We start from the raw sequence: 56,559 nt of genomic DNA, 5'->3' as shown, positions 1-56,559 counted from the left end.
CGAGTCCTAGCTACTTCCCGCCAAAAAACAGCTTGAAGTAGAAGCTCGGCTTGCGCAGCCGCTCGCGCAGGTCCAAATCCATGAACATCATGGACAGGGTTTCGGCGAGCGTGGGGTTGTTCACGGCGCGGTTGGCCACGATGTTGAACAGGCTGGGGAAGTTGAGCAGCCGCTGCATCACACGGCTCAGGCGCAGCTCCTGGCCGAGGCGGTTGTACACGGCCTTGTCGTAGTTTTTTAGGAACTCGGGGCTGAAATCGGCTTTCTTCACCGCCTCCACGGCCCAGATGGCGGCGTGGCGGCCACTTACCATAGCGTGCGAAATGCCCTCGCCCGAGAATGGGTCGATGAGCGAACCCGCATCGCCGAGCAGGAAATACCCGGCGCCCGACAGCGCCCGCCGCTTCGAGCCCAGCGGCAGGCCGAAGCCCTTCACCGGCCCCAGCCGCGTGGCCCCGGCGAAGCGCGGGGCAAGGGTGGGATGCGTGGCCAGAATCTCATCAAGGCGCTGGCGCAGGTTCACCTTTTTATCTGCTACGGCTTTGGAGAGCATGCCCACGCCCACGTTGGCCTGGCCGTTGGGCAATGGGAACACCCACAGGTAGCCGGGCAGAAAATCTTTGATGAAGTGCAGCTCGATGAAATTATCGGGGCTGAGGCCGCTCACGCCGTCGTAGTAGGTGCGCAGGCCGGCGCAGTGGTGGTCGGGCTCCAGGGCATGGCCGGCCACTTTGCGGGCAAACTCGGATTGCGCGCCGTTGGCGACGAGGAGCAGGCGGCAGGTGGCGATTTCCTGACCGGCTTTATCGAAAAGCTGCCAGCCGGTGGGTGTACGCTCGGTGCGGGCCACGTCCACGTTTTCGCGAAAGTCAATTTCCGCGCGCTGCCGCACTTCTTCGACCAGGAAATTATCGAAGTCGATGCGCTTGGCGACGTGCCCGGCGGTGTAGTCGGTGGCCTTGTCGAACTTGGGCTTGAAGGGGATGCCGAGCTTGCGGCCGTTGGGCGCGATGAAGTCGATGCCCCAACTCGGAATCTGGATGGGCGAGGCAGCCAGCTTGGCGTGCAGGCCGGGCTCAATGCGCTTCAACTCGTTGATGACCTTGCCGCTGAGGGCATCGCCGCAGGTTTTGTCGCGCGGGAAAGCGGCGCGGTCCAGCAGCAGGCAGCGCTGGCCAGCGTTGGCGAGGTGCAGGGCGGCGGCGGCCCCGCCGGGGCCCGCGCCCAGAATGCAGATGTCGTGGTGGGGCATAATCTGCGGCGAAGTTAGGTTGATGGAGCGCGGACTTTTAGTCCGCGACTCAGAACGGTGTGGGCGCGGACTGAAAGTCCGCGCTACTTACCTTCGCCCCATGACCAACACACTCACCGGAAAAGTGGCCCTCGTGACGGGCGCTTCCAAAGGAATTGGCCGCGCCATCGCGGCGCATTTTGCCCAGCTCGGCGCCGATGTCGCCTTCACGTATTTATCGTCCGTCGAGAAGGGACAGGCCCTCGAAACCGAGCTCTCGGCCAATGGCACGAAGGTAAAAGGCTACCGCTCCGACGCCTCCGACTACGCCCAGGCCGAAAAGCTGATTGAGGACGTGGTGGCTGATTTCGGCAAGCTCGATATCCTCGTCAACAACGCCGGTATCACGCAGGACGGCCTGCTGATGCGCATGTCCGAGCAGCAGTGGGACAACGTGCTGCAAGTCAACCTCAAGTCGGTGTTCAACCTCACCAAAGCCGCCACCAAGCCCATGATGCGCGCCAAATCCGGCTCCATCATCAATATGACCAGCGTGGTGGGCATCAAAGGCAACGCCGGGCAGGCCAACTACGCCGCCAGCAAGGCCGGCATCATCGGCTTCACCAAATCGGTGGCCCTGGAGCTGGGCTCGCGCAACATCCGCTGCAACGCGGTGGCGCCCGGCTTCATCGAAACCGAAATGACCGATGCCCTCGACCCCAAGCAGGTGGACGAGTGGCGCAAGGCCATCCCGCTCAAGCGCGGCGGCCGGCCCGAGGACGTGGCAAAAGCCACCGCCTTCCTGGCATCGGATGATTCGGCCTACATCACCGGCCAGGTGCTGCAGGTGGATGGCGGCATGCTGACGTAGAGAAGCAACAATTCTAAATCGAAAGGACACCGCGCTTTTCTTGCGCGGTGTCCTTTCGATTTAGAATTAGACTTCAATTCCACGCCTTTTCGCCTCTGCATTCATCCTTGCTTGCTCGACAGGGTTACTGATTTTTTGGTTTGCAAAGATTTGAAAAGCTTCGTTTGCTTTGACAAAATCTCCCAACCCCGCATAAGTAAGGGCAACATCATAAGTGCACGTTTGGCCGGGTGGATAAACTTGTTTCTGGGCTTCCAAACAGTCTTTCAATTCGACAATTGAAGCAAACCACTGGATAACAGCATCCACTTCAAATTTGACTATTCCTGCAAGCTCTTTTAAATCAGCGCTTCCATCAACATTATATGCGCGATGATGACCAGTTAAGGCATCCGTTCGAAACCGATACTGGCAATCAGATTCTTTGGGTCGGATAGGAATCGGCCAATTATAGCGCCATCCATATGTCAAAGGGAAATACAAACCGGCGTTTAAATAAAAGCTGGTAGAATAGGAAGTGTTGAATTGGCTATTCTGCACATTAAATATTTTTACAAAACCCTTTTCTTTCTTTCTAAAGGTTTTGCCGTCAATGCGAAATTCTGCAGTTTTGAAAGCAGGCTTCACGACGTTTTTAATTAGCTGACCGACTAATTCTTTTGGTGTCATTTGTTTCTCGTAGTTTGTTTAAGCAAAGGTGAAACTGAAGCTCAATAAACAAATACCCTAAATGAAACGCTGGCTGCTTCTCCTCTCACTGCTTCTGGTTCTGGTTCTGGCAGCCCTCGCCGCCTACCCGCGCTTACACCGCCGCTTGCTCCGCTACCAAAGCCACCGCGCCGCCGAAGCTGCCACCGCCCAAATCGCGCCCCAGCTCCACGACGGCGACCTGATTTTCCACACCTCGCAATCGGCCCAAAGCCGGGCCATTCAACTGGCCACGCACTCGGCCTGGAGCCACTGCGGCATCCTGTACCGGCAGGCCGGCCAGTGGCAAGTGTTCGAAGCCGTGCAGCCGGTGAAGCTCACGCCGCTGGCCGACTGGGTGGCGCGGGGCCAGGGTGGCCACTTCGTGACCAAGCGGCTGCGCGATGCGGAGGCCGTGCTCACTCACGCCGCGCTGGCACGCCTCAAAGCGGCTGGGCAGCCCCTGCTGGGGCACAATTACGACCTTTATTTCGGCTGGTCCGACGACCGGATTTATTGTTCCGAACTCATCTGGAAAGTGTATGAGCGCGGGCTGGGCCGACGGCTGGGCCAGCTCCAGCACCTGCGCGATTTTGACCTAAGCCACCCCGCCGTGCAGGCCAAGCTGCGGGAGCGCTACAGCAACAATCTGCCGCTGAATGAAACGGTGATTTCGCCGGCCAGCATCTTTAATAGCTCCGAACTGGTGACGGTACTGGCTCTCTAAGGCCGCATCAACTTAATTTGAGCGCGCTGGGTCGGGCCTTTCAGCAGCAGGTAATACAGGCCGGAAGCTGTTGTCTCGCGGGAGAAATCAAGCTGCTGATTTGTCCCGGTTAACTGGCCGCTGGCCAGCCTTGCCCCTACTACTGACACCAGCGAGTACGCCACCGGCCCTTGGAAATCATCGGGCAGCAGCACCCACAGCCGGCCGTCCCTGGTCGGGTTGGGGTACACCTGAGGCGTAGCACTACCAGCAGTGCCGTTCAATCGGGCCGCGGCGGGGATGCTGGCTGATGGAGCAGGCTGAGGTATGCCGCTGAAATCAGTTACCAGCGTCGTTCGGGCCGCGCCGGTGTTCTGGCGCCACACTTCGATGCCCGACAGGTTGGCATAGCCGCCGGCGGTGCTCAGCACCAGCGTCCCGTTGCCGGTGACGGTGGCGGGGTATGGCCCCAGTCGGCTCCAGTGCCCGGCCGCGCCGCTGTTGTAGTTGGCCAGCACAACCTGGCCCTGCACGCGCACATCGAAGATTTCCGGGCTGTTGTCTTCCCACACGTAGGCGTACACGGCGTAGGTGCCCGCAGGCACGTTGCGCAGCGTCGCGTCGATGCTGGGGCCGTACACCGACGAGCGAATCATGCTGGCCCGGGGGGCATCGGTGGCCGGGTTCAGGGCAACATTCTGGTTCGCAAACCGCGTCCCCGTTACGGTGAAGTTGGCTGCCCCCGTGGCGGCTTCCCAGTTTTGGCCATCCAACACCAGCGCGTTGCCGTTGATGTTCAGGGCCCGGTAAAACGTTAAGCCAGTGCCGCCAGTGGCCGTGAAGGTGGCCGTGATGTTCTTATTAGTTGTCATCGTCACGGTGAGCGGATTGGTAGTCCCGCTGGCATCGCCGCTCCAGCCGCTGAACTGGTAGCCCGCCGCCGCAGTAGCCGTCAGCGTTACGCTCGCCCCGTTGGCATAGCTGGTCTGGTCCGGATTTTTGGCCACCGTGCCGCTGCCTGAAGCCGTAACGGTCAATGCGTAGGTAGCCGGTGGGGCGGCGGTGAAAGTGGCCGTGACGGTCTTGTTGGCCGTCATCGTCACGGCGAGCGGGTTGGCCGTGCCCGTGGCGTCGCCGCTCCACCCCGTGAAGGTGTAGCCGGCGGCGGGCGTGGCCGTCAGGCTCACCGTCGCGCCGCTGGCATACGTGGCCTGGTCCGGGTTTTTAACAACTGTGCCGCTGCCCGTGGTGGCCGTGGTTAACGTGTACGTGGTCGGGGCCACCGCAGTAAAAGTGGCGGTGATGGTCTTGTTGGCCGTCATCGTCACCGTGAGCGGGTTGGCCGTGCCCGTGGCGCTGCCGCTCCAGCCCGTGAAAGTGAAGCCCGCCGCTGGGGTCGCCGTCAGCGTCACGTTGGTGCCGCTGGGGTAGCTGGTCTGGTCCGGATTTTTGGTCACCGTACCGCTGCCAGCAGTATTAGCGGTGAGTGTATAGCTGGCCGGTGCCACTTGGTTGGTCACCGTGAAGCTGATGTTGAGCGGCGTGCCAGCCGTGCCACCGCCATTGCCCGCGGTGTAAGGGGTAGCCATGAGCGTATAGTTGCCGACGGCCGGCGTCCAGGAATTGAATTTGCCCGAGCCATTATCGCCAAACAGCGCGTAGGGCGCCACCGATTCGGTCTGGCTCCGGGTTTGCGTTCCGCTCAGGGCGAAGACGACGCTGCCCACGGTGGCCGGGTTGGTAGTGGCCCGGATGTTCAGGTGGGTGGTGGGCAAGGTGGCCAGGTTGAGCGTCGCGCCCGTCGAAATCACTTGAATATCCGTGTCGGTATCGGCATTCACCAGCACGCAGCTTACCACGCTTGGGCCGGTAGCTGTGAAGGTGGCCGTGATGTTTTTGTTAGCCGTCATCGTCACCGTGAGCGGGTTGGCCGTGCCCGTCGCGTCGCCGCTCCAGCCGCTGAACTGGTAGCCCGTGCCGGGCGTGGCCGTCAGGCTCACGCTGCTGCCGCTGGCGTAGCTGGCCTGGTTCGGGTTTTTGGTGACGGAGCCCGTGCCCACGGTGCTGGTGGTCAGGGTGTACGAAGCCGGCGGGGCGGCGGTGAAAGTGGCCGTGATGTTTTTGTTCGCCGTCATGGTCACGGTGAGCGGATTGGTGCTGCCCGTGGCGTCGCCGCTCCACCCCGTGAAGGTGTAGCCGACGGCGGGTGTGGCCGTCAGGCTCACCGTCGCGCCGCTGGCATACGTGGCCTGGTCCGGGTTTTTAGTTACCGTGCCGCTGCCCGTGGTGGCCGTGGTTAACGTGTACGTGGGGGAGCTTGTCCCGGCACCTACTTGGTTGTAAGCCACCTGCTGCAAGGCCACGGCATCGGCCGGCGCTATGCCCAGATTGGCGGCGGCGGTTTCGCCGGCCCCCAGGGTGCGCGGGTCAACCCCCGCGATTTGGTAGAACAGCACGCAGGCGCTCAGGTACGAGCCCCATTTGCTGGCGTGGAAATAGCTGGTCCACAGGTCGAGCTGCCCGGCCGTGGGATTGTAAGGGTTGGGCATGGCCACCCCCGTTTGCATGGCCAGCTGCCAGGCATCGCCCACCGGAGCCACCGCTTCAAAATGCCCGTTTTGCGCAAATGCCTGGGCATAGGCGTTGTGCAGGTCCGTGCCCATGGCGGTGATGGGCTGGCCCGAATACGGCTGGCCGGCCGGATACGTGAGGTCAGCACGCGCCCAGGTTTCGTACAGGTAGACTTTGGCGGCGGCGTTCGCCGCATGAACCGCCTGTTCCAGGCGTGTGGAATAAGTAAAAAAGTCGGCCGGATTGCCGCCTTTGTTCACCGGCAACGGGCCGGTGCTTAGCTCCTGCAGCACCACTTTGTCCCAGCCGGCCGGCCGGCCGATAACCGCGAGGGCATTGGTGTAGTGGTAGGTCAGGTCCACCCCGTTGATGGCTTCAATGTGCACTTCATAGGCCAGGCCCGCCTCGTCGGTGAAGCGTTTGAAAATGCCCGGCACGCCGCCCCACGGCCCCGTGTCGTCGCTTTCGTGGCGGGGAGAGCTGGTGGGCAATCCGTAGTTTTCGTCGATGATGGCCGCCGTGTTGTAGTTGAGCACCGGCGCGACGTAGCCGTGCGTGAAACTATTGCCCACAAACAGAATGCGGGTTTGGGCCAGCGCCGGACCGGAACCACCAGCCAGTATGGCCAGGCCCGTGCACAAGGCAGCAATCAGCAATTTCAAATCACGGAAGTGGGCGTAACGAATCAGCATGGCACATAAGGTAAATTAATAAATAATTACATGTTTCTATGTTAAAAAAGACAGGACATGGGTACCCGCCCCTTGACCCATGCATGTGGCTGTGGGCGGGTGGTCGAACTGGTAGGCGGTAGAAAGGGGCAAGCCTGCGGCCGGGACTCAGCTGTGCCTGCCCGCAGGTGGTGCGTTGGTGGGCGTGGCAACGAGTGGGTAGCACCTTCGCCATTTGCACGGGCTATACGACCTCAGACGCCCCGAAGTCGACGCTTAGGCAGACTCCAGCATTGGCTTGAGCTGGATTTTAGCAGCCTCACCCGATGGGCATAAGTCTGTTGCTTCAAAACAAGCATTGACTTTCATTGGGTTACAGCTACATAAGGTTCACTTCTCGGAGCACAAAATATTTTATAACAATATTGTCAGAATATTTAATTATTACAACTAGTATTTAAACATCTTTCGATAGTAAGGAAGACTTCGTGCCGCAACTGCCTGTTAAGGCCAATATGGCTGGCGGCCATTTACCCCGAAAAACTGGGTTTCCAGCCGGCTTCATAGCTGCACACTCTCCACCGGCTTTTGCTACGCCCCACAAGCTCGTTGGGGACGTAGTTTTGTGGGCAAACCGGGGGCCCAGTACCGAACGGCCCGCGGTGCGGAGCCGTTGAAGCAGCGGCCGGCTGCAACTTTAGCGGCGCGGGCCGACCTTTAGCGCTGATTCAATCTGATTTCCGTTTGCTGACCACTCAATATTCTTCCTGGTTTATCCTGCTCTGCCTGGCCGTGGGCGCGGGCTACGCGGCCCTGCAATACTCGGCCCAAGCGCCCTGGGGCAAGCAGCGCAACTACGCGCTGGCAGCTTTGCGCTTTGCGGTGGTGAGCTTCTTGTGCTACCTGCTGCTGGCCCCGGTCATCCGCACCACCACCACGCACACCGAAGCGCCCGCACTGGTGCTGGCCGTCGACAACTCGCAGTCGGTGGAGCTATTCACCCCCAAAAACGTGCTCAGCCAGGCCACTACCGGCCTCGCCCGCCTCGCCGAAACGCTGCGCGGCAAGGGCTTCACCGTCGAAACCCGCACGCTGACGGCCACGCCCGACCGCCCGGCCCGGCCCGATTCGCTCCGTTTCTCGGCCGCTACCACCGACCTCGACCAGCTGCTCGCTGGCACCCGCGACGCCTACGAAGGCCGCAACCTGGCCGGCGTGGTGCTCCTGAGCGACGGCCTCGTGAACCGGGGCCGCAGCCCCGTTTCCTCCGAGTTCAACTTCCCGATTTACACCGTGGCCGTAGGCGACACCATCCCCAAGCGCGACCTGCGCCTGACCGGCCTCACTTACAACCGCGTGGCCTTCAGCGGCAATAAATTCCCCATTGAGGCCGAGCTGGGCTTTGAAGGCTACGCCGGCGGCGCGGCCACCGTGGAATTGCGCGAAGGCAACAAGGTGCTCGATAGCCGCCGCGTGGCCCTGCCCGCTGGCCGGCGGCGGGTGCGGGCCACGTTCCAGCTCACCGCGCCCGCGCCGGGCAAACGCCGCTATGAAGTGCGCGTCGTGCCGCAGGCCGGCGAGTTTACTGAGCTGAACAACGCCCGCACGGCCTTCATTGAAATCGTGAAGGGCAAGCTGCGCGTGCTGCTGGCCGGCGCGGTCCCGCACCCCGACCTCAAGGCCCTGCGCGCCGCCATTCTGGCCAACAACAACTTCGACCTCACGCTGGCCCTGCCCGGCGTGAACCCGCTCAAGGCCGATGCGGATTTTGACGTGGCCATTCTGCACCAGCTGCCGGCGCAGGGCGGGCTCGGCAACGAGATACTGGCCCAGGTGAAGGCCCGGCGCACGCCGGCGTTCTATATCATTGGGGCACAGTCCGATTTGGGAGCGTATAACCAGCTCGGCACGGGCCTCACCATTCAGCCGCGCGGGGCGCAAACGGATGAGGTGACGCCCGTGCCCAATCCCGGCTTCGCCCGGTTTGCGACGGACGAGGAATCGGCCCGCCGCTTCGCGCAGTACCCGCCCGCGCCGGTGCCGTTTGGCGAGTTGCGGCTGGGCGCGGGGGCCGAAGCCGCGCTTTGGCAGCAGGTGGGCCGCGTGGCGACGCAGAAGCCGCTGCTGGTTTTCGGCGGGCCCACCGACCGCCGCCAGGCCACGCTGCTCACCGATGGCAGCTGGCAGTGGCGCCTGAGCGAAGCCGTAGCCCACGACGACAAGCCCGAAGCCTACGACCGCCTCATCATCCGCACGCTCCAGCTCCTTACCCAAAACGCCAACAAAAAACGCCTCGACGTATACCCCACACAGGACGTTTTCGGCACCCAGGACGACGTGACCCTCGGGGCCGAAACCTACAATGCCGTCTTCGAGCGCCTTTATAATCAGAAAATTGACCTTACGCTAACCGACGAGAAAAAGCAAACCCGTCGCTTCTCCTTCGCCAATCCGGAAGACGGCTCGCCACTACACCTCGGGCCGCTGCCGGCCGGCCTCTACCGCATTCAGGCCCGCGCCACGCTGGGCGGCCAGCCCCAGCAGGACGCCGGCGAGCTGCTGGTGCAATCGCAACCGCTCGAAGCCCTGGAATCGAAAGCCGACCACAACCTGCTGGCGCAACTGGCGCGCCGGAGCGGCGCGCGGCTGTATTACCCGGCGCAAATGGATAAGTTGGCCCAGGACATCATCAAGGCCAACTACAAGCCGGTGATTACGGCCGAAGACGACCTGAAGGACTTAATCAATCTGAAGTGGCTATTCTTCGTGATTCTGGCCTTTTTGACGGTGGAATGGGCCGTGCGGAAGTATTCGGGCAGCGTATAGGTAGTGGAACCGGTAGAGATGCGAAGGGCCGCGCCTCTACACCGTTCTTTTGGCTCCTGCGTAAAGTAGAGATGCCTTCCAAGCGTCCTCCCTCCTACTTTACCTCCTCAATATGAAACTACGAGTCATCCTGACCGGGGCCACCGGCATGGTGGGCGAGGGCGTTCTGCTCGAATGCCTGGCAAACCCTACTGTGGAGCACGTGCTGGTGCTCACGCGCAAGCCCACCGGCCGCAGCCACGCCAAAATGCGCGAGCTGCTGGTGCCCGACCTGGCCAACCTGAGCGCCGTGGAAAGTCAGCTCACGGGCTACAATGCCTGCTTTTTCTGCGCGGGCGTGTCGTCGGTGGGCATCTCCAAGGAAGAATACGAGCGCATCACCCACGATATGACGCTGGCCGTGGCCGAAACCCTGGTGCGCCTCAATCCGGAAATGACGTTCACCTACGTGTCCGGCGCGGGCACCGACAGCACCGAAAAAAGCAGTCAGCACTGGGCACGCGTGAAGGGCCGCACCGAAAACGAGCTGCTGGCCCTGCCCTTTCAGGCCGCCTACATGTTCCGGCCAGGCTTTATGAAGATTACGCCCGGCCAGCGCAACGTGCTGAAGTGGTACGGGGCCATTGCCTGGCTCTACCCGGTGGCCCGCAAGCTGGCCCCGAACTTCGTGAGCACCGTGCAGGAAGTGGGCCGGGCCATGATAAACGCCGCCGATTTCGGCTACACCAAGCCCGTGCTCGAAGTGCGTGACATCGTGGCGCTGGCGCACAGCCAGGCCGCTCCGCGTCCCTAACCGAATGCGAAAATTCCTAAAAACCTCCCTAATGGCATCGAGCGGTATTATTGGCGTGGTGTTGCTGGCTGCCATTAGCTTCATTGGCCTCAGCCCGCAGCTGGGCGGCAAGCCCACCAAAGCCGAGCGGCAGACCTACGCGAAGTCAGGCCATTACAACGCAAAGGAGGATGAATTTGCGAACCTGATTCCGACCCGGGAAATTACCGGGAGTAGCATGCCGGCGGTGATGTGGAAATTTCTGTTCCGCAAATCGCCGCAGGCCGCGCCCCCCGGCCCGCTCCCTACCCAGCCGCTCGACTCGCTCGCCATCACTCAAAAAACGCCCGAACTGGTGCGCGTGACGTGGTTCGGCCACTCGGCCAGTCTGCTCGAAATCGCGGGCCAGAACATCCTGCTCGACCCCATGCTGAGCGTGAAAATGGGCCCCGTGAGCTGGGCCGCCCCCAAACGCTACAACCGCAGCCTGGCCATCGCGCCCGAAAAGCTGCCACCCATCGCCGCCGTCCTCATTTCGCACGACCACTACGACCACCTCGACTACGAAACCATCCGGAAAATCAAGGACAAAGTGGGCCGTTTCTACGTGCCGCTCGGCATTGGCCCGCACCTGCGCCGCTGGGGCGTGCCGGCCGCGCGCATCACCGAAATGAACTGGGGCGACAGCGCCAAGTTGCCCGGCCTCACGCTGCGCTGCACGCCCAGCCGGCACTTTTCGGGGCGCGGCCTGGGCAACCGCAATTCCACACTCTGGTGCTCCTGGGTGGTGCAGGCTGCCGTCAAGCGCGTGTTCTACACCGGCGATGGCGGCTACGGCCCGCACTTCGCCGCCATCGGCCGGCAGTACGGGCCGTTCGATTTGGCCTTGGTCGAATGCGGGCAGTACAACGAGAGTTGGGCCGAAATCCACATGAAGCCCGAGCAGAGCGTGCAGGCCGCCCGCGACGTGCGCGCCGCCGTGATGCTGCCCGTGCACTGGGGCGCGTTCACCGAGTCGCTCCACGCCTGGAACGAGCCCGTGACCCGCGCCACCGCCGAGGCCGCCCGCCTGGGCCAGCCCATCACCACACCGCACCTGGGCGAACCGGTAACTTTGGGGGCTAAGTTGCCGCAGCAGCGCTGGTGGGAGTAGCGCGAACTTTTAGTCCGCGACCGCAACAGCTGCATTGCTAGCCTAACCACTCTTGCCGTTCTTACTCGCGGACTAAAAGTCCGCGCTACTATGCGTTACATCCTCCTCAACAAGCCCTACGAAGTCCTCACCCAGTTCACCGACGAGCACGGCCGCGCCACGCTCAAGGATTTCGTGTCCGTGCCCAACGTGTACCCCGTTGGCCGCCTGGATTTTGACAGCGAGGGCCTGCTTCTGCTCACCGATGACAAGCAGCTTCAGCACCGCCTCAGCGACCCCAAATTCAAAGTCCCCAAAACCTACTGGGCCCAGGTTGAAGGCACGGTTTGCGAAGCCGCGTTGCAGCAGTTGCGGCGCGGCGTGCAGATAAAAGAAGGCCTCACCGCTCCCGGCGAAGCCGCCGAACTACCCGAGCCCGAGCTGCTCTGGCCACGCAATCCTCCTATCCGCTACCGCGCCAGCATCCCCACCAGTTGGCTGGAAATCCAGATTTCGCAGGGCATGAACCGCCAGGTGCGCAAGATGTGCGCAGCTGTGGGCCTGCCGTGTTTGCGGCTGGTGCGCGCCGCCATTGGTCCGCTGGAGCTAGGCGAGCTACAGCCCGGCCAGTGGCGCGACCTTACTCCGGAGGAAGTGAATTCGCTACGCAAAATAAGCGGGACTCTGCGGCGTTTCTAAGCCCAAATGAAGGACCGCTCCCGCCGCTGGCTATTTCTCCTGCTTCTCACCGGCTTCGTCGCCATGAACGCCGTGGCCTTCTTCCACGCCTGGCGCTTCACGCATTTCTCCAACGAGCCCGGCCTGCACTCGCCTAACCCTGAGCAGCTCGGCCCCGGCCAGAAACTCTGGCTGCTGCTCACCGGCATCCGCAACCCCAAGCCGCAGAACGGCCCCAAACCTAGCTTCCCGGTTGAAACCGTTACCATCGCCAGCCCCAACGGCCCGCTCGAAGCCTGGCTGGCCCGCCCCGACACCGGCCGAGGGCGCGGCACCGTGGTCCTGTTTCACGGCTACACCAGCAGCAAGTCGCACCTCACCCACGAGGCCGGCTACTTCCGCCACCTCGGCTACAACGTGCTGCTGGTAGACCAGGCCGGCAACGGCAACTCCGCCGGCTTCCGCACCACCGTGGGCTACCGCGAGGCCGACGATGTGGCGGCCGCATTTCATTGGCTTCAGGATTCCACGAATAACTCCTCAAGCTCCCCTCTCCGCGGGAAATGCGACAAAGCATTTTTTGGGGCCGGGGGTGAGGTAATTCTCTACGGCGTGAGCATGGGCGCCGTCGCCATCCTCCGCGCCGAAGCCGAGCTGGGCATCCGCCCCACCGCCAACATCCTCGAATGCCCCTACGGCAACATGCGCCAGACGGCCTACAACCGCTTCGAATCCATGCACGTCCCCGGTTTCCCGATGGCCGATTTGCTGGTGTTCTGGGGCGGCGTGCAAAACGGCTTCTGGGCCTACGGCCTCAACGCTGAGCACTACGCCAGCCATATCCGCACGCCTACCCTGCTGCTCTGGGGCACCGCCGACCCGCGCGTAACCCGCGCCGAAACCGATGCCATCTTCGCCCACCTCGCCGGCCCCAAAGCCCGCCACGATTTCTCCGGTGTGGGCCATGAGCCGTACTGGAAGCGCTACGCCGCCGATTGGGAGCAGCAGACGCAGGCGTTTCTGGTTATGAAATAGCCCCTCACTTAAACTATCAGTAAGCTTAATTATGCGCTGATTCCAGCACTTTTAATCCTACTTGAGCTAAACCATTTTCGGGGTACGTCTCTAATACTTGCTTATAAAGCTCGGCAGCTTTCCTGCCTTCTCCAATTTGAGTATAGCAAAACGCAACGTTGCATAAGGCCATTTCACGGTAGCACATCCTGGAAGAGCTTAATAAGGTGATGTAGCGGTATTCATCAACCCAAGAATTCTCCGTAAAAAATTTATAGCTCGCTTCAAAAAACGGAATGGCCTCTGCGAATTCTTGTTTTTTGACAAGCTGCATACCTTTTCGATGGTCTCTGGCAACAAAATTTCGGAGGATAAGAGCCAACCCAAAATAAATTACCGCTGTCGGAAACACAGGATTTGCCATTCCGCACAAGTAGCAAACCAGTCCAATCAAAAACATAATAACAAGCTGAGGAATCATTGAAATCCAAGCCACTTGTTTCACTACTGGTACATTTGACGCCATATACTTTCTCTTAATTACAGGTAGAGGATTTAAGCAATTAAAATGCGTTGCTCATGCAAGTAGCGCAGAAAATGACGGACCTGTCCTGCACCCTTGTCAGGAAATCCCCCGCGGCCTGAAACAAATCAAGCCACCGCGTCGCATAACCCCAGCCCAGGCCCGCATTCGGTGACAATCTGTCACCAAAATGACGCTGGTACGTTGCTTGTAATCCCCCGGTAGCAGCGGCAACGCGGCTTGAAACCTGACAAATTCCACTCCCCTTAACCAACACACCCCCTATCATGGGCAAAATAATCGGCATTGACCTCGGCACCACCAACTCGTGCGTAGCCGTAATGGAAGGCAACGAACCCGTTGTAATTCCCAACAGCGAAGGCCGCCGCACCACCCCCAGCATCGTCGCTTTCCTCGACGGGGGCAAGGGCGAGCGCAAAGTGGGCGACCCGGCCAAGCGCCAGGCCGTTACCAACCCCAAGAATACGATTTCCAGCATCAAGCGCTTCATGGGTCGCCACTTCAACGAAGTAACGGCCGAGCAGAAGCACGTTTCCTACGAAGTAGTACCCGGCCCCAACAACACGGTAGCCGTGAAGATTGGCGACCGCAACTACACGCCGCAGGAAATCTCGGCCATGATTCTGCAAAAGATGAAGCAGACGGCCGAAGACTACCTCGGCCAGTCCGTAACCGAAGCCGTTATCACGGTGCCCGCATACTTCAACGACGCCCAGCGCCAGGCCACCAAAGAGGCTGGTGCCATCGCCGGCCTCGACGTGAAGCGCATCATCAACGAGCCCACGGCTGCTGCTTTGGCTTACGGCCTCGACAAGAAGCACAAAGACCAGAAGATTGCCGTGTATGACCTCGGCGGCGGTACGTTCGACATTTCCATCCTGGAGCTCGGCGATGGCGTGTTTGAGGTACTGAGCACCAACGGCGACACCCACCTCGGAGGCGACGACTTCGACCAGGTCATCATCAACTTCCTCGCCGACCAGTTCAGCAGCGAAAACGAAGGCCTCGACCTGCGCAAGGACCCGATGGCCCTGCAGCGCCTGAAAGAAGCCGCTGAGAAAGCCAAAATCGAGCTGTCGAGCTCGAACGAAACAGAAATCAACCTGCCCTACATCACGGCCACGGCCTCGGGCCCGAAGCACCTGGTGGTGAAGCTCAGCCGCTCGAAGTTTGAGCAGCTCGCCGACGACCTCGTGCGCCGCTCGATGGAGCCCGTGAAAAAGGCCATGCAAGACGCCGGCCTGAGCACCTCTGATATCAACGAGGTTATCCTCGTGGGTGGCTCCACCCGCATTCCCCGCATCCAGGAGGAAGTGGAGAAGTTCTTCGGCAAGAAGCCTTCGAAGGGCGTGAACCCCGACGAAGTGGTGGCCATCGGTGCTGCCATCCAGGGCGGTGTACTGACTGGCGAAGTGAAGGACGTACTGCTGCTCGACGTGACCCCGCTTTCGCTCGGCATTGAGACGATGGGCGGCGTGATGACCAAGCTCATTGAGGCGAACACCACCATCCCGACCAAGAAATCGGAGACGTTCTCGACGGCTTCCGACAACCAGCCTTCGGTGGAAATCCACGTGCTGCAAGGCGAGCGTCCGCTGGCCAGCCAGAACCGCACCATCGGCAAGTTCCACCTCGACAGCATCCCGCCCGCACCCCGTGGCGTGCCGCAAATTGAGGTAATCTTCGACATCGACGCCAACGGCATCCTGAACGTAACTGCCAAGGACAAAGGCACCGGCAAAGAGCAGAAAATCCGCATCGAAGCCAGCTCGGGCCTGTCCGAAGCCGACATCAAGCGCATGCGCGACGAAGCCGCTGCCAACGCCGAAGCGGACAAAGCCGAAACCGAGCGCATTACGAAAGTGAACGCCGCCGACTCGATGATTTTCCAGACCGAAAAGCAGCTGAAAGAGTACGGTGAGAAACTGAGCGGTGGCAACAAAACCGCCATCGAAGGTGCCCTCGCCGACCTCAAATCGGCCCACGAAGCCAAAGACCTCGCCCGCATCGACACCGCCATGGAGGCTATGAATGCCGCCTGGCAGGCTGCCTCGCAGGAGATGTACGCCGCTGGTGGGGCCGAAGGTGGCCAGCCCGGTGGCGAAGGCTTCCCCGGTGGCAACGGCCAGCCGCAAGGCGGCAACGGCCAGGGCCAGCCGGCCGGCGACCACGTCACCGATGTGGACTACGAAGAAGTAGACGGCAAGTAATTTGAGTTGTCGTTTAAACTGAAAAGGCCGGGAGCGCATGCTTCCGGCCTTTTTTTGTAGGTTTATGGCATGTTGACTTGCTGGAACTGTAAGCTTTGGCTGATTGGGTTTTTGGTGTTTTTGGGTAGTGCTGCCGCAATGGCGCAGGATAAGCCGGCGCTAGGTGGCTTGAGGGCCGCGCCGGCCGCCAAGATTTCGGTGCGGCCGCTTCCTGGCCACGCCAGCACGGCCGACACTTCCCGGTTTCCGCTCACTTACTGCATTGCGTTGCCGACCATCACGCCTGCCGAGCAGTGGGAAAAAGACTACGCCCGCTACCAGCGGCTACTGCCTCCCGAAATCAAGAAAACCCAGCTGGGCCTTGATTTTATGGCCGCCAACGGCGTGGATACTTGGTGGTGCGCCAACTCGGCCAGCCCCTACTCCCAATTGGATACGACCACCCGCATTGCCGACGCGCAACGACTGGTGGGTGAATGGCACGGCGTAGTCAACCGGCTTATCACGCACATCGACTCGTTTTCGATAGCCGACCAGAAGTTTTACCGCAGCGCGACAGCGAAGGACACCCCCGGCCCGTTCACAGTCCGATTCACGGGGAACAAGCTCGAGTTGAAGCCGGCCTCGCTGCGCCGAAACCGAAACCACCGCAACTACGTGCTGCTCAACCAGCGCTACCTGCTGCTGTACGGAACGGCGAAAAGCAGCGGCAATGTGTCGCTGGTGGGCCTGGACCCGGCGGGTCGGCTCGTGTTTCACACCAGCACCGTAGTCGAGCGCAAGGTGCGCGGCCAGTTTCTCACCTACCAAACGGTAACCCGCCAGCTCATTTGCGAGCGCACGCCATAAATTGGCAATCACCCTATAGCTTTTCTATGCTCGACTTTCTACCCTTCCAGTCGTTTCCCTCGGCCGAGGCAGCGCAGCCGCTGCTGGCGATGCTGCGGCAGCGCAAGATTCCGTTCGAAACCGCTACTGATACCGGCGAGCCCATTTTCAATCCGGCCTTCACCTTCAACAACACCTACGCCACCTTCGTGGTGAAGCTGCACGGGCCGGACTTTGAGTGGGTCCGCCGCCTGCAGGAAGAAGCCAACCGCGAGGCCCTGGCCACGCTCAGCCCCGACCACTACCTGTTCAGCTTCTCCGATGCCGAGCTGTTCGAGCTGCTGGCCAAGCCCGAAGAGTGGAGCCCGCTCGACGTGAGCCTGGCCGGACAGCTGCTGCGGCAACGGGGCCGCGATGTATCGGCCGATGCCATCCGGCTGCTGCGCGAGCACCGCGTGGTGGAACAAAACAAGCCGGAGCGTGACAACACCGGCCGCATCCGCCTGGGGTATTTGTTTGCGCTGCTCGGCGGGTTTGGGGCCATTTTTATGGGTTGGGAGCTGTACTCGCACAAGAAAACCCTGAACGATGGCCGCCAAATCCCTGGCTATTCGGCCCGCGACCGGGTGCACGGCCTGCGCATTATGACGCTCGGAGCGGCCAGCTTCATCCTCTGGCTTGCATGGCGCGTGGCGATGATGCCGCAATAGCCGGGCTAACTTTGCAGCCATTGGCCCCGCATTCGCGTAAGCACGCCCACGGACGCGCTTAGTACCGGCCCCCTTTTGTTTCGATTTACTGCTTCCCTTTTTATGAACGTTTCTTCCCTCCTGTTTCCCGCCCGTGCCCTGGCATTGGGCTCTTTGCTGATTGCCGCCGCCTCGTGCAGCGTGAGCGAGCAAGTAAAAGACAAGCCCACCGGCAAAAATGCCTCAACCGAGGCGCTTGAAAACGAAGCGTACAGCCTGATGCAGTACCGCCTCAATTTCATAGACGAAGCCAAGCTCGGCGGTCAGGACATTCTGTTCGTGCGCCAGGCTTCCGACATTGCCGCGCCCCAGCAAGCCCAGCTCCAGACCGCGTTGCAGAAAGGCAACCTGCCCCTGCACCTCAAAATGCGCGTGTACGCCCGCAACCCCAGCGCCACCACCAGCATCCAGCTCAAGCAGCTTGACTATAAACTATTGCTCGACGGCAAGGAGCTGACCACCGGCACCACCGGCGCCGGCACCACGCTGGAATCCAGCGCCATCGAAACCCTGCCCGTCACGGTTGACCTCAACGTGAAACCGGCCCAACTAGCCGGCAGCACCCCGGCCGCCTTCGCCGCCGGCCTCACCGATTTCACCGCCGCCAACCGCCGCCTCACCATGCAGATTCGGCCCATGTACGTGGGCGCCAACGGCCGCCAGGTGCCACCCACCGACTTTGAAACCGTGGAGCTGGTGACGAAGAAAAAAGTAGCGGCAGCGAAGTAGCAAGGCTCTTTCCCAAGGCGGCTACGCAAAAAGACCGTCATGCTTCGACTACGCTCGGCATGACGGTCTTTTTTATTTATTGCCGGCTACTCTTCCTACCGAGTTACTCATTGCCAGCGACCACGTCCTCCACTCCTTCTTCAATCTTTTCCTCGGCCTCTTGATGGTCGTCGGAATCGGCGGCTTCGAGCTCGTTTTCCTGCTCCCGCCAGCCCTGGGGCTCGTAGCTGAGGCGGATGTAGATGGGGTAATGGTCGGAGCCGATGTGGGTAAGGCGGCGCAGGTCCTGCAAGCGGAAGTGGGCCGAATGAAATACGTGGTCGAGGGGCCAGCGCAGCAGCTTGTAATCGGCGTGGAAGGTGGGCAGCAGGCCGCGCCCGATGCGCGGGTCGAGCAGCCGCGACAGCCGCCGGAACAGCTCCGAAGTATGCGACCAGGCCACGTCGTTGAGGTCGCCGGCCACGATGGTGGGCCCGTCGTGGTGCTGAATGACTTTGCCCACCACCAGCAGCTCGGCATCGCGGCGGGCACTGGTTTTCGATTCCTGCGGAGCCGGCGGCTTGGGGTGCAGAAAGTGCAGGTTGACGGTGAGGCCGCTGGGCAGCCGCACGCAGCCGTGAAACGACGGAATATCGGGGTCGAGGATGTAGTGAATCTGCGGTTCCACCAGTGGCAGGCGCGAGAACACCAGCATGCCGTAGGTATTGGGCAGCGGGGCGTGGCAGGTGTAGGGGTAGTCTTTTTCGATGCGCTGAAGCTGGCTCAGCCACCAGTCGTCGGTTTCCACAGCCAGCACCACATCGGGCCGCAGGTGCTTGATGTGGCCCAGCAGGCGCGAGGCATCGCGGTTATACATCAGCACGTTGGCCACAATGATGCTCAGGTGGTAGGCATCGTCGTCGGCCGGGCGGCTGGCATCGGATACCTGCTTGCGGTGCAGCGGCGTGTAGGGCCAGATGCGGCTGAACTGGTACACCACGGCCACGGCCAGGCTCACCACAAACAAGCTGTGGCCGAAGCTACGCGGCGTGGGCAGTGCCAGCGCCGCCCCCAGGCTCAGCAGCAGCGCGGCCACAATTTGCAGGCGCGGAAAGTCGCAGATGCGAATCCACCAGGCGGTTTGGCGGAACACGGGCAGCAGCGTCACGAGCAGGCCCGCGCCCCCGATTATCCCTACCGCCCAGTGGCCGGTGGTCAGCATTGCAGAAAGAAAAGTGGGCATTAAAAGGGAAGCGGGTGGGAATGAAAAAAGGGCAATTGAACCCAAAAGAACTTCATGCTGAGCGCAGCGAAGCATCTTGCCCGCCACCACTAATGCTATCGATTGGATTGCATTGAGCGGTAAAGATGCTTCGCTACGCTCTGCATGACGGGTTATACAAGTTGCAACTCCTCCCTACACATCATCCTGAAACCCGCCCTTGCGCAGCTCCTCAATCGTGCGCATTACCCGGTCCTTTAGGGCGGTGCGGTATTTTTCCAGCGCATCGGCCAGCCGGGCGTTGCCGATGGCCAGCATCTGAATGGCCAGCACGGCAGCATTGGCGGCGCTATCGATGCCCACCGTGGCCACCGGCACCCCGGCCGGCATCTGAATCATGCTCAGCACCGAATCGAGCCCCTGAATAGACGTGGTGCTGTTAATAGGCACCCCAATCACCGGCAAAATGGTGAACGCGGCCACCATGCCCGGCAGGTGGGCGGCCCCGCCGCCGCCCGCAATCAGCACGCGCAGGCCGCGCTTGCGGGCGCTTTCGGCATACTCTACCATGCGGTGTGGCGTGCGGTGCGGCGACACGAGCGTGATTTCATAGGGCACCCCAAACTGGCGGCACACCTCGGCGGCGGCGGTCATAATTTTCAAATCCGACCGCGACCCCATGATAATGCCCACCAGGGGCGTTTCGGAGGTGAGGCGGTCGTCGGAGCCGCTCGGGGCGGCGGCAGTAGTAGCGTCAGGAATCATTCGGCGAAAAGAGCAAGAAGGGCGAAAACCGGGTGAAGCCGGCTCCGGGGGCCGCAAGGGCCGCCGTTGAGGCGGCAAAATAGGGCTTTTCTGTCCGGTCCGCCCCTTCTCCTACCTTTGTTGCCTATGGAAATTCTGCTCGCCACCTTCACCACCCTCTTTTCCATCGTCAATCCCTTCGGGGCGATGCCGGTTTTCCTCACCCTCACGGCCGACGACCGCGCCTCCGAGCGGGCCCGCACGGCCCTGCGCGCCTGCATCTACATGGTGGCCGTGCTTAGCGTCGCGTTTTTCGGCGGGCAGTACATTCTGAATTTCTTCGGCATCAACATCCAGCACCTGCGCATTGCGGGCGGCATTCTGCTCATCCGCTCGGCGTTCGATTTGCTCACGCCCGGCGGCAACCGCGACCGGGTGGGCCCCGAAGCCCTCGAAGAAAGCAAGCAGAAAGACGACATCAGCTTCACGCCATTGGCCATGCCCATGCTCTCCGGTCCGGGCTCGATGGCCATCTGCATCGGCCTCATCCGGCCTACCTACGTGGACAAGGCCATGACCGTGGCCGGCTTCGTGTTGGTGGCGCTGGCCGCTTTTATCGTCCTGATTTTTTCGCTGCGCCTGACGCGGGTGCTGGGCAAGCCCGGCATGGCAGCCATGTCGCGCGTCATGGGCTTCATCACGCTCGCCATTGGCGTCAATTTCCTGGCCTCGGCCATCGGCGTGCTGTTCCCGGGGCTGGCCGTTAAGTAGTGGCCTGATTGAGCCGGGCAATTGCGGACGGCCAGCGTGTGCCGGCCAACACTACTTTTGCCCCGCCCATGCTCAACTCCGTCATCTTCTATTCGCTCGATAAGGCTATTCGCAGCTACCGGCGGCTGGCCCAGACCAACCTCGACCGGGCCGGGCTGGACATCACCATCGACCAGTGGCTGGTGCTGCAAGTGCTGCTGGAGCACGATGACCTGACCCAGCAGGAAATTGCGGAACGAGTGTTCAAAGACCAGGCTTCGGTGGCGCGCATGCTGAGCCTGCTTCTAAAGCGAGGCCTGCTCTCGGCCGTGCCCCTGCCCCACGACGGCCGCCGCACCCGGCTGCGGGTGACGGCAGAAGGCCACCGCATGCTCGCCGCTGTGCAGCCCATTGTGCTAAGCAACCGGGCGCTGGCGCTGGCCGGCATTTCGGCCGCCGACCTGGCCCTGCTGCAACAGGTGCTGGAGCGGATTGCGCGCAACTGCGCGCCGGCCGCCGAATAACACACTTCTCCGGGAGGCCCAATTGCCCGCTGGCAAAATGGCAAACGCAACACCGTGCAACCTTTATGATATATCATAATCTTTTGCCTGTTTCACCCTCGAACTGCTTTCCCTGACCGTCATCTTTTTCCCTGCAATTTCCTTTTCATCATGAAACGTCACTTCTCTCCGCCCGCCATTGCCAGCCTGTTGCTGTTGACGATTGGGCTGCTGAACGGGCAGTCAGCCGGGGCCCAAACGGGCACCGCTGTGCGCGGCAAGGTGCAAAGCGCCGGCAGCAATCCCATTGAATTTGCCACCGTTACCCTGCACCGGGCCGCCGACTCAACGGTGGTCAAAACCGAGTTCAGCGATAATCAGGGAGTGTTTTTGTTTGAGCGGGCCGCGGCGGGGCGCTACCTGGTTTCGGCGGCGCAGGTGGGCTTTGGGCGGCAATGGACCAAGCCCTTTGAAGTGGCAGACCAGGCCGTAGAACTGCCCGCCATGCAGCTCGCAACCAGCGCCGCCACCCAATTGAAAGAAGTGAAAGTGGTGGGCCAGAAACCGCTGTACGAGCACGAAGCCGACCGCACCATTGTGAACGTGGAAGGTTCGACGCTGGCGGCCGGCAACACGTCGCTGGACGTGCTGCGCCGCTCGCCGGGCGTGACCGTGGATGGCAGCGACAACCTGGCCCTGCGCGGCCGGCAAGGCGTGCTGGTGCTCATCGACGGCAAGCGTCAGCCAATGACGGGCACCGAGCTGGCCGACTACCTGCGGGCGCTGCCGGCCGAACAACTGAAAAGCATCGAGCTGATAACCAACCCACCCGCCAAATACGACGCGCAGGGCGGCGCCGGCATCATCGCCATCAACCTGAAAAAAGACCAGCGCCTGGGCACCAACGGCACTCTGAACCTGACGTACGGCCGCAGCCAGTACAACAAGTACACGGGCGGCCTGAGCCTGAACCACCGCCAGAAGAACCTCAACCTGTTTGGTTCCTACAACTATGCCGACCGCTCGGGGCTGGCCCAGCTCACCATTCACCGCGACTTTTATGGCCGGCTGGTGGGCGCCGACCGGCCCCTGACCGGCACCACTGACCAGGACAACCGCCTGCCCAACCGGCAACGCTCGCAGAGCTGGCGCGGCGGCCTCGACTACAACCTGTCGGAGCGTACGACGGTGGGCGTGGTCGTGAGCGGCCTCGACAACCACAACTCGGCCGACGGCACCAATTTTTCGGTGCTGCACGACCTGGTGCGCGGCACCACGCAGAGCTATAACTCCCTCAATACGAGCACGGGGCTTTCGGGCAACGTGGCCGGCAACCTTAACTTCCGGCATACCTACACCAATGCGTTTGGCGCGCAGGAGCTCACGGCCGACGTGGATTATGCCCGCTATCATTCCAGCCGCGACCAGCTGCTCACCACTTATCTGGTGAATGAACCCGACCAGGCCAGCAGCAGCGACCAGCAGGGCCACTTGGCCATTCAGTCGGCGAAGGTGGACTACACGCACCCGCTCAGCAAGGAGCTGCGGCTGGAGCTAGGGGCCAAGTCCAGCCTTGTGACGGCCGATAACGACCTGAAGTTTTTCACGAACAACTTGCTGGACCTGAACCGCTCGAACCGCTTTCGCTACGATGAGAACATCAACGCGGGGTATGCGAACCTGAGCTATAGCAAACCGCAACTAACGCTGCAGGCCGGCCTGCGCGGCGAGCACACCCACGCCGTGGGCCGGCAGGACCGCGAAGTGGAATTTCAGGATTTCACCCGCAATTACTTTCAGCTGTTTCCGAGCGCGGCTATCAAGCGCCAGTTCAGCGAGAACCACGAGCTGGCCTTGTCGCTGAGCCGGCGCATCGACCGGCCCAGCTACGGGCAGCTGAACCCCTTCCGCCAAATCATCGACCGGACCACCTTCGGCAGCGGCAACCCTACGCTGCTGCCCCAAACCAGCTACAACTTCGAGCTCACGCACACCTTCCGGCAGAAGTACAGCGCGGGCCTGAGCTACAGCCGCACGACCAACCCGCTCATCGGCGTGGTGCAGCCCGAAACCGACAGCACGGTGCTCTCCACCACGCGTAACCTCTCCCAGCAACATTATTACGCCCTCACGCTAACGGCACCGGTGGATATAACCAAGTGGTGGAAAGTATACAACAACGCGGTGCTGTACTACAACCGCTTCACCGGCGAGCTGGCCGGCACCAACCTCAACCGCGGCGGCGTGAGCGTGGAGCTGACATCCAACCACACCTTCACCTTCGGCAAAGGCTGGACCGCCGAGCTGAACGGCAGCTACGAGTCGCAGCAAGTGTATGGCTTCCTGGTGCAGCGCCCCAATGGGGAAGTAAGTGCCGGGCTGCAAAAAAGCCTGTGGGACCGCAAGGGCAGCCTGAAAATGACCATGGCAGACATGCTCTACACGCGGCCGGTGCACGTCACCTCGACTTACGATAACTACGTGGAGCGTTTTTACCAGCGGCGCGATACCCGCTTCGTGACACTGGCGTTCAGCTACCGTTTTGGCAACGATAAGCTGGCCCCCACGCGCCGCCGCAGCGGCGGGGCCGAGGACGAAAAACGCCGCGCCGGCTAAGCCGGCAGCTTGCCCATGCTGAGCAAACACCGTTCGGCAGAGCTGCTTTTGACAGGGGTACACTTTTCGGCACGGCGAAAAAAGCACCGGGCCGCCGGGTGTACCTTTGCGCTTCCTTATGCTGAAAAACGACCTTTTCCTGCGTGCCGCCCGGGGCGAAGCCACCGAGCGCACTCCCGTCTGGCTCATGCGCCAGGCCGGCCGCATCCTGCCCGAATACCGCGCCCTGCGCGCTCGCCTCTCCGGCTTTAAAGAACTGGTGGAAACTCCCGCGCTGGCCGCTGAAGTCACCATCCAGCCCATCGACGCGCTCGATGTGGATGCCGCCATCATCTTCTCCGACATCCTTGTGGTGCCCGACGCCATGGGCCTGCCCTACGAAATGGTGGAAGCCCGCGGCCCCCTCTTCCCCACCACCATCAAGTCGGCGGCGGACATCGACAAGCTCCGCATCCCCGACCCCGAAGAAGGCCTCGGCTACGTGCTCGAAGCCCTGCGCATCACCAAAAAAGCCCTCAACGGCCGCGTGCCGCTCATCGGTTTCGCCGGCGCGCCCTTCACCATCCTGGCCTACATGATTGAAGGCCACGGCTCCAAAACCTTCAGCAAAGCTCGCGGCTTCCTGTACAAAGAGCCCGCCCTGGCGCACCGCCTGCTGGCTAAAATCACCGCCACCACCATCGTCTACCTGCAAGCTCAGGTAGCTGCCGGCGCGCAGGTGTTGCAAGTATTCGATTCGTGGGCCGGCATCCTGCCGCCCGCGCACTACACCGAGTTTTCGGCCCGCTACATCGCCGAAATCTGCGAGGCCCTGGCTCCGCTTGTGCCCGTCACCGTGTTTGCCAAAGGTGCCTGGTGGGCCGTGCCCGAGTTTGCCGCCATGCCCTGCCGCACCATAGGCCTCGACTGGAACCAGACGCCCAGCCAGGTCCGTACCGAATCCGGCGACAAAACCCTGCAAGGCAATCTCGACCCCTGCGCCCTCTACGGCACTCCCGAGCAGGTGCGCGCCGCCACCGAAGCCATGCTACGCCAGTTCGCCGGCGGCCCCCACATCGCCAACCTCGGCCACGGTGTATATCCGGATACTAACCCCGACAACGTGCGCGTCTTCGTAGAAACGGTGAAAGCGTGGCGGGGTTAACTACGGCTGGATTATCTGTTTAGGTGCGGGGCTTGCCCCTGCCCGCCGTTAAATAAAATCGTTGAAACGGTGCAAATGACGGGCGGGGCAAGCCCCGCACCCTACCTCAAACAACTCGATTTATGGACGTCAAAGACAGCAACGGTACCCTGCTCGCCGAAGGCGACTCGGTCACCCTCATCAAAGACCTCAAAGTGAAGGGCTCCTCGCTCACGCTCAAGCGCGGCACGCTGGTCAAAAACATCCGCCTCACCAACAGCGCCGCCGAAATCGAAGGCCGCGCTGGCGGCAGCACGATGGTACTCAAAACCGAGTTCCTGAAGAAGGCTTAACCGTAGCCCGAACTCTGCGAGTCCAGGCCCTACACGGTCAGCTCCGGCTCTAACAATGCCGGGGCTCGCAGAGTCCAGGCTACAACCCCGCCTCTCTTGCTTCTTCCAGCAGCCGCTGCTTCTCCACGGGCACCACGCCCACCTGCTCGCATACCAGCCCGCCGCCTAGGTTGGCCAGCGCCGCTGTGAAGGCCGCCGGCTGGCCCAGCGCCACGCACAGCGCGGCGATGCTAATGACGGTATCGCCCGCGCCCGAAACGTCGGAAATCGTGCGCAGGTGGGCCGGCAGATAGGTTTTCTCGGTTTCCTGCTGAGCAAATACGCCGTATTCGGAGAGCGTCACCAGCACGACTTCGGGCGTCAGTACCTCGCGCAGCCGGGCCACGGCTGCCTCGAAACCGGCGCGGTCGGTATTGGGCTCGCCGAATTCGAGCTTCAGGCCCTCACGCAGCTCTTTCAGGTTGGGTTTGAAGAGAGTGCAGTGGCGGTAGGCCAGGAAATTCTTCTTCTTGGGGTCCACCACCGTGGAGATGCCGCGCTGCCGGGCGCGGGCGATGCACTCCGCAATAATGGCTTCACTGAGCACGCCCTTGTCGTAATCCTCGAAAATCACCACGTCGGCGCGGGCCAGCAGGTCGTCGTAAGCGGCCAGGAGCTGGTCGGCTTCTTCCTGGTTGAGGTCGGTTTCGATTTCCGAATCGATGCGCAGCAGCTGCTGGCCGTGGGCCAGAATGCGCTGCTTCACCGTAGTGGGCCGCGCTGCGCTGCGGATGAGGCCGTCGGCCGGCAGGTTGTGAGCGTGCAGCAACTCCAGCAGCTGGTCGCCACCGGCGTCATCCCCAATCACGGCGCAGAGCAGCGGCGTGGCGCCGAGGGCCTGCACGTTCAGGGCCACGTTGGCAGCCCCGCCGAGGCGGTTTTCGGTGCGGGCTACGTGCACCACCGGCACCGGCGCCTCGGGCGAGAGGCGCGTGGCGCGGCCCCACACGTAGGCATCCACCATCACGTCGCCGATGATGAGGACGCGCAGGTTGTTGAAGTCATTGAACAGCGTTTGCAGGGAGGAATCGGGCATCGAGCAGCAAAAAGAAAGCGCAAAGGTAAAGCCCGGTGCGTAGCGCACCCCGTAGCGTGGACGCTGCGAGCCTGCACCCAGAAGAGCTTACCCAACCATCAACTGCGCGGACTCGCAGCGTCCACGCTACGGAATTAACCCAGCTTCGCCAAGCTGACTTTGATGCGGCGGAAGGCTTCCACCAGCTTGTCATCGGCGGCAGCGGTGCTGAAGCGCATACAATCCGGCTCACCAAAGGCATCGCCCGACACGGCCGAGACGTGCGCGTCATTCAGCAGGTACAGCGCCAAGTCCATGGCGGAAGTGATGCTGCTGCCATCGGGCGCGGTGCGGCCGAAGTAGGCCGACACTTCCGGAAAAATGTAGAACGCGCCGCTGGGCGTGGGCGTGTTGAAGCCGGGAATGTCCTTCACGATGTCGAGCACCAAATCGCGGCGGCGGCGGTAGGCGGCCACCATCTCATCGGCGGAGGAGCGGCCGCCGCGCAGGGCGGCCAGGCCCGCCCGCTGAGCAATGGAGCAGGTGCCGGACGTAATCTGGCTCTGCATCTTCTCGCAGGCGGCGGCAATGTCAGGCCGGGCGGCCAGGTAGCCCAGGCGCCAGCCCGTCATGGCATAGCCTTTCGAAAAGCCATTCACGGTGATGACCCGGTCCTTTACTGCATCGAAATGGGCCAGGCTGGCATGCTCACCCACGAAGTTGATGTACTCGTAAATCTCGTCGGCCAGGGCGTAGACCTGCGGGTGGCGGGCCAGCACTTCGGCGATTTCGCCCAGCTCCTCGCGGCTGAAAACCGCGCCCGTGGGGTTGCAGGGCGAGGAATACATGATGAGCTTGGTGCGGGGCGTGATGGCGGCTTCGAGTTGAGCGGCCGTCACCTTGTACTCGTTTTCGAGGGTGCCCACCAGCGTTACGGGCACGCCTTCGGCCAGCTTCACCATCTCCTCGTAGCTCACCCAATAGGGCGCAAACACGATGACTTCCTCGCCCGGATTGACCAGACTGAGCACGGCGTTGGCCAGGGCCTGCTTGGCGCCGGTGCTCACCACAATCTGGTTGGGCTGGAAATCGAGGTGGTTGTCGCGCTTGAATTTGTCGCAAATGGCCTGCCGCAGCTCCGGAATGCCGGGCACGGGCGTGTAGAAGGTGTAGCCGTCGTCCAGCGCCTGCTTGGCGGCGTCCTTGATGTATTGCGGGGTCTGGAAATCGGGCTCGCCGAAGCTCAGGTTGATGATGTCGATGCCTTTGGCCATCAGCTCGCGGGCTTTTTTGACCATGGCGATGGTGGCCGATTCGTTCATCGCCAGCAGGCGGTGCGAGAGCGGCGAAACGATGGCGGAGGTGGCGGTATCGGACATGTTGGGCAACAGTATTTGGAAGCGTAAAGCTACGGAAGTGGCAGCGTAACGCTGTAGCGTGGACTCTGCGAGTCCGCGCATCGCACGGTTCGTTCAGGCGCGGACTCACAGAGTCCACGCTACGGTACTACTGCCCCAGGCGGCGCCAGCAGCGCCAGAGCACGCTCAGGTCGGTGCCGGGCTCGTAGTCTTTAGCGTAGAGCAATTCCAGGCGGCGGCGCGTCATCTCGTTGAGGGGTGCGGCAGAGTCGGCGGCATCGGCGGGCGAGAGCACGGCGGGCATGGCGCGGGCCGGGCCGTCGAGGTGGCGCAGGCCTACCCAGGTGCGGCGGCCCAGCAGTACGGCCCCGCAGTTGCGCAGGAAGCCCGCTCGTTGCGTTTGAAACCAAACCAACACCGGGCTCAAAGCCAGCAGGCCGGCGCTGGTCAGCAGGTCGAGCAGGCGCTTGGCGCGGGCCTGCTGAGGCTGGTAGAGGTTGAGGGCAATGTCGAGGGTGTAGTAGTCGCCGGGCGAGTCTTTGCTGCTGCTGCCGATAATGTACTGGCTGTCTTCGGGCAGGATTTTGTAGGCCACGGGCGGCTCGGCGGGCAGGTCCAGCATGAGCGCAATAATCTGGCTCGCGGGCAGGTCCTTGCCGCAAAAAATCAGCTCATTCAGCGCGTAGAGGCGGATGATGTCGTCCAGTTGACGCAGCTCGCCCAGCGGCTCCAGAAGCGACTGCGTGAGGGAGTGGCTGAGCGACTGGTCGCCGGCCGGTGCAGTGGCGGGCTGGGCCTCCTCCCCCACGCTCACGTAGCCAATCACGCGGGCCGACACCTGGGCGGCATCCAGCAGCTGGCGCACGCGGCGACTCTCAGGGCCTGAGCCCACGATGGCAATGTTTTTCTGCCGCCGCTCGCTCAGGTGCAGGTTTTTATACTTGATGAAGTGGGCCACCAGCTGCCGGCCCACCAGCGCCGCCACGGCCCAGGCCCCGCCCAAAATAATAAGCGCCTTGGAAAACCGCCAGGCATCGAGAAAATTCGAGGCGGCCGAAATCAGCAGCGTGCCGATAAAGATGCCGCGCACCACCCGCGAGGTGCGCACCGGCTGGTCGTAGCCCCCGCTGAGGTAGGCCGAGGTGAGCCAGACCGCGATATACGCCGGCACGGCCGCCGCCATGTACTGCGGCGGGTAGGCCCCCGGCACAAACTTGTGGTTGTGCTCCCAGTAGGTTTTCAGAAAGTACATGCCGCCCCAAATCAGGCCGGCATCGAGCAGCAGCGGGGCGGCGCGCACGGCCAGGCGCTCGGCCACGGCAGCCCCGGCCCGCAGCCAGATAGCGGCGTTTATGAGCAGCGAAAACAGGCCCGCCCGGCCCGGCGCGAAGTGCTTCTGGGCAAAAATCACCATCGCCCGGTAAAACACAAACACGTAGTTCACGCTGGTACGCTTTGTGCTTTCGCCCTTGTAGTGGATGATGCGGGTGCCGGGGAAATAATAGTTTTTCCAGCCGCCCTGGGTGAGGCGGTACGAGAGGTCGATGTCCTCGCCGTACATGAAATAGTCTTCGTCGAGCAGGCCCACCTGGTCGAGTGCGGCCTTGCGCAATAGCATGAAAGCCCCGCTCAGCACCTCAATCTCATGGGTTTCTTCCTTGTCGAGAAAACCCAGGTGATAGCGCCCGAACGTGCGCGACTTCGGAAACACGCCCGCCAGCCCGAACATCTTATAAAACGCCACGGCCGGCGTGGGCAGGGCGCGCTTGCTTTCGGGCAGGAACTGGCCCTGGCCGTCGAGCATTTTGATGCCCAGGCCGCCGCAATCGGGGTGCGCGTCCATGAAATCGCAGCAGGCCCGGAAGGTATCTTCCTCCACTACGGTGTCGGGGTTAAGCAGCAGCTGGTACTGGCCGGTGGCGCGGCGCAGGGCTTGGTTGTTGCCTTTCGAGAAACCGGGATTGTCGCGGTTGGCAATCAGAATAACCTCCGGAAACCGCGCTCGCACCATGGCCACCGAGCCGTCGGCCGAGTTGTTGTCGACCACGAACACCTCCACCGGCTGGCCCAGCTTCTCCACGGCCCGCCGCACCGAGAGCAGCGCCTGCTCCAGGAAATAGCAGACGTTATAATTGACAATGACGACGGAGAGCTTGACCACAGAAGGCGAAATTACGGGCAGAACTGTCATTGCGAGCGCCGCACGGCAATCCGTCCTGTTCTCAGCAACCAACTTGAAGCTGTGACAGGCTTTTTTATTTCAACAGTAAAGCCCCGACTCTAAGTAGAGCCGGGGCTTTCTGGTATAAAAGCGTTTCTGACACTGACAGGACGGATTGCCGCGCGGCGCTCGCAATGACAGGCTAACGGGCCTGCCGCAGGCGGTCCACAATGCTGCGGCCGAGGGTGATTTCGTCGGCGTATTCCAGCTCGCCACCCATGGGGATGCCCCGGGCAATGGTGCTGATGTGCACGTTGGGCAAATCGCGCAGGCGGCGCGAGAGGTAGAAGGCCGTGGTGTCGCCCTCCATCGTGGGCGAGATGGCGAGGATGACCTCGCGCACCTCCGAGTCTTCGCCCGAAGCCCGCTCCACCAGGGAATCGATGTGCAAGTCGGAAGGGCCCACGCCCTCAATGGGCGAAATCACGCCGCCCAGCACGTGGTACACGCCCTTGTACTGGCCGGTGTTTTCGATGGCAATGACGTCGCGCACGTCCGACACCACGCAGACCAGGCTGTGGTCGCGCAGCGTGTTGGCGCAGATGCCGCATTCCTCGGCGTCGGAAATGCTGTGGCAGGTTTTGCAATAGGTAATTTCGAAGCGCATCTTGGCCAGGGCCTCGGCCAGGGTGGCCGTGGTATCCATTTCGGCCTTCAGCAGGTGCAGGGCCAGGCGCAGGGCCGTTTTGCGGCCGATGCCGGGCAGGCGCGAAAGCTCGCCGACGGCGTTTTCAATCAGTTTTGAGGGAAACTCCATTCAGGTAAATGGGATGGATGGCTAAACGACGTCGGCCGAGATGCCGCGGTCGTGAATGGCGGTGCAAAGGGGCTCCAGCTCCTCGTAGGTGCCGATTTTGACGGCGCACTTGCCCTTGTAGTGGATAAGCAGGGTGCACTGCTCGGCCTGCTCGGGCTGGTGGCCGCACACGTCCATCAGGGTCTTGATGACGTGGTCGAAAGTGTTGACGTCGTCGTTGTACACCACCAGGTTGCGTAGCTCCACCGCTTCTTCGAGCAGCAGGACGTCTTCATCGTAATCAATTTGCGGACGGGTATTCATGGGGCAAATTTACGCAGGAAAGGCCGCGTGAGGTAGCTAGTAATAACCCCAAAGCCGGGGGTTTCGTTTCGTGCAATCCGGCAGATTTGGCCGGCGTGCTGCCGGTTTAGGCCGTAGTTTTCGGTTTCGGCGCGTCAGATTTCGCCGGCCCGTCCATTTTCCGCTCCCGCCTGCCATGCCCGTTCCCTCCGCCGAATTCAAAAAAGCCCTCAAGCGCCTCACCGAGCCCGAAAAAGAAGCCCTATTGCTGCGCGCCGTGCGCCGCGACGCCGAGCTTTACGAAACCTTCCGCTTCGAGCTGCTGGCCGACGTGACCCTGGGCCAGATTCAGGAAGAAACCGCCGACCGCATCCACGAATTATTTGCCGTGGCCGTCACCGGCCGCCTCCTCAACCGCAGCCTCGTGAAAGCCGTGCGCGCCGGCGTGCAGGAGGCCGCCCGCGCCCGCCGCATCACCAAAAACAAGCAGCTCGAAATCGACCTGCTGCTCTACATCCTGCGCCAGTGCATCGATAACTATTCGGGCCAGTTCGACAGCGTGTGGGACGGTTTTTACAACACCACCGCCCGCCTGGCCGCCCGCCTGCCGGCCCTCATCCTTAAAAGCCTGCACGAAGACCTCTGGGTCGAGTACCAATCGGAGCTGGACGACGTGTTGCGCGAGCTGCACAGCCGCAAAAAAAGCCACAACCTGAAGTTTGAGCTGCCCCGAAAGTTTGAAATTCCAGCATAGCTTTGTGGTTCATTTGTCTTCCTTTTCTTTATGAACCAACGTTTAAACACGTTTTGTGCAATGGGCCTGCTGGCCCTTGCCACCAGCTGCGCCGGCTCGTATGCCCCCATCCGGCCCAAACGCTTCGCCGCCTACGTCTCCTCGCCTTCCTCCGGCCCGGTTTCCTTTGCCTACCAGTTTGACGCCCTGCGCCTGGGCGGCCCAAACAAAAAATACGTGAAGAAGGAGATGAAAAAGGGCTACCACGTCGTGGCTGTGCGCGTCACCAACAACTGGGACCGCGAAGTCAACTTCTCCCGCGACCTGACGCTGCTCTACGGCGACCGGCCCATTGCGCCCGTGCCCTCTGCCATCGCCGCGCGCGACCTGCGCCAGGGCGTGGCCATCTACCTGCTCTACCTGCTCGGCAACGTGCAGGTGGGCGGCACCGTCGACCCGCGCACCGGTGCCACCACCGGCGGCACCTTCCTGCCCACGGGCATTCTCATGGCGGCCGGCAACATGGTTGGCGCCGGCGTGGCCAACGGCAACCTGCGCAAAGAATTCGAAGCCTACGACCTCACCAACCGCACCCTGAAGCCCGGCGAAACCGCCTACGGCATCATGAGCCTGCGCGAAACGGCCGTAGCTCCGCTGCGCGTCGAGTTCCGCGCCAGCACTCCGCCCACCGCCCCGGCCGCCGCCGTGCCAGCTTCGGACGTAGCGCCCACCGCCACCCCGGCGCCGGCCACCGCGCCGCGCTAGCCCCAACTTTGCACAACAAAAAAGGCCCTGCTACACTAGCAGGGCCTTTTTTGTTGAAGTACTTACTACCGAGCGAAACAACCGCGGCTGCAATCGCAGTACCGACGGACAGTTCCGGCCGGAGCCGTACTTAGGCTTTCTTGGCGATTACGTTGAAAGTCAGGTCGAACGTGTCGTAGATGGCTTTGTCGCCGATGCTTTCGAAGAACGACTTCGAGCCATATTTCAGGCCGAACTTGGTGCGGTCAATGGTCACCTTGCCGCTGGCGGCGGCCACGCCGTCTTTCACGCCGGCTTTGGCGGGGAAGCTGATGCGCTGCGTCACGCCCTTGATGGTCAGGTCGCCGGCAATGGTCACGTTATCAGCATTGGCAGCGGCGCCTTTGATGGGCGTTACGCTGGCGATTTTGAAGGTCGAAGTAGGGTACGTAGCCACGCCGAAGAAGTCGTCGCTGCTCATGTGGCCCACAAATTTGCCGTGGCTTTCGGCATCCTTGATGTCGGTGGCTTTCATCGACTTCATGTCCACGGTCACGGTGCCGCCCACAATGTTGTTGCCTTTCACGAGCAGTTCGCCATCGGAGAACTGCATGGTGCCCACGTGGCCGTGGGTTACGGCTTTGCCTTCCCAGCCCAGGGTGCTCAGCTGCGGCTGCAGCTTGTAAGCGGGGGCCGGAGCTACTGCAGCTACTTTAGGAGCCGAAGCAGCGGAAGTTGCGCCGATGGTGGCAACGGCAAACAGGGCGGGCAAAAGGAATTTTTTCATCTTAAACAAGGATTTGAAAAAAGGTAAGAAGTGTATTTTGAAGCAAGCGCTACGGCCGGGCCGCAACGAAAAAGTATGCCGAAATTCCGGCGATTTAATTTTTTGAAAAACGGCTTATTCCACCGTTCGCATTTTGTCGAGCAGAGCGTTTAGCTGGCGCATCTCGTCCTCGCTCAGGGGCAAGTTGTCTTTGGAATACAGGACGCCGGTTTCTTCCACCTGGTCAAGCAAATCCAGCCCGGCTTTGGTAATTCGGATGTCGACGGCCCGGCGGTTGGCTGGGCACACGGTGCGGGTCACTAGTTTTTTTTCTTCGAGGCGGTCCACGATGCGCGAGGCGTTGCTGGTTTTGTCCAGCATCCGGTCGATGAGCAGGGCCACCGTGGCCGGCAGCGGGTGCTGCCCACGCAGAATGCGCAAAATGTTGAACTGCGGCGACGTGAGGCCGAACGGCTTAAAGGCGGCCGCCTGCCGCAGCTGCAACCACCCAGCCGTGTATATCAGGTTGATAAACGCCTTCTGGTACTCGTCGCGGAAAATGGGCTGTTTGATTTCGTCTTCGATGCGCATAGCAGGCAGTGGAATCGGATGCAAATATAATGTACATACATTTAATGTCACAACATCGTTCCCGATTATTTTAAAAAGTTTTGCCTTCCGCCCCTCCTACTCTACCGCCGGGGCTTAAAATCCGTATCCCCGCACATTCACCATTTTCCTCATTGCCATGAATCGTTTCTTCCTGCTCGTATTCGCCGCCGGCAGCCTGGCCACTGCTCCACGCCTGGCTAGTGCCCAGGCCGGCGGCTTCCCGGTGCAAACCACCAGCCGCACCCAGTTTGTGATGACCAACGGCGAAGTGGTGCGCCGCGAAGGCACCCAAACCATGCCCCTCACCCAAAACGTGAAGCTGGCCGGCGGGGTGAAAATCAATTACAAAAGCGGCATCGTGGAAATGCCCGCCGATAAGATTAACCCCCAAGGCAAGAAAATCACCCTGCACGAAGGCGACTACGTGAAGCCCGATGGCGGCGTGGTATTCGCCACGCCCGCCAGCGCTGCCGCCGCCCGGGGCGAGGGCACGCCGCCCACCACGCCGCCCGGCACCAAGTTTGAACCCTACGTGCAGCACGGCCCCGGCTTCTCCGACCTCGCCATGCAGGTGTCGCTGTTGAATAAAAAGATTGAACTGCTCAACCAGAAAATCCAGGTGCTCAGCCAGGGCCAGCCCACCAGGCCTGATACCAAAGCCATCGACGACCAGCTCACCCAACTCGACGCGCAGTTGAACGGGCCGAAGTAGTATAAAAGAGGCCGGCGCTACGCGCGCCGCAGCAGCCCCCCCTGTTCCTGCACCAGCCCAAATGGCTCATCCTTGATAATCAGAAAGCCATCGAGGTCCAGCACATCGGCCAGGGCGCTGATTTCGAGGGCGGCCGCGATGCCTACGCTGGTTTCCACCATGCAGCCCAGCATGGGCAGCAGGCCGTGGGCGCGGGTGCGGCGCAGCAGGTCGATGCCCCGGCGGAAGCCGCCGGCCTTCATCAGCTTCACGTTCACGCCATGAAATTGCTGGGCAATGTCGGCAAAGTCGGCCGTGTCGGTCACAGACTCATCGGCGATGAGCGGCACGCTGCTCCGCGGGCACAGGTAACGGTAGTCATCAGCCAGGGCGGCGGGCAGGGGCTGCTCCAGTAGCTTTATATATAGGCCAGGTACCGTTGCGGCGGCTTCCAGGAAGCGTAGCACGCTGTCGGCATCGGCCCAGGCTTCGTTGCCGTCTACCAGCAGCGCGTGGCCGGGCCGGACGCGAGCCACTTCGCGCAGCAAATCGAGGCCCCCGGCCTGGTTTACTTTGATTTTCAATAGCTGAAAGCGGGCCGCATTCTGCTCGCGCAGGAAGCCCGCCACCTCGCCTGGCTCCATGATGGGCAGGGAAAACGCCGTGGGCACGGCGGGGGCGGGCGGCGGTACGCCCAGCCATTGCCACACCGGTTGCCCGGCGCAGGCGGCGAGCCATTGTACCAATGCAGATTCGAGGGCAAAGCTCAGGGCATGGGCCACGGGGTGGGTGGCCAGCAGCGCATCAAGCGCCGATAAGGAAGTGACTTTGGCTAAGCCATTGGCCAGCAAGCCTGAGAATTGCTCCTGGAGCAGCTCCGGCGACTCGCCGTAGCGAACATTGGGCGCGGCCTCGCCGGTGCCCTGCTGGCCACGGCCGGCCACGCGCAGCACCAGATTGGTTTTGGTGGCCGAGGCATTGCGGGAAATTTTCCACACGTAGCGAAGCGGGAGCAGGTGCGGAGTGAAGGTCCAGATGGGCATAAATAGGAGAAAAGCAGAAGCATCAGACTCTGAGCCGAAAGCGCTGCCTGCAACCAGCTAGCAACACAACAACCCCGGAGAATTAGGGGCATTTAACGAAATTTTCGCTCCGCCAGCTTAAACCGCCGCTGAAAACTGCTCGAAAGAAGCAGCATTTTGTGGATGCGCCTACCGTTGCCAGTCTGAAACTGCTGGAAGAAATCAATGCGGCACCAATGCCCTCCGAACAAAAGCCGCACCCGGCTTCCGCCCCCCGCCAACGGGCAAGGTCGGGCGTGGTGGCGGGATAATGCCGTTCTTTGAGGCCTCATTCCGTATTCACGGCCTTTTTCAATTGCATGGCAAAATCCCGTTTACTCCTCGTTGCTTTTATGGTGCTGCTGGCTGGCGCGCTCACTGTGCTCGCCGCCAATCAGATGCTGGCCCTGCCGCCCGTGGTGCCCGTGGCGGCCCGTTGGCTGGCCCTGCTGGCCATTGCCGCTGCGGTGGCACCCCGGCGCTCGCTCACTCTTTGGATTGTGGTGAGCATGCTCATCGGCATCGAGTTGGGCCACGACGCGCCCGGCGTAGCCATGAACCTCAAAGTACTGAGCGACGCCTTCTTACGCCTGGTGAAAACAATCATTGCACCGCTGGTTTTTGCCACGTTGGTAGTGGGCATTGCCGGCCACGCCGACCTCAAGCAGGTGGGCCGCATGGGCCTGAAGGCGCTGGTTTACTTCGAAGTCGTCACCACGTTTGCTCTCTTCATCGGCCTGGCCGCCATCAACTTAACCAAAGCCGGCGTGGGCATCAGCCAGGTTGGCGTGAAGGAAGAATCCCTCACCGCCGCCGCGCCCCAAACCGCGGCCGACATCATCCTGCACATCTTCCCCGAAAACATTGCCAAATCGGTAGCCGAGGGGCAGGTGCTGCAAGTGGTTATTTTTGCCATCATCTTCGCTATCGGCCTGGCCCTCACCCCAGAACGTCCACGCCGCGTGATGCTGGAGTTCTGCGAAAGCCTGTCGGAAGTGATGTTCAAGTTCACCAACGTGGTGATGTATTTCGCGCCGCTGGGCGTGGGCGGGGCGCTGGCCTACACGGTGGGCAAAATGGGTTTTGCCCCGCTGCTCAACGCCTTGCAGCTGCTGCTCACGCTCTACGGCGCGCTCATCGCCTTCGTGCTGCTGGTGCTGCTGCCAGTGGCGCTATTTGCCCGGCTGCCGCTGCGCCGCTTTGTGGCGGCCGTGGCCGAGCCGGTGAGCATTGCCTTCGCCACTACGTCATCGGAAGCGGCCCTGCCCCGGGCCATGGAAGCGATGGAAAGCATTGGCGTACCGCGCCGCATCGTGGCCTTTGTAATGCCCACCGGTTATTCTTTTAACCTCGACGGCACCACGCTATACCTTTCGCTGGCAGCGGTTTTTGTGGCGCAGGCGGCGGGGGTCCCGCTCACTTTCGGCCAGCAATTGCTCATGGTGTTCACGCTGATGCTGACCAGCAAGGGCGTGGCAGGCGTGCCCCGCGCTTCGCTGGTGATTTTGCTGGCCACGGTGGCGTCGTTCAACCTGCCGGCCTGGCCGGTGTTCATCATCCTGGGCATTGATGCCTTGATGGATATGGCGCGTACGGCCGTCAACGTACTCGGCAACTGTTTAGCTTCGGCCGTCGTAGCCCGTTGGGAAGGCGAATTTGTGGATGGCTACCAGGGACCCGACCCGGCAGCAATTTCACAATAGAACTTTTTCAATAACACCCAAGTTGGATAGTCAACTTGGGCGGTTAATTTGCCGCTGTCAAGGGGTATTTTGAGCCTTTTACCGAGCAGATGGCAACTGGTTGATGTAAATCATCTAATTTTACACCATGCCTTTGTGCTAATTGCCTGAGGATTGACAACGGCACTTTTTCGTTTTAATATTTGATTTTTACGATATAATTCTCTACCTTCCGCCTATGAAAATCGTCCGTCCCCTCACATTACTGGCCCTTTCGCCGCTGCTCCTGCTGGCTTCGGCTTGCGTGTCGGTCAAGACCATGATGAAAGGCACGCCGTCGGCGGCCATTTCTAAACGCCTGCCCCCGCTGGAAATCCTGGCCGACCAAGGTCCACTGGCGATGAATGACGGCGCCCTGCCCGAAGACCCGCTGAAATTGTTTCAACAGGAATGCCGGATGAACCTGACGGAGCCCACTGATTCGGCTACGTACGGCTACGCCAAGCTGATTGTGAAGAAGGTCCGCACCCTGCGCACTGGCCGCGCCGTGCAGGGCCTGCAGGTGCTCACGTTCATGATTCCGGCCGTAGTGGGGGTGCCGCTGGAATGGTATAAGACCACGCTGCAAGCCGAAGTGCAGGTGAGCGACGCCGCCGGCAACCTGCTGGGTTCCTACCTCGGCACCGGCACCTCGGAAGTGAAGGTGGCCATGTACCATGGCTATTCGCAGACGGCGGCGCCTCGCCTGGCCGATGTAATTGCCCTGCGCAGCGCCATGGCCCAGATTCGGCCCCAGCTCGACACCGCCACCACCCGCCTCCGGCCCCTGCTGATGGCCGGTGGCACGGTAGAAAACCCCACGCTGCCGTCATCATCGGTGGTTACGGGCAGCCGCTAACCCCTGGGTTAAGGCGCGTTTATTCTTAACTTCTGCATTAGCATAAAAGGCCCGTCGCGCCCCACTTCCCGGTTTCGGGCAGTGGGCGCGACGGGCCTTATCTTTGGGCTTGCCATGACTCACCTCCTGCCCTTCCGGTTTTCTGCCATCCTGCTTTTGGGCCTCGGGCTGCTGCTGCCCGGCTGCTGCGCCAACAACGTGTGCGACTGCCCCGGCGAAGCCCAGGCCGATGCCATTAAGCTGGTTTTTTCAAGGACCGACTTCAACAAGGTTGCCGACCTCGATACGATTGTGCTTCAGCGTTATCCGCTGGTAATTGTCCCGGCCAATGGCACCAACCCGGGCACCAAACCCGAAACTGTCACGCTGATTCGCTCGGCGGCTCAGGCCTACGACACGATTGTTATCAACAACAGCACGCCGTTTGCCCAGTTGAGCACAGATAAGCTCGACCGATACCAGTATTACGTGCGCTATTTCCCGGCCCCGCACCAGAAGCGCCCGGCCTTCGCATTGGTCATTGATAATGTTGCGCTGAAGGGGAATCTGGATGGCAACGGCTGCTGCACGTGCTACACCAACACGCAAAAGAGCATCACCACCCGCAAAGACAGCACCGCCAGCGCCACCACGGCGCTTACGACCAACCTCAAGCCGAACCCCGTCTTCACCATCACCAAGTAGTCCGGCGGGCACTTGCCTACGTATAGCTAACGCCGCGCTGCAACGTTTGGCCGGGCATTCCTGTTTTCGTTCTTATGGCTGCTGAACCTACTCTCACGGCGGCTCCGACGGTGCCCCTCCCCCCCCGTCCGGCTGCCCCTGCTTCTGTTTTTCCGTTTAAGTCTACGCTCAGCCTGGAGCCGCTGATTGCCTACTGGCACGCGCGCGAAAGTGCCAGCAATGCCGGCGTGGCCCTCTTGGCCAAGGCCATTGGCGAGCAAGTGGCGCAGGCGGGCTGGTGCCGGGGCCTGCTCACCGATTACTCGGTGCTGGAATGCAACTGCGACTTGGTAGAAACCCTGATGCTGGCCGTATTCCCGCCGGCCTCATTTGCTACCGACATCAGCGGCGTGGTGGCGCCGTTTCAGCGGCGCAGCTTCTACTCCACGCGCCTGTTTGAGGAGATAATGCTGAACAAGGACCGCACCGTGAAGCAGCCGCTCAACATTGACATGGCGGCCATGGAGCGGCAGATGGGCCTGATGGCCTACCACCTGATTCTGCATCGCCTCTACGGGGCCGAAATGCCGAGCCTGGGGACCATCGTGTTTACGGTGCCCGATTATAAAATTGGCCTATACCGGCACTACGGCGTCGATTTCAACTCTGATTTTGTGATGGTGAAGGTAGTAGGCGAATTGCCTACACTCACCCCCGAACAGATTGAATTCCTGATTCATAACCGCCACCGGCCGGAGTTCTGGCACGAACTGCTGCCGCCCGAGCATTTTGAGCTGGAAGGCTTTAATCTCCTGCAATTGGTGGACATTACCGACCAGGAAATTCTGTCGGAGCTGAAGTATGACCTGCTGGAGCGTGATGTGCTCCAAACCCCGGCCCGCTTCGAGCAGATTCAGGAGAAGCTGCGGGTGCTGTTTGCGCAGCCGGCTTTGCAGTTGGGCATCGCGGCTTACGATGAGAAGAAAAAAGCTTTCGTGGATTTTGGGCGCAAAATCAACCACAGCTTTCTCACCAAACAGGTGCAGCATCAATCAGCCGATGGCAGCTTCCGGCAGATTTATGAGCGCCTACTGCGCGAGCGGGAGCCACTGGTGCTCAAAGACGTAGCCACCGCCGACATTCCGCAGGACCTGCGCCAGCAGATTATTACCCTGGGCATCAAATCGGCTATCCTGGCGCTGCTGCCCTACGGCAACGACACGGTGGGCCTGCTGGAGCTGGGCACGCCCGACGTGAACGGCCTCGACGAGTTTGATATGGACAAGGTGGCGCAATTTGTGCCGCTGTTTGCGGTGGCCGTAAAGCGCAACGCCGAGGACCTGCAATCCCGCATTCAGGCCGTGATTCAGGAGAAGTTTACGGCCATTCACCCCACCATGGAGTGGCGCTTCGCCGATGCGGCCCGCAACCTGCTCACCCAGCTCGACGCCGGCAATCGCACCGCTGAGATGGAGGCCATCGTGTTTGAGGACGTGTACCCGCTGCACGGCTCCTGCGACATCCGCAGTAGTAGCACGGTGCGCAACGAAGCCATTCAGGGCGACCTTATCGAACACCTGACCCTGGCTAACAAGGTGCTGAAAAAGGCCTCCGAGTGCCAGCAGCTGCCCATTTTGGACGAGCTGAAATTCTACGTCACCAAAAACCTGAAGCGGCTGCGCGACGGCTTGCTTTCCGGTGACGAGGCCAATATTTACGACTCGTTGAAACGCGAGGTGGAGCCGCTGTTCGAGTACCTGGCCACGCACACGCCCGAGCTGCGCCCCGTCATCACCAGCTACTGGAACAACATTGACCCCAAGCTGGGCATTCTTTACAAGCGCCGCCAGGACTTTGAAATCAGCGTAACCACGCTCAACGATGCCGTGAGCGACTACCTTGATGAGGAGGAGGAAAAGGCACAGCAGATGTTCCCGCACTACTTCCAGCGCTACAAAACCGATGGCGTGGAGTTCAACATCTATGTGGGCAGCACGCTGGTGCAGGACAAACCGTTCGACCTGGTTTTTCTGAAAAACCTGCGCCTGTGGCAATTGCTGACGATGGTGGAAATCACGCGCCGCACCCATGCGCTGAAATCCGCCCTGCCCGTGCCGCTGGACACGACGCAGCTCATCCTCATTCACGGGCAGCCGCTGAGCATTCGGTTCCGGCAGGATGAGCGGCAGTTCGACGTGGACGGCGCCTACAACATTCGCTACGAAATCATTAAAAAGCGGATTGACAAGGCCACTGTGCTGGGCACGGGCGAGCGCCTGACGCAGCCCGGCACGCTGGCCTTGGTGTATGCCCAAACCCGGGAGGCAGTGGAGTATTACGAGTACATCGACTACCTTCAGGACCGGGGGCTATTGGAGCCCGGGGTTGAAGAGCTGGAGCTGGAAGAGTTACAGGGCGTGAAAGGCCTGCTGGCCCTGCGGGTGCGGGTGCGGCTGGCCGAATAACGCTTACCAAAGGTATTTTCAAGCAGGAAGAAAGCTCGTCATGATGATGCGCTTTCTTCCTGCATCACGGCCTCTTCCTCGCGCCAGAACAGCTTCAGCCCGGCCCGGAATGCCACCAGCCACGCCGCCCCGCCCGCAAAGCCGGCTAGTACGTCGGTGGCGTAGTGCGCGTGCAGATACACCCGCGTAAGGCCAATCAGCCCCGCCCACAGCAACAGCGGCGCTACCCAAGCAGGCCGCTTGAAATGCCGCGCCAGCAGCCACGCCAAGCAGCCGTAAAACGTGAAGCCCAGCATGGCGTGGCCACTGGGAAAGCTCAGTCCGAAGGTTTCCAGCAGGGCATTACTGGGCCGGGGGCGGTTGAAATACAGTTTTAGCAGCTGGTTGAGCAGCACGCTCCCGGCCATGGCCAGCAGCATTTCCCAGGCTCCGCGCGGGTGACCGGCCCGGCGTATCAGCAGCGGCACGATGACGCTGGCCGGCAGCAGAAACGGCAGCGCCGCAAAAAATGTGACCACCCGCACCGGCCCGGTCAGCCCCGGGTGCGCCAGCCGCCAGCCATCCACAATGCCCGAGGCCCAGTTGTCGAGCGCCACCGAATGGTGCACGAATACCACCCGCGCCAGGTAGAAGAAAACCGCAAATGCTACGATGAACAGCACCAGGCCAAACAGCACTTCGACGGTGAGCAGGCCGGCCAGGGCCAGCAGGCGGGAGGTAAACCGATTCATAGCGGGCAAAAAGCCGGTAAATGGAAGTCGCGGCAACTGCTTTCAGTACGGAAAATAAAAAAAGCCAGCCCGGTGGGGCTGGCTTTTTAAAACGTGCGCTCGGAGAGACTCGAACTCTCACACCTTGCGGAACTGCCGCCTGAAGACAGCGCGTCTACCAATTTCGCCACAAGCGCAAGCTGGGCTAAAAAACCGCTCATCCTGGAAGGGTAGCGGCCTTTTGATGCTGCAAAGATACAGCGCCGTTTTACCGCCACGCAACACATAGGCCGTTTTTTTCATTTGTACGGGGGTGTTAAACCGCACCGGCAATTGTTTTTCAGTTACTTGCCGACCCAATTTTTTTTCCTGCAATCGTTATTTTTTGATGTCTTTGCCCCCCACGGCTCCTTTTTCTACCCCTGCTGCCTCCGAAAAGCTGGTTGGTTTTGACCGGGCAGCCTGGTTTTATGATGCACTCGCGGCCTTCGTGTTCGGGTCTTCGCAACAGGCGGCCCAGCGGGCGGCGCTGCACGGCCTGCCAGGCGGCGCTCCGCACGTCCTCATCCTGGGCGGGGGCACGGGTTGGGTACTGGGCGAAGTATTGCGGCGCACGCCAGCCGCCACGGTGCTGTATCTGGAAGCATCGCCCAAGATGCTGGCCCGCGCCCGGGCCCGGCTGGCGCATGAGTTTCCGCACGCGGTGGGCCAGGTCGAGTTCCGGCACGGCACCCAAGCGGCCCTGCAACCGACCGAGCAGTTTGGGGCCATCATCACCTTCTTCGTGCTGGACTGTATTCCAATGGCCGAACTTGAAACAGCCCTGGCCCAACTGCGCGCCGCCCAAAGCCCAGCCGCTCCGTGGCTGGTGGCAGATTTCCGGCCGGCGCGGCGAGGCTGGCGGCACTGGCTGCTCCGGCTGATGTACCTGTTTTTTCGCCTTATTACCGGGCTGCGCGCTCGTGAAATGCCCGACCTGCGCAGCGCCCTTGGCCGAGTGGGGCTGATGGCCGGGCACCCGCAGCTTTTTTTTGGCGGAGCGATAGAAGCCTTGATTTTCGTGGAAAATTCAGCTGAGGCCTAACCTTGATATTTACTAACACTGTTTCATCAAATTGAAACATGATTTTATCATTACCGGGGCCGTTTTTTACAATGATTACCCTTATTTTATTGTAAATTTTCTGCAACTTTGTAGTCTAAACCTTTCACGGCTTTCTATTCCATTACTTGTTTCCTTATTATTTCTGCCCATGAGACACACGGTCGCAACTGCTATTTTATTCTCTTTGGGGCTGGGGGCTTTCCAGGCGCAGGCGCAGGTGAAACCCGTTCCGGGCAAGCCGTTACCAGCTAAGAAGGCTTGGCCAGTGGCAGCCAAGCCCGCCGTGGCCAAGCCTATCGTGGCTAAACCCATCGTGGCCAAGCCCGCCGTGGCCAAACCCGTACCGGCCAAAGCAGTCCTTGCCAAACCCGTACCGGCCAACCCCGCAGCTGCTAAGCCGGCAGTTACCAAGCCGGCCCCGGTTAGCGCCGCACCGGTGGCTCCGGTAGCTGCGCCGGCTCCCGCGCCAGCCCCGTCCAAGGCCGATACTGGGCCGGCCGTGCGCTACACAGTGGCGTTTCCGAACGCGGTGCACCACGAAGCGAAGGTAACGGCAACGTTTGCGGGGCTACCCGCCGGGCCGCTGCACGTGCGCATGGCGCGCAGCTCGCCCGGCCGCTACGCCATCCACGATTTCGCCAAGAACGTGTATTACGTGGTGGCCACCGACGGCGCCAACCACCCCCTGCCCCTGAACCGCCCCGACCCCTACGGCTGGGACGTGATGCCGGCGGCCGACGGCACCGTGATTTTCAGCTACACCCTGTACGGCGACCAGACGGACGGCACCAACGTAGGTATCGACCAGCAGCACGCCCACCTCAACCTGCCGGCCGCCCTGTGCTACGCCACCGGGCTGGAGGGCCGCGCCACCGAAATCAAGTTTGACTTGCCCGCCACCTGGAAAGTGGCCTCTCAGCTGCGCCAGGGTTCTGACAAAGCGGTATATACGGCCCCCAACATGCAGTACATGATGGATAGCCCGGTATCGCTGGGCCCGCAGCAGGTGCTGTCGTGGCAGGAAGGCGACCAGACCATCGAGCTGGCCACGCTGTACATGGGCCCGACATCTGAAATTGATGCCTACGCCAAGAAAATTCAGAAGGTGGTGAAGGAAGAAAAAGCCATTTTCGGCGAGCTGCCCACCTTCGATTTCGCCCGCTATACCTTCGTAGCCGACTACCTGAGCCAGGCCAAAGGCGATGGCATGGAACACCGCAACTCCACGTCCGTGACCAGCCCCCGCCCGCTGAAGGACGAGGATGCCACCAAAAACCTGGGCACCGTGGCCCACGAATTCTTCCACGCCTGGAACGTGGAGCGCCTGCGCCCAAAGGACCTGGAGCCATTTGATTTTCAGCGCGTAAACATGAGCGACAACCTCTGGTTCGCCGAAGGTTTCACGCAGTACTACGGCCGCCTGGCCCTGCGCCGCGCCAAGCTGATTGAAGACGAAGATTTTTACGACGACATCAGCCGCTGGGTGAACCTGCGCCAGAACAGCCCCGGCGCCCGCTACGCCTCGGCCATCGACATGAGCCGCCAAGCCGCCTACACCGATGGGGCTGGCGGCGGTGCCCCGATGAACCTGGTAAACACCAACTTGTCGTACTATGACCAGGGCGCGGGCATTGCGCTGGTGCTTGATTTGCAGCTGCGCCAGCACCACCGCTCCTCGCTCGATAAGTTCATGCAGGCCATGTGGCAGCAGTACGGCAAGAAACAGAGCGGCTACGCCCCCACGGCCCCCTACACCACCCGCGACCTGCAGCGCGTACTGGGCGAGGTGAGCAAGGACACGGTGTTTGCCAGCCGCTTCTTCCGGCAGTACGTGTACGGCCGCGAGCAGCCCCGCTTCACCGAAAACCTGCTGGTGGCCGGCCTAGCCGTGATTCCGACCCGCGCCCTGGGCGCGGCCCTGCCCAGCCAGGTGGAGTTTGACGACGATGGCCGCTGCCTGGTGGCTTACAACACCCAGATTGGCTCGGGCCTGTACAAGGCGGGCATTGACCGGGGCGACCAGATTGAAGTACTTGACGGCCAGACCATCAAAAGCTCCGGCGACCTCGACGGAGTGCTGCACAAGCACTCGCCCAGCGACGTGGTATTTGTGAAGGTGAAAACCCGGGGCGGCGTGGAGCGCACCACCCAACTCATCCTCGCCGAAGACCCCAACGTGCAGGTGAAACCCGTGGAATCGGTGGAAAAAATGGTGCTTTCGCCCGCTCAAAAAACATTGCGTGAGGCGTGGTTAGCCAGTCAGGCATCCAACTAAAAACACTCGATAACGAAATGGCCCCGGCGGGCCGGCGTCGCGCGGAGCGGCCCGGCGGGCCGGGGCTTTTTGCTGCGCGGTGGCTGGGGGCAGTTGATTGGGTAAAATCTTTACCTTTGAACGGCTGGCAGCGTTTTTACGGTCCGCAGAATATCTACGCGGGCCGGGCAGATGTCGGCCGGGCCCTTTCTATCACCTCCATTTTCGTTCCGTCATGGCAATTTTCGATAAGCTCGCCCACGCTGCCAAAGACTTTTTCATTGAGCCCGAAGAAGGCGCAGTTGCTCCGACCACGCCCCCGACCACGCAGTACGGAGCCGCCGCCCAGCCAACCGACGCGCCCATCGTCCCAAACAATACGCCCGCTGCCGCCCCAGCCCCCGGCCAGGCCGAGCAGCGCCACCTCGACCACATTGCGGGCCTGCTGGCCGGCGATGGCAAGGATTTCGCGGCCTACGTGAAAATGGTGAAGAGCATGGCCGCCGCCGGCCTGAGTGGCCCCATGCTCTACCAAACGGCCTTCAACGCCTTTGCGGCGGTGAATGGAGCCACGGTGCCGGCCCTGCTGGCTTCGGCCACGCAGTTTGAGCAAACGCTGGCCGATGACCGCGCGAAAGTGCTGACGCGCCACCGCGAGAAAATGGGCGAAGGCACGGCCCCCGGAGCCGCGCCCGGCCCGGTGGCCTTGCTCATGGCCCAGGAAAAGAAGCTGGCCGCCGACCTGGCCGAACTCACCCGCCAGTTGCAGGCCAAGCAGCAGCAGCTTCAGCAAACCCAGCAGCAGCTGGGCGAGGAGCGCCAGAAAACCCAAAGCGCGCTGGCCTCCTACGAGCTGGCCAACGCCGCCGCAATGGCCGACCTGCACACCCACCACAAAGCCGCCGAAACGTTTTTGAACGCGGCTAAGTAAGCTCTTTCGATTTCCACCCGCTACTTTTTCTGCACAATGAATACCCCGTTATTAGGCCCGCCCTCGCCCGCCGATGGCCTGCCGTCCTGGCAAAAACCGGAGAAAGCCGCCGCCTGGGTTTTCGTGGCCGCGCTGGTGGGTGCAGGCGTGTATTACTGGGGCAAGATTCTGCCCTTTCTGATTGACATCGTTTTCGATACCGTAAAGCTGGGCATTGGCCTGGGTGTGTTGTTCGTGCTGTTTTTGCTGGCCACCAACAAGCGGATTCAAACCGGACTGTGGTATTTGGGGCAGCGCATTTTTCGCACCGCCGCCAGCATTTTTGTGAATACCGACCCCATTGGCATCATGGAGGACTACATCTCGAACACCGAGAAGGAAGCCCGGAATATGGACGCTGAAGTGGGCCACATCGAAGGCGCCAACGAGCTGGTGAAACGCAAGATGGCCGCCAACACCGCCCAGATGAAAGAGTACCTGGCTTTGGCGGCCTCGGCCCAGCGCCAAGGCGAGAAGGATGTCGCTGACAGCTACGCCAGCCGTGCCGCTCAGCTCGAAGATTATAATAAACGCCTGCAACCGATGGCCACCACCACGGCCAACGTGAGCCTGGTGATGCGCCAGATTCTCAAAGCCGCCCTGCGCCAGATTGACAACAGCAAGTTCAAGGTCAACCTGCTCAAAGACGAGTACGCCCTGGTGAAACGCACCAGCTCGGGCATGCGCGCGGCCATGAACATCCTGCGCGGCGACCCCGACAAGAAGTACTTCTTCGACCTGGCCACCGACCGCGTGGCCGAGGACATGGCCCAGCAGCTGGGCCAAATCAAGCAGGCCATGCGCTACTCGCAGGAGTTCGTCAAGGAGATGGACATCCAGAACGGGGTGATGAGCGAGAAGGGCCAGCGCCTGCTCGACCAGTACCAGAAGGGCGAATTCAGCGCCATCATGAACAATGAACCGCCCGTGCCGATGACGGCCAATACCACCCGCCAGGCCACCGACGATGCCTACGGCAAGCTGCTGGATTGAATGACCATTCGATAACGCAGGTCATGCAGAGCGCAGCGAAGCATCTTTACCGCAAGAGTAAATGATTGCATTGTGCGGTAAAGATGCTTCGCTGCGCTCTGCATGACGTTCTAGATAAAACATCTTTCACCACCTTAACTGCAACCACCATGCGGCTAACTTTCGCCAGCAAGGCCATTATCGCGGCCATCATTCTCCTCGGCCTGTACTTCGGTATTCGCCGCTTCACGGCTACCAACCCGGAGCTGGCCAAAACCGGCCGTTCGGCCATCGACCCGGTGGCCGACACCACCAGCCGCTCGGGTGAGCAGGGCGGCGGTTCGGGGTCTTACGATTCGCCGGCCACGGCCAGCAGTGCCAAGCCGGCTTTCTCCTACGAAGCGCCTGCGCCCGTCGATGGCAAGCTGAAGGGCGTGGTGGAGCTGGGCGCCAGCGGCTTCAACTCCTTCATCGTGCGCATCGACCAGAACCGCACCTGGAAGCTGGAAAAAGCCGATTTCGGCAACAGTCTGGTGATGGAAAACATGGCCACCGACGACGATATCCGCAAGGGCCTCAAGGCTTATATCGGCCAGATGCTCGACTTCGGCGTGGGTGGGCGCGACATTCATTTCGTGGTGAGCTCGGGCGCGCTGAAGGCCGACGTAACCGGCAAAATTGTGAAAGTGCTGAAAGGCATGGGCTACGTGGTGAACACCGTGACGCCCGAAAAAGAAGGCATTCTGGGCCTGCGCTCGGTGCTGCCGGCCTCGTTTGCCGACCGCGCCTTTGTGGCCGACATTGGTTCGGGCAACACCAAAATCTCGTGGCTCGACGGCAACCAACCCAAATCGGTGGAAACCTACGGGGCCAAGTACTTCGAGAAAGGCACTGCTGATGCCGCCGTGGCAGCCGATGTGAAGGAAAAGGCTAGCCAAGTTCCAGCTGATTTGCGAGCCACCTGCTTCATCATCGGCGGCGTGCCGTTTGAGCTGGCCAAAAAGGTGCGCAAGGACAAGGAGCGCTACACCGTGCTCGACGCGCCCAGCGCCTACCAACTCGACAACGCCAAGTCGAAAGCCGGCCTGAACATCTACAAATCCATCGCCGAGGCCACCGGCTGCAAGCAGTTTGTGTTCGACTGGGACGCCAACTTCACCATCGGCTACCTGCTGACGCTGCCGAAATAAGGCGGCTTGTTGGTCGGCAAACAACCACCGGCTGTCATCCTGAGCGCAGCGAAGGACCTTCTCACGTTAGAAAACTATTGACGAGAGAGTCCTTCGCTGCGCTCAGGATGACAGCCGTTTTTCGTCGTTAAAAACACTTCCGCCACCCGCCCGTTTCTTTGGCTCCCGAAGCTTCGTTAGATTATCATGGCCCACCGCATTTCATATCTCCGCAACGAGGCGCTGCCCACCGTGCGGCCCGGCTACCCCGGCAACAAGCTGTTCGGCAACGAATTCGCCAACGGCGAGGAGCTGTTTGAGCCCAGCTTCGCCAACGTGCTGAAGTGGCAGCTCTCGACCAACCCGCAGAAGGAAGAAAAGAAGCGCGATACCTGGGCCCCGGAAGTAATGGACTGCGCAGCGGCGTTTTCCTCAACCGAGGACATGCTGGTGTGGCTGGGCCATTCTTGCTTTTTGCTGCGGGCGGCGGGTGTGTCGCTGCTCTTTGACCCGGTTTTGTTTAGCTCCATCGGCTTGCGGCACCGTCACCCCCTGCCCTGCCCGCCCGAGGCCATTCGCAGCATCGACTACCTGCTGCTCTCGCACGGCCACCGCGACCACCTCGACGAGAAATCCGTCAAGTTGCTCGCTGCCCAGAATCCGCAGATGCGGGTACTGTCGTCGTTGCGCATGGGCCCGCTGCTGCGCGGCATGGCTCCCGCCCTGTCCGTGCAGGAAGCCGGCTGGTGGCAGCAGTACGACCTCGGCCCCGATTCGCCGCTCGAAATCACCTACCTGCCCGCCGCGCACTGGCACCGCCGGGGCCTGACCGATATGAACCGCGTGCTCTGGGGCAGCTTTATGATTCGGGTGCAGGACAAGCTCATCTACTTCGCCGGCGATACGGCCTACACCGAGCATTTCGAGGCCATCGAAGCCCGCTTCGGACCCATCGACATTGCCCTGATGCCCATCGGGGCCTACAAGCCGGCTTACATGATGGCCAAAAGCCACGTCAACCCCCACGAAGCCGCCAAAGCTGCCAACGTGCTGCGCGCCGGCCACGTGGTGCCCATGCACCACGGCACCTTCGCCCTGGCCGACGAGCCCGCTTCCGAGCCGCTGCGGCAACTTGAGGAAGTGGCGGCCGGCGGCATGCTGCGCGGCGACCTGCACGCGCCGGCCGTGGGCGAAATCCTGCGCTGGCAAGACTGGGAATAGGTTTTTAGGGTCTGCGGGCAGGAGGGTAAGGGGGCATGAGTTATTCTGCCGACCTTTGCCCCCAATTCACTTTCCAAACTTCTTACCCTCCTACCCCCATCCCCTCCTGCCCTAGCTTACATGTCGCCAACTTTAGTACTGAGCCTGGTTGCGGGCTATTTCGTCGTCCTCATCATCATTGCCCTGCTCACGTCGCGGGGCGCAACCAGTGAAAGCTTCTTCGTGGCCAACCGCAACGCGCCGTGGTACATGGTGGCGTTTGCCATGATTGGCACTTCGCTTTCGGGCGTCACCTTCATCTCGGTACCGGGCAACGTGTACGGCAAAAGCTGGAGCTACCTGGCCGTGGCGGCAGGTTTCGTGGCCGGCTACGTCGTTATCGGTACCGTCCTTATGCCGCTCTACTACCGCTTGCGGCTGGTGAGTATCTATTCGTATCTGGAACAGCGCTTTGGCTACTGGAGCTACAAAACCGGGGCCCTGTTCTTCCTGATTTCGCGCTCGCTGGGCTCGGCCCTGCGGCTGTACCTGGTGGCGGGGGTGCTGCAATTGGCCGTTTTTGATGCGATGGGCGTGCCCTTTGCCGTGACGGTGGTGGTCAGCATCCTGTTCATTTACCTCTATACCTTCAAGGGCGGCCTGAAAACCATTCTCTGGACCGATACTTTTCAGACCCTGGCCATGCTGAGCTGCGTGGCCCTGAGCATCTACTTCATGGCAGATGCGCTGAATTATTCCTTCGCCAAGCTCATCACTTCGGTGAAAGAAAGCCCGATGTCGCAGGTTTACTTCTCCGATTTTCGCGACGACAAATTCTTCTGGAAGCAGTTCGCCTCGGGCATGTTCATCACCATCGTGATGACCGGCCTCGACCAGGATTTGATGCAGAAAAACCTGAGCTGCCGCAGTCTCGGCGAGGCGCAGAAGAACCTGTTCTGGTTTACGCCCGTCATTGTCTGCGTCAACATCCTGTTCCTCACGCTGGGCGTGCTCATGTACCAGTACGCCGCCGCCCGCGGCCTCAAGCTCACCGAACTGCCCCAGCTCCTCAACCTCAAAGGCACCCTCGACACCGACAAGGTCTTCCCCTTCCTGGCCACCACGCAGTTCTCACTAGCTGCGGGCATCATCTTCATTCTGGGCATCATCGCCGTCACCTACGCCTCGGCCGACTCGGCCCTCACGGCCCTCACCACTTCCTTCTGCGTCGATTTTCTTGACATCAAAAAATACCCCGAGGCGCAGCAGACGCGCCTGCGCCAGCTCACCCACCTGGGCTGGTCGGTGGTGCTCATCGTCATCATCCTCATCTTCCGCGTCCTCAACGAGCAGAGTTTGATTGATGCCGTGTACAAAGCTGCGGGCTTCACTTACGGCCCCCTTTTGGGCCTGTTTGCCTTCGGCATTCTCACCCACCGCCAGCTGCGCGACAAGCTCGTATTGCCCACCTGCACCGCCGCCGTGCTCCTCACGCTGCTTATCGTGTCGCACTCCGTGGAGTGGCTGAACGGCTACAAGTTCGGTTTCGAAATCCTGCTGCTCAACGGCGCGCTGGTATACCTCGGTCTGCTGCTCATTTCGCGCCCCGCCGCTGCCGTGCCGCAGGCCGCGAACCTGTCGGCGTAGTCCGGGGTTTGAGGTATTTGAGCCGTTTGTTCGTCTCCTGCATTATGCGATTTATAAATGGCGCGGGCGCTGGCCCGGCCGTTATTCTGCCTATGAAAAACTTCCTCCCGACCTTCGGCCTGCTACTCATCGCCGGCGCGGCCCACGCTCAGCAGCCCGCCCCCGCTACCGGCCAGACCATCATTCTAAAGCCCGGCCAGATGCAGGTGCAGCGCGACCCCGCCGCCAACCGCCCCGACCGCGCCCCTGTGTACCCCGGCGGTGAGCAGGCCATGGGCCTGTTTTTCCTGGAGCACATCAACTACCCCGAAGCCGCCAAAGCCAAAGGCCTCAACGGCAAGGTACTGGTGAATGCCACCGTGAACGAGGACGGCAGCATCAGCAATCCCGTGGTGGCGCAGTCGCTCTCGCCCGAGTGCGACGCCGAGGCCCTGCGCGTGGTGAGCCTGCTTTCAGGCTGGCAGCCGGGCATGCGCCGCGGCCACCCGTTGCCCGTGATGGTACAGTTGCCCGTGCCCTTCGGTGCGGCTGGCGTAATGCACGTGGAGCAGGTGCGCCGCCAGCCCGCGCGCGGCCGGCATCAGTAGCACAGCTTCACTCGCGCCTCATGCCCGGCGGCCGAAATTGCCGCGTTATAATTAGTAGAATTAGATAAGACCCGATGGCCCGTAGTGGATTCAATACCAGTGGCAGCGACTCTGTAGATGAGCGTCCCAAAACCAAGATAACCAAAGCCGCACTGCTCCGTGCGCTGGAAATGTTTCGCTTCGTGCGGCCCTACCGCACCAAGTTTATTATCGGCATGGTGTTTTTGGTGGGCAGCAGCAGCACGGTGCTGGCTTTTCCGTGGATAGCGGGCAAGCTCGTGGACGCTGCCACGGGCCATCCGTACATCGCGCCGGGCGGCTTTACGCTCACGGTAGGCCGCATTGCACTGGCCCTGTTCGGTGTTATCGTGTTGCAAGGCTTGTTTTCATTCGGACGCATCTGGCTGTTTGCGCAGGTCAGCGAGTATTCGGTGCGCGACATTCGGCAGGCCCTTTACACCAAGTTCGTGCAACTGCCGCTCACGTTTTTTGAGCAAACGCGCGTCGGAGCCCTCATCTCGCGCATCACCGCCGACGTGGCACAGGTGCAGGATGCTTTTTCGCTCACCTTAGCCGAAGTATTCCGGCAGGTGTTCACGCTGGTGGGCGGCCTCGCGTTTATTTTGGTGATGTCGCCGCGGCTGTCGCTATTCATGTTGCTCACATTTCCGCCCATTATTCTGCTGGCGGGGCTGGCGGGCCGCCGCATCCGGGGTTTGTCCAAATCGACGCAGCAGGAGCTGGCGCAGGCCGGCGTCATCGTGGACGAAACCCTGCATGGCATCAGTTCGGTGAAGGCGTTTACGAACGAGCAGTTCGAAATAGCCCGCTACACGGCCGGGCTGAACCGGGCAGTGCAGGCGGCGTTGCGCAGCGGCTTTTTCCGGGGCGCCTTTGTGTCGTTCATTATTACGGGCGTGTTTGGGGGCATCATTCTGGTGCTATGGCGCGGCGCCACTCTAGTGCAGTTACCCGAAAGCGACCCCGCCCACTTGGCCGTGGGTACGCTGATTTCTTTTATTCTGTACACCACCTTCATTGGGGCTTCGGTGGCGGGCCTGGGCGAATTGTTCGGGCGAGTGCAAAGCATCCTGGGCGCCACCGAATACATCCGGCAGGTGCTGGCCGAACCGGTGGAACCCACCCATGTCACCCCACCTGTGGGGCTGGTGCCGGCCCGCCTGCACGGCGACATCCGCTACGAGCACGTGGCTTTCCGCTACCCCACCCGGCCCGACGTACCGGTGCTTTCGGACATTGACTTTCACATTTCGGCGGGCGAGAAAATTGCCCTCGTGGGCCCCAGCGGCGCGGGCAAAAGCACCATCGCCGGCTTGCTGATGCAGTTTTACCCCCTCAGCGGCGGCCGCATCATCGTAGATGGGCACGACGTGCAGGACTACGACCTCACGGGCCTGCGCCGCCATATCGGCATTGTGCCGCAGGAAACGCTGCTTTTCGGCGGCACCATCCGCGAGAACATTGCCTACGGCAAGCCCGGCGCCTCCGACGCCGAAATCATCGAAGCCGCCCAGCGCGCCAACGCCTGGCAGTTCATCCAGGCCTTCCCCGAGGCGCTCGATACGGTGGTGGGCGACCGCGGCATCAAGCTCTCGGGCGGGCAACGCCAGCGCGTGGCCATTGCCCGCGCCATCCTGAAAAACCCCGCCATCCTCATCCTCGACGAAGCCACATCCTCCCTCGACAGCGAAAGCGAAAAGCTTGTGCAGGGTGCGCTGGATGAGCTGATGGAGCACCGCACCAGCCTCATCATCGCCCATCGCCTGAGCACCATTCGCAAAGTCGATAAAATCCTGGTGATTGACGGCGGCCGCATCGTGGAGGCCGGCACGCACGAGGAGCTGAGCGACCGCGAAGGCGGGCTGTATGCGAACCTGCTGCGGCTGCAGTTTGAGCTGACGTAGGGTTTAATTTAGCAACACACGATTACGGCCCTTGCTTCGTTAGATTTGACGAAGTAAGGGCCGTAATTATTTATGAATATGAGTGCTACAAGGTATAGATTGGGCTCAGGCCAAAATTGGGAAAGAGGCATTTCACTGACGGATATGGCCCCATTTGCGGGCCTATTCTTTTTACTTGTCGGATTTTATATGCTTACCGGGCACTTTAAACAAACTGGAAATGGGACAGACACAGGTATTGTTGCTCTCGAGCAATTGCCAGCAATTCCATTTAGTTGCTATAAACCGCTTGACCCTAATGGGTTTGGTGGCTGCGTTATCAGCCTTAATGCTAGAAACCAGTTCTCATTTGCTTTGCCAGGAACTGACCAAAACTTTCAATCTAAAGTTATTAATCAAGTTGCTTTGCAACATGGTGTTGAATTAACTGCATCACAATTAACAGAGTTACATTCCTTACCTTTTCTGGCTTATGATGTAGAGCAATTGCCAGTGTTACTAGCAGTTCCATCATGGGAGCGCCAAAAGCAAATTGAATCAGGACTATTTGGTCAGCTTAGTAAGAACCAGTTAGCCGATTGTATTGCTGCAACACAGACTTTAGCTCCCAAAATTTTACAAAGACCAGTGTATTTCTATTTAAAAATTCAGGCAAATGTTGAATCGTGGCAGTTTTATAGTTTGACCGACCTGCTTCAGACTCGCGGCATCAACCGGTTTAATCTCCTTACTAAAGCTCGAGAATAACACCCACAAACATTGGTATTAGCTCCCAAAACCCGCGCCCCAAGCGCGGGTTTCGTATTTTTAGCCCCTCAACAACTATCCCATCACCCTCTCCTTACTGATGAGCAAGCACTTCGCAAGTTTCTCCGTCGCTGTTGCAGCGGCTGCTACCCTGCTGGCCGCGCCGGCTGCCCAAGCCCAAATCAAGACGCCCGCCGCCAGCCCCCAGAGCACCATCACGCAGCGCGTGGGCCTCACGGACATCACCATCGTGTACTCGCGCCCCAGCGCCAAGGGTCGCAGCATTTTCGGCAGCGACAACTCCTTGGTGCCCAACGGCAAGCGCTGGCGCACCGGCGCCAATGCCACCACCAGCATCAAGTTTTCGGATGACGTGACCATCGAAGGCAAGAAGATTCCGGCCGGCGAATACGGCATTTACACCGTGCCGCGCCCCACCGAGTGGACCGTGGTACTGAACAAAAGCCTCAAGCAGGGCGCCGACGTGGACGGCTTCAAAGACGACCAGGACGTGGCCCGCTTCACCATCAAGCCCTACAAGGTGGCCGGCAAGGTCGAAACCTTCACCATTGCCTTCACCGACCTGACTCCCGCCACCGCCAACGTAGCCATGGAGTGGGAAAACACCGGCGCCAAATTCAACATCAAGGCCGACGTGGACAGCAAGGTAATGGCCCAGATTGACGAGAAAATCACCAAAGCCGCTACCCCCGCTCCCGCCGACCTCGCCTCGGCCGCTGTATACTACTTCGACAACAACAAGGACCTGAAGCAGGCCCTGGCCTGGATGGAGAAAGCCAACGCCGCCGAGCCCACCAAGTACTGGAACCTGAACACAGAAGCCAAAATTCGCCTGAAAATGAAGGACTACGCTGGCGCCACCAAAGCCGCCGAAGCTTCGAAGAAAGCCGCGCTGGCCGCCACGCCGCCGAATGGCGAGTACGTGAAAATGAACGAGGAACTGATGGCGCAGGCCAAGAAGATGGGCAAGTAAAACTGTCGGCTCTTCGAGCATAAAAAAGGCCGCGGCACTGGTGTCGCGGCCTTTTTTATGCTTGGCCCAACCCGCAAAACCCGTTGCCGGATGGGTGGCCAAATCACTTGTGCTCGGCCGGGTGCAGCTGGCTGTTCATGAGGGTGGCCAGCATGGAATCGGGCAGCACGAGGCTGGTGAAGAAGTTGACTTTGGCGCTCATGGTGGGCAGGCTGCGGGCCCCGCCGTCCATCAGCACGTCATAGCCTTCTTCGGCCACGGCGCGGGCCGAAGCGGGGTGGCTGGCGGCGCGGGTGTTTTCGGCGTGCGCGGCGCGGAAGAAGTTGGTGTCGGTGGGCGGCGGGCAGAGCACGGTCATGGTCACGGCTGATTTCTGCTGCTTGAGCTCGTGCTGCACGGCTTCGGTGAAGCTGAGCACGAAGGCCTTGGTGGCGGCATATACGGCCTGGCACGGGCTGGGCGTGAAGGAAGCCAGCGAGCCCACCTGCAGAATGCGCCCGGCATTGCGGGCCACCATGTCGCGCAGGTAGAACTTGGTGAGCTGCACCAGCGCCGCTGTGTTTACCTGAATGATGGCGAGCTCCGTGGCCAGGTCGGTATCGGTGAAGTAGCCGGTTTCGCCGAAGCCGGCGTCGTTCACCAGTGCATCGATTTGCAGGCCCCGGGCCGTGGTTTCGGCGTAGAGCTGGGCGGGCGTATTGGGGTGGCTCAGGTCGAAGGGCAACAGCACGATGTCGACGCTTTCAAACTCCTGGTGCAGCAGCCGGGCCGCTTCGTGGAGCT

The 56,559-nt window shown here is 61.1% G+C and carries 50 protein-coding genes and 1 tRNA gene (1 of these 51 running past the window's edge); 34 read left to right on the top strand and 17 right to left on the bottom strand.

What is annotated here, in order from left to right:
* Nucleotides 1–10 precede the first annotated feature (10 nt).
* Entirely contained in the window at nt 11–1,252 is a 1,242-nt protein-coding gene (locus ACYU7Q_RS01265) for an NAD(P)/FAD-dependent oxidoreductase (protein WP_460607618.1), read from the bottom strand.
* 100 nt (nt 1,253–1,352) lie between these two features.
* Here ACYU7Q_RS01265 and fabG point away from each other — a divergent pair, with 100 nt between their 5' ends.
* Complete coding sequence (gene fabG / locus ACYU7Q_RS01260) at nt 1,353–2,102, top strand: beta-ketoacyl-ACP reductase (protein WP_460607617.1); 750 nt, start codon at nt 1,353–1,355, stop codon at nt 2,100–2,102.
* Nucleotides 2,103–2,168: 66 nt separating this feature from the next.
* Here fabG and ACYU7Q_RS01255 read toward each other — a convergent pair whose 3' ends face one another.
* The gene (locus ACYU7Q_RS01255) at nt 2,169–2,771 is read right to left on the bottom strand and encodes a DUF4304 domain-containing protein (RefSeq protein ID WP_460607616.1); all 603 of its coding nucleotides are present in this window, start codon (nt 2,769–2,771) and stop codon (nt 2,169–2,171) included.
* Nucleotides 2,772–2,832: 61 nt separating this feature from the next.
* Here ACYU7Q_RS01255 and ACYU7Q_RS01250 point away from each other — a divergent pair, with 61 nt between their 5' ends.
* The gene (locus ACYU7Q_RS01250) at nt 2,833–3,516 is read left to right on the top strand and encodes a YiiX family permuted papain-like enzyme (protein ID WP_460607615.1); all 684 of its coding nucleotides are present in this window, start codon (nt 2,833–2,835) and stop codon (nt 3,514–3,516) included.
* On the opposite strand, the gene ACYU7Q_RS01245 is transcribed toward ACYU7Q_RS01250, so the two are convergent.
* Nucleotides 3,513–6,758, bottom strand: a complete 3,246-nt coding sequence (locus ACYU7Q_RS01245; RefSeq protein ID WP_460607614.1) for an InlB B-repeat-containing protein — start codon at nt 6,756–6,758, stop codon at nt 3,513–3,515. The genes ACYU7Q_RS01250 and ACYU7Q_RS01245 overlap by 4 nt on opposite strands.
* Before the next feature lie 723 nt (nt 6,759–7,481).
* On the opposite strand from ACYU7Q_RS01245, the gene ACYU7Q_RS01240 reads away from it, so the two are divergent.
* The 5 genes from ACYU7Q_RS01240 to ACYU7Q_RS01220 all read left to right on the top strand — a co-directional run bounded on the left by ACYU7Q_RS01240 (nt 7,482) and on the right by ACYU7Q_RS01220 (nt 13,180).
* Nucleotides 7,482–9,563 (top strand): VWA domain-containing protein, encoded by a 2,082-nt coding sequence (locus tag ACYU7Q_RS01240; RefSeq protein WP_460607613.1) that lies wholly within the window; start codon nt 7,482–7,484, stop codon nt 9,561–9,563.
* A gap of 112 nt (nt 9,564–9,675) precedes the next feature.
* The gene (locus ACYU7Q_RS01235; RefSeq protein WP_460607612.1) at nt 9,676–10,356 is read left to right on the top strand and encodes a Rossmann-fold NAD(P)-binding domain-containing protein; all 681 of its coding nucleotides are present in this window, start codon (nt 9,676–9,678) and stop codon (nt 10,354–10,356) included.
* 4 nt (nt 10,357–10,360) lie between these two features.
* A complete protein-coding gene (locus ACYU7Q_RS01230) occupies nt 10,361–11,488 on the top strand; it encodes an MBL fold metallo-hydrolase (RefSeq protein ID WP_460607611.1) in 1,128 nt (375 codons plus the stop codon).
* 90 nt (nt 11,489–11,578) lie between these two features.
* A complete protein-coding gene (locus ACYU7Q_RS01225) occupies nt 11,579–12,166 on the top strand; it encodes a pseudouridine synthase family protein (RefSeq protein ID WP_460607610.1) in 588 nt (195 codons plus the stop codon).
* A 6-nt stretch (nt 12,167–12,172) separates the two neighbouring features.
* Nucleotides 12,173–13,180 (top strand): alpha/beta hydrolase, encoded by a 1,008-nt coding sequence (locus ACYU7Q_RS01220; RefSeq protein ID WP_460607609.1) that lies wholly within the window; start codon nt 12,173–12,175, stop codon nt 13,178–13,180.
* Nucleotides 13,181–13,205: 25 nt separating this feature from the next.
* On the opposite strand, the gene ACYU7Q_RS01215 is transcribed toward ACYU7Q_RS01220, so the two are convergent.
* Nucleotides 13,206–13,664 carry a tetratricopeptide repeat protein gene (locus ACYU7Q_RS01215; RefSeq protein WP_460607608.1) on the bottom strand — a complete coding sequence of 153 codons (459 nt, stop codon included), beginning with the start codon at nt 13,662–13,664 and terminating at the stop codon, nt 13,206–13,208.
* Between the two features lie 305 nt (nt 13,665–13,969).
* On the opposite strand from ACYU7Q_RS01215, the gene dnaK reads away from it, so the two are divergent.
* From dnaK to ACYU7Q_RS01195, 4 genes are all read left to right on the top strand, one after another.
* Nucleotides 13,970–15,913 (top strand): Hsp70 family protein, encoded by a 1,944-nt coding sequence (gene dnaK / locus ACYU7Q_RS01210; protein WP_460607607.1) that lies wholly within the window; start codon nt 13,970–13,972, stop codon nt 15,911–15,913.
* Nucleotides 15,914–16,051: 138 nt separating this feature from the next.
* Nucleotides 16,052–16,762, top strand: coding sequence for a hypothetical protein (locus tag ACYU7Q_RS01205; protein ID WP_460607606.1), 711 nt, complete (start codon nt 16,052–16,054; stop codon nt 16,760–16,762).
* Between the two features lie 26 nt (nt 16,763–16,788).
* A complete protein-coding gene (locus ACYU7Q_RS01200) occupies nt 16,789–17,451 on the top strand; it encodes a hypothetical protein (RefSeq protein WP_460607605.1) in 663 nt (220 codons plus the stop codon).
* 102 nt (nt 17,452–17,553) lie between these two features.
* Nucleotides 17,554–18,219 carry a hypothetical protein gene (locus ACYU7Q_RS01195; RefSeq protein ID WP_460607604.1) on the top strand — a complete coding sequence of 222 codons (666 nt, stop codon included), beginning with the start codon at nt 17,554–17,556 and terminating at the stop codon, nt 18,217–18,219.
* Between the two features lie 103 nt (nt 18,220–18,322).
* Here the strand turns inward: ACYU7Q_RS01195 and ACYU7Q_RS01190 are convergent, their stop codons facing one another.
* Entirely contained in the window at nt 18,323–19,441 is a 1,119-nt protein-coding gene (locus tag ACYU7Q_RS01190) for an endonuclease/exonuclease/phosphatase family protein (protein WP_460607603.1), read from the bottom strand.
* A 174-nt stretch (nt 19,442–19,615) separates the two neighbouring features.
* On the bottom strand, nt 19,616–20,185 hold the full coding sequence (purE, locus tag ACYU7Q_RS01185; RefSeq protein ID WP_460607602.1) for a 5-(carboxyamino)imidazole ribonucleotide mutase: 570 nt from the start codon (nt 20,183–20,185) through the stop codon (nt 19,616–19,618).
* 126 nt (nt 20,186–20,311) lie between these two features.
* On the opposite strand from purE, the gene ACYU7Q_RS01180 reads away from it, so the two are divergent.
* From ACYU7Q_RS01180 to ACYU7Q_RS01160, 5 genes are all read left to right on the top strand, one after another.
* The gene (locus tag ACYU7Q_RS01180; RefSeq protein WP_460607601.1) at nt 20,312–20,935 is read left to right on the top strand and encodes a MarC family protein; all 624 of its coding nucleotides are present in this window, start codon (nt 20,312–20,314) and stop codon (nt 20,933–20,935) included.
* A gap of 68 nt (nt 20,936–21,003) precedes the next feature.
* Nucleotides 21,004–21,438, top strand: coding sequence for a MarR family winged helix-turn-helix transcriptional regulator (locus ACYU7Q_RS01175; protein ID WP_460607600.1), 435 nt, complete (start codon nt 21,004–21,006; stop codon nt 21,436–21,438).
* A 150-nt stretch (nt 21,439–21,588) separates the two neighbouring features.
* Nucleotides 21,589–24,033: an outer membrane beta-barrel protein gene (locus tag ACYU7Q_RS01170; RefSeq protein WP_460607599.1), complete on the top strand. Its 2,445-nt coding sequence runs from the start codon at nt 21,589–21,591 to the stop codon at nt 24,031–24,033.
* 118 nt (nt 24,034–24,151) lie between these two features.
* On the top strand, nt 24,152–25,177 hold the full coding sequence (gene hemE / locus ACYU7Q_RS01165; protein ID WP_460607598.1) for a uroporphyrinogen decarboxylase: 1,026 nt from the start codon (nt 24,152–24,154) through the stop codon (nt 25,175–25,177).
* Between the two features lie 122 nt (nt 25,178–25,299).
* Nucleotides 25,300–25,509: a zinc ribbon domain-containing protein YjdM gene (locus ACYU7Q_RS01160; protein ID WP_198068951.1), complete on the top strand. Its 210-nt coding sequence runs from the start codon at nt 25,300–25,302 to the stop codon at nt 25,507–25,509.
* A 79-nt stretch (nt 25,510–25,588) separates the two neighbouring features.
* Here the strand turns inward: ACYU7Q_RS01160 and ACYU7Q_RS01155 are convergent, their stop codons facing one another.
* From ACYU7Q_RS01155 to ACYU7Q_RS01135, 5 genes are all read right to left on the bottom strand, one after another.
* On the bottom strand, nt 25,589–26,584 hold the full coding sequence (locus tag ACYU7Q_RS01155) for a bifunctional heptose 7-phosphate kinase/heptose 1-phosphate adenyltransferase (RefSeq protein ID WP_460607597.1): 996 nt from the start codon (nt 26,582–26,584) through the stop codon (nt 25,589–25,591).
* Between the two features lie 134 nt (nt 26,585–26,718).
* Entirely contained in the window at nt 26,719–27,942 is a 1,224-nt protein-coding gene (locus ACYU7Q_RS01150; RefSeq protein WP_460607596.1) for a pyridoxal phosphate-dependent aminotransferase, read from the bottom strand.
* A 127-nt stretch (nt 27,943–28,069) separates the two neighbouring features.
* Nucleotides 28,070–30,082: a glycosyltransferase gene (locus ACYU7Q_RS01145; protein WP_460607595.1), complete on the bottom strand. Its 2,013-nt coding sequence runs from the start codon at nt 30,080–30,082 to the stop codon at nt 28,070–28,072.
* A 202-nt stretch (nt 30,083–30,284) separates the two neighbouring features.
* A complete protein-coding gene (gene recR, locus ACYU7Q_RS01140) occupies nt 30,285–30,899 on the bottom strand; it encodes a recombination mediator RecR (RefSeq protein WP_460607594.1) in 615 nt (204 codons plus the stop codon).
* A 21-nt stretch (nt 30,900–30,920) separates the two neighbouring features.
* Complete coding sequence (locus tag ACYU7Q_RS01135) at nt 30,921–31,202, bottom strand: ATP-dependent Clp protease adaptor ClpS (RefSeq protein WP_460607593.1); 282 nt, start codon at nt 31,200–31,202, stop codon at nt 30,921–30,923.
* A gap of 175 nt (nt 31,203–31,377) precedes the next feature.
* Between ACYU7Q_RS01135 and ACYU7Q_RS01130 the strand changes: the two genes are divergently transcribed.
* Nucleotides 31,378–31,935 (top strand): hypothetical protein, encoded by a 558-nt coding sequence (locus tag ACYU7Q_RS01130; RefSeq protein ID WP_460607592.1) that lies wholly within the window; start codon nt 31,378–31,380, stop codon nt 31,933–31,935.
* A gap of 30 nt (nt 31,936–31,965) precedes the next feature.
* On the top strand, nt 31,966–32,679 hold the full coding sequence (locus ACYU7Q_RS01125) for a hypothetical protein (protein WP_460607591.1): 714 nt from the start codon (nt 31,966–31,968) through the stop codon (nt 32,677–32,679).
* A gap of 130 nt (nt 32,680–32,809) precedes the next feature.
* Here the strand turns inward: ACYU7Q_RS01125 and ACYU7Q_RS01120 are convergent, their stop codons facing one another.
* Both ACYU7Q_RS01120 and ACYU7Q_RS01115 read right to left on the bottom strand, forming a co-directional pair.
* The gene (locus ACYU7Q_RS01120) at nt 32,810–33,445 is read right to left on the bottom strand and encodes a YceI family protein (protein WP_460607590.1); all 636 of its coding nucleotides are present in this window, start codon (nt 33,443–33,445) and stop codon (nt 32,810–32,812) included.
* 114 nt (nt 33,446–33,559) lie between these two features.
* Nucleotides 33,560–34,015 (bottom strand): MarR family winged helix-turn-helix transcriptional regulator, encoded by a 456-nt coding sequence (locus ACYU7Q_RS01115; protein WP_460607589.1) that lies wholly within the window; start codon nt 34,013–34,015, stop codon nt 33,560–33,562.
* A 157-nt stretch (nt 34,016–34,172) separates the two neighbouring features.
* On the opposite strand from ACYU7Q_RS01115, the gene ACYU7Q_RS01110 reads away from it, so the two are divergent.
* On the top strand, nt 34,173–34,748 hold the full coding sequence (locus tag ACYU7Q_RS01110) for a DUF6799 domain-containing protein (RefSeq protein WP_460607588.1): 576 nt from the start codon (nt 34,173–34,175) through the stop codon (nt 34,746–34,748).
* 17 nt (nt 34,749–34,765) lie between these two features.
* Here the strand turns inward: ACYU7Q_RS01110 and ACYU7Q_RS01105 are convergent, their stop codons facing one another.
* Nucleotides 34,766–35,770: an enolase-like domain-containing protein gene (locus ACYU7Q_RS01105; protein ID WP_460607587.1), complete on the bottom strand. Its 1,005-nt coding sequence runs from the start codon at nt 35,768–35,770 to the stop codon at nt 34,766–34,768.
* Nucleotides 35,771–36,108: 338 nt separating this feature from the next.
* Between ACYU7Q_RS01105 and ACYU7Q_RS01100 the strand changes: the two genes are divergently transcribed.
* From ACYU7Q_RS01100 to ACYU7Q_RS01085, 4 genes are all read left to right on the top strand, one after another.
* Nucleotides 36,109–37,491 carry a dicarboxylate/amino acid:cation symporter gene (locus tag ACYU7Q_RS01100; protein WP_460607586.1) on the top strand — a complete coding sequence of 461 codons (1,383 nt, stop codon included), beginning with the start codon at nt 36,109–36,111 and terminating at the stop codon, nt 37,489–37,491.
* Between the two features lie 217 nt (nt 37,492–37,708).
* Nucleotides 37,709–38,368, top strand: coding sequence for a hypothetical protein (locus ACYU7Q_RS01095; protein ID WP_460607585.1), 660 nt, complete (start codon nt 37,709–37,711; stop codon nt 38,366–38,368).
* 114 nt (nt 38,369–38,482) lie between these two features.
* Nucleotides 38,483–39,052, top strand: coding sequence for a hypothetical protein (locus ACYU7Q_RS01090; RefSeq protein ID WP_460607584.1), 570 nt, complete (start codon nt 38,483–38,485; stop codon nt 39,050–39,052).
* Nucleotides 39,053–39,126: 74 nt separating this feature from the next.
* Complete coding sequence (locus ACYU7Q_RS01085; protein WP_460607583.1) at nt 39,127–41,496, top strand: GAF domain-containing protein; 2,370 nt, start codon at nt 39,127–39,129, stop codon at nt 41,494–41,496.
* A 38-nt stretch (nt 41,497–41,534) separates the two neighbouring features.
* On the opposite strand, the gene ACYU7Q_RS01080 is transcribed toward ACYU7Q_RS01085, so the two are convergent.
* Nucleotides 41,535–42,227, bottom strand: coding sequence for a phosphatase PAP2 family protein (locus tag ACYU7Q_RS01080; protein ID WP_460607582.1), 693 nt, complete (start codon nt 42,225–42,227; stop codon nt 41,535–41,537).
* 94 nt (nt 42,228–42,321) lie between these two features.
* Nucleotides 42,322–42,403: transfer RNA gene (locus ACYU7Q_RS01075), tRNA-Leu, on the bottom strand.
* A 191-nt stretch (nt 42,404–42,594) separates the two neighbouring features.
* Between ACYU7Q_RS01075 and ACYU7Q_RS01070 the strand changes: the two genes are divergently transcribed.
* The 11 genes from ACYU7Q_RS01070 (at nt 42,595) to ACYU7Q_RS01020 (ending at nt 55,776) form a co-directional block, all read left to right on the top strand.
* On the top strand, nt 42,595–43,290 hold the full coding sequence (locus ACYU7Q_RS01070) for a class I SAM-dependent methyltransferase (protein WP_460607581.1): 696 nt from the start codon (nt 42,595–42,597) through the stop codon (nt 43,288–43,290).
* A gap of 169 nt (nt 43,291–43,459) precedes the next feature.
* A complete protein-coding gene (locus ACYU7Q_RS01065) occupies nt 43,460–45,586 on the top strand; it encodes a M61 family metallopeptidase (RefSeq protein ID WP_460607580.1) in 2,127 nt (708 codons plus the stop codon).
* Between the two features lie 214 nt (nt 45,587–45,800).
* Nucleotides 45,801–46,496 (top strand): hypothetical protein, encoded by a 696-nt coding sequence (locus ACYU7Q_RS01060; RefSeq protein ID WP_460607579.1) that lies wholly within the window; start codon nt 45,801–45,803, stop codon nt 46,494–46,496.
* A 36-nt stretch (nt 46,497–46,532) separates the two neighbouring features.
* The gene (locus ACYU7Q_RS01055; RefSeq protein ID WP_460607578.1) at nt 46,533–47,528 is read left to right on the top strand and encodes a PspA/IM30 family protein; all 996 of its coding nucleotides are present in this window, start codon (nt 46,533–46,535) and stop codon (nt 47,526–47,528) included.
* Between the two features lie 149 nt (nt 47,529–47,677).
* Nucleotides 47,678–48,697 (top strand): hypothetical protein, encoded by a 1,020-nt coding sequence (locus ACYU7Q_RS01050; protein ID WP_460607577.1) that lies wholly within the window; start codon nt 47,678–47,680, stop codon nt 48,695–48,697.
* A gap of 186 nt (nt 48,698–48,883) precedes the next feature.
* Entirely contained in the window at nt 48,884–49,897 is a 1,014-nt protein-coding gene (locus ACYU7Q_RS01045) for an MBL fold metallo-hydrolase (protein ID WP_460607576.1), read from the top strand.
* 120 nt (nt 49,898–50,017) lie between these two features.
* The gene (locus ACYU7Q_RS01040) at nt 50,018–51,523 is read left to right on the top strand and encodes a sodium:solute symporter (protein ID WP_460607575.1); all 1,506 of its coding nucleotides are present in this window, start codon (nt 50,018–50,020) and stop codon (nt 51,521–51,523) included.
* 92 nt (nt 51,524–51,615) lie between these two features.
* On the top strand, nt 51,616–52,110 hold the full coding sequence (locus ACYU7Q_RS01035) for an energy transducer TonB (RefSeq protein WP_460607574.1): 495 nt from the start codon (nt 51,616–51,618) through the stop codon (nt 52,108–52,110).
* A 74-nt stretch (nt 52,111–52,184) separates the two neighbouring features.
* Complete coding sequence (locus ACYU7Q_RS01030) at nt 52,185–54,035, top strand: ABC transporter ATP-binding protein (RefSeq protein ID WP_460607573.1); 1,851 nt, start codon at nt 52,185–52,187, stop codon at nt 54,033–54,035.
* Between the two features lie 144 nt (nt 54,036–54,179).
* Nucleotides 54,180–54,782: a hypothetical protein gene (locus tag ACYU7Q_RS01025; protein WP_460607572.1), complete on the top strand. Its 603-nt coding sequence runs from the start codon at nt 54,180–54,182 to the stop codon at nt 54,780–54,782.
* Between the two features lie 100 nt (nt 54,783–54,882).
* Nucleotides 54,883–55,776: a DUF2911 domain-containing protein gene (locus ACYU7Q_RS01020; RefSeq protein ID WP_460607571.1), complete on the top strand. Its 894-nt coding sequence runs from the start codon at nt 54,883–54,885 to the stop codon at nt 55,774–55,776.
* 103 nt (nt 55,777–55,879) lie between these two features.
* On the opposite strand, the gene ACYU7Q_RS01015 is transcribed toward ACYU7Q_RS01020, so the two are convergent.
* Nucleotides 55,880–56,559 carry the 3' portion of an SDR family NAD(P)-dependent oxidoreductase gene (locus tag ACYU7Q_RS01015; RefSeq protein WP_460607570.1) on the bottom strand. 115 nt of this gene lie beyond the right edge of the window, so the window shows 680 of its 795 coding nt (coding positions 116–795); the start codon falls outside the window, past its right edge — the gene reads right to left on this strand; the stop codon is at nt 55,880–55,882.

The sequence above is a fragment of the Hymenobacter terrigena genome, assembly GCF_054776515.1.
The sequence above is the reverse complement of the archived record's forward strand: the minus strand, read 5'-3'. Positions and strand labels throughout refer to the sequence as shown.

Bases quoted from the DNA above. Each gene is read 5' to 3' on its own strand.
- ACYU7Q_RS01095 (WP_460607585.1), top strand. From the start codon at position 37,709: ATGAAAATCGTCCGTCCCCTCACATTACTGGCCCTTTCGCCGCTGCTC.
- ACYU7Q_RS01265 (WP_460607618.1), bottom strand. From the start codon at position 1,252: ATGCCCCACCACGACATCTGCATTCTGGGCGCGGGCCCCGGCGGGGCC.
- ACYU7Q_RS01180 (WP_460607601.1), top strand. From the start codon at position 20,312: ATGGAAATTCTGCTCGCCACCTTCACCACCCTCTTTTCCATCGTCAAT.
- ACYU7Q_RS01120 (WP_460607590.1), bottom strand. From the start codon at position 33,445: ATGAAAAAATTCCTTTTGCCCGCCCTGTTTGCCGTTGCCACCATCGGC.
- dnaK (WP_460607607.1), top strand. From the start codon at position 13,970: ATGGGCAAAATAATCGGCATTGACCTCGGCACCACCAACTCGTGCGTA.
- ACYU7Q_RS01055 (WP_460607578.1), top strand. From the start codon at position 46,533: ATGAATACCCCGTTATTAGGCCCGCCCTCGCCCGCCGATGGCCTGCCG.
- ACYU7Q_RS01160 (WP_198068951.1), top strand. From the start codon at position 25,300: ATGGACGTCAAAGACAGCAACGGTACCCTGCTCGCCGAAGGCGACTCG.
- ACYU7Q_RS01060 (WP_460607579.1), top strand. From the start codon at position 45,801: ATGGCAATTTTCGATAAGCTCGCCCACGCTGCCAAAGACTTTTTCATT.
- ACYU7Q_RS01050 (WP_460607577.1), top strand. From the start codon at position 47,678: ATGCGGCTAACTTTCGCCAGCAAGGCCATTATCGCGGCCATCATTCTC.
- ACYU7Q_RS01200 (WP_460607605.1), top strand. From the start codon at position 16,789: ATGCTCGACTTTCTACCCTTCCAGTCGTTTCCCTCGGCCGAGGCAGCG.
- ACYU7Q_RS01065 (WP_460607580.1), top strand. From the start codon at position 43,460: ATGAGACACACGGTCGCAACTGCTATTTTATTCTCTTTGGGGCTGGGG.
- hemE (WP_460607598.1), top strand. From the start codon at position 24,152: ATGCTGAAAAACGACCTTTTCCTGCGTGCCGCCCGGGGCGAAGCCACC.
- ACYU7Q_RS01035 (WP_460607574.1), top strand. From the start codon at position 51,616: ATGAAAAACTTCCTCCCGACCTTCGGCCTGCTACTCATCGCCGGCGCG.
- ACYU7Q_RS01230 (WP_460607611.1), top strand. From the start codon at position 10,361: ATGCGAAAATTCCTAAAAACCTCCCTAATGGCATCGAGCGGTATTATT.
- ACYU7Q_RS01235 (WP_460607612.1), top strand. From the start codon at position 9,676: ATGAAACTACGAGTCATCCTGACCGGGGCCACCGGCATGGTGGGCGAG.
- ACYU7Q_RS01250 (WP_460607615.1), top strand. From the start codon at position 2,833: ATGAAACGCTGGCTGCTTCTCCTCTCACTGCTTCTGGTTCTGGTTCTG.
- ACYU7Q_RS01040 (WP_460607575.1), top strand. From the start codon at position 50,018: ATGTCGCCAACTTTAGTACTGAGCCTGGTTGCGGGCTATTTCGTCGTC.
- ACYU7Q_RS01045 (WP_460607576.1), top strand. From the start codon at position 48,884: ATGGCCCACCGCATTTCATATCTCCGCAACGAGGCGCTGCCCACCGTG.
- ACYU7Q_RS01030 (WP_460607573.1), top strand. From the start codon at position 52,185: ATGGCCCGTAGTGGATTCAATACCAGTGGCAGCGACTCTGTAGATGAG.
- ACYU7Q_RS01070 (WP_460607581.1), top strand. From the start codon at position 42,595: ATGTCTTTGCCCCCCACGGCTCCTTTTTCTACCCCTGCTGCCTCCGAA.
- ACYU7Q_RS01175 (WP_460607600.1), top strand. From the start codon at position 21,004: ATGCTCAACTCCGTCATCTTCTATTCGCTCGATAAGGCTATTCGCAGC.
- fabG (WP_460607617.1), top strand. From the start codon at position 1,353: ATGACCAACACACTCACCGGAAAAGTGGCCCTCGTGACGGGCGCTTCC.
- ACYU7Q_RS01190 (WP_460607603.1), bottom strand. From the start codon at position 19,441: ATGCCCACTTTTCTTTCTGCAATGCTGACCACCGGCCACTGGGCGGTA.
- ACYU7Q_RS01135 (WP_460607593.1), bottom strand. From the start codon at position 31,202: ATGAATACCCGTCCGCAAATTGATTACGATGAAGACGTCCTGCTGCTC.
- recR (WP_460607594.1), bottom strand. From the start codon at position 30,899: ATGGAGTTTCCCTCAAAACTGATTGAAAACGCCGTCGGCGAGCTTTCG.
- ACYU7Q_RS01195 (WP_460607604.1), top strand. From the start codon at position 17,554: ATGAACGTTTCTTCCCTCCTGTTTCCCGCCCGTGCCCTGGCATTGGGC.
- ACYU7Q_RS01150 (WP_460607596.1), bottom strand. From the start codon at position 27,942: ATGTCCGATACCGCCACCTCCGCCATCGTTTCGCCGCTCTCGCACCGC.
- ACYU7Q_RS01105 (WP_460607587.1), bottom strand. From the start codon at position 35,770: ATGCCCATCTGGACCTTCACTCCGCACCTGCTCCCGCTTCGCTACGTG.
- ACYU7Q_RS01125 (WP_460607591.1), top strand. From the start codon at position 31,966: ATGAACCAACGTTTAAACACGTTTTGTGCAATGGGCCTGCTGGCCCTT.
- ACYU7Q_RS01025 (WP_460607572.1), top strand. From the start codon at position 54,180: ATGGCCCCATTTGCGGGCCTATTCTTTTTACTTGTCGGATTTTATATG.
- ACYU7Q_RS01155 (WP_460607597.1), bottom strand. From the start codon at position 26,584: ATGCCCGATTCCTCCCTGCAAACGCTGTTCAATGACTTCAACAACCTG.
- ACYU7Q_RS01170 (WP_460607599.1), top strand. From the start codon at position 21,589: ATGAAACGTCACTTCTCTCCGCCCGCCATTGCCAGCCTGTTGCTGTTG.
- ACYU7Q_RS01110 (WP_460607588.1), top strand. From the start codon at position 34,173: ATGAATCGTTTCTTCCTGCTCGTATTCGCCGCCGGCAGCCTGGCCACT.
- ACYU7Q_RS01080 (WP_460607582.1), bottom strand. From the start codon at position 42,227: ATGAATCGGTTTACCTCCCGCCTGCTGGCCCTGGCCGGCCTGCTCACC.
- ACYU7Q_RS01100 (WP_460607586.1), top strand. From the start codon at position 36,109: ATGGCAAAATCCCGTTTACTCCTCGTTGCTTTTATGGTGCTGCTGGCT.
- ACYU7Q_RS01205 (WP_460607606.1), top strand. From the start codon at position 16,052: ATGGCGCAGGATAAGCCGGCGCTAGGTGGCTTGAGGGCCGCGCCGGCC.
- purE (WP_460607602.1), bottom strand. From the start codon at position 20,185: ATGATTCCTGACGCTACTACTGCCGCCGCCCCGAGCGGCTCCGACGAC.
- ACYU7Q_RS01020 (WP_460607571.1), top strand. From the start codon at position 54,883: ATGAGCAAGCACTTCGCAAGTTTCTCCGTCGCTGTTGCAGCGGCTGCT.
- ACYU7Q_RS01115 (WP_460607589.1), bottom strand. From the start codon at position 34,015: ATGCGCATCGAAGACGAAATCAAACAGCCCATTTTCCGCGACGAGTAC.
- ACYU7Q_RS01225 (WP_460607610.1), top strand. From the start codon at position 11,579: ATGCGTTACATCCTCCTCAACAAGCCCTACGAAGTCCTCACCCAGTTC.
- ACYU7Q_RS01220 (WP_460607609.1), top strand. From the start codon at position 12,173: ATGAAGGACCGCTCCCGCCGCTGGCTATTTCTCCTGCTTCTCACCGGC.
- ACYU7Q_RS01090 (WP_460607584.1), top strand. From the start codon at position 38,483: ATGACTCACCTCCTGCCCTTCCGGTTTTCTGCCATCCTGCTTTTGGGC.
- ACYU7Q_RS01085 (WP_460607583.1), top strand. From the start codon at position 39,127: ATGGCTGCTGAACCTACTCTCACGGCGGCTCCGACGGTGCCCCTCCCC.
- ACYU7Q_RS01255 (WP_460607616.1), bottom strand. From the start codon at position 2,771: ATGACACCAAAAGAATTAGTCGGTCAGCTAATTAAAAACGTCGTGAAG.
- ACYU7Q_RS01245 (WP_460607614.1), bottom strand. From the start codon at position 6,758: ATGCTGATTCGTTACGCCCACTTCCGTGATTTGAAATTGCTGATTGCT.
- ACYU7Q_RS01130 (WP_460607592.1), top strand. From the start codon at position 31,378: ATGCCCGTTCCCTCCGCCGAATTCAAAAAAGCCCTCAAGCGCCTCACC.